At 39.1% G+C, this 57,671-nt stretch carries 54 protein-coding genes, 1 tRNA gene and 1 other RNA gene (2 of these 56 only partly in view); 46 read left to right on the top strand and 10 right to left on the bottom strand.

Features of this window, described 5'->3' with window-relative positions; translation table 11 throughout:
- Positions 1-162 carry the 3' portion of an HPr family phosphocarrier protein gene (locus FLK20_RS03655; protein ID WP_152655201.1) on the top strand. The gene continues 96 nt to the left of window position 1, outside the view, so only the last 162 of its 258 coding nucleotides appear in the window; its start codon lies beyond the left edge, outside the window; its stop codon occupies positions 160-162.
- A 153-nt stretch (positions 163-315) separates the two neighbouring features.
- On the opposite strand, the gene FLK20_RS03650 is transcribed toward FLK20_RS03655, so the two are convergent.
- A tRNA-Arg gene (locus FLK20_RS03650) sits at positions 316-391 on the bottom strand.
- A gap of 271 nt (positions 392-662) precedes the next feature.
- On the opposite strand from FLK20_RS03650, the gene clpP reads away from it, so the two are divergent.
- From clpP to FLK20_RS03620, 6 genes are all read left to right on the top strand, one after another.
- Positions 663-1,247, top strand: coding sequence for an ATP-dependent Clp endopeptidase proteolytic subunit ClpP (gene clpP / locus FLK20_RS03645; protein WP_152655200.1), 585 nt, complete (start codon positions 663-665; stop codon positions 1,245-1,247).
- Positions 1,248-1,982: 735 nt separating this feature from the next.
- Positions 1,983-2,552, top strand: coding sequence for a glycerol-3-phosphate responsive antiterminator (locus tag FLK20_RS03640; RefSeq protein ID WP_152655199.1), 570 nt, complete (start codon positions 1,983-1,985; stop codon positions 2,550-2,552).
- 332 nt (positions 2,553-2,884) lie between these two features.
- Positions 2,885-3,925 carry an ABC transporter substrate-binding protein gene (locus FLK20_RS03635; protein ID WP_152655198.1) on the top strand — a complete coding sequence of 347 codons (1,041 nt, stop codon included), beginning with the start codon at positions 2,885-2,887 and terminating at the stop codon, positions 3,923-3,925.
- 12 nt (positions 3,926-3,937) lie between these two features.
- A complete protein-coding gene (locus FLK20_RS03630; protein WP_152655197.1) occupies positions 3,938-5,059 on the top strand; it encodes an ABC transporter ATP-binding protein in 1,122 nt (373 codons plus the stop codon).
- On the top strand, positions 5,056-6,768 hold the full coding sequence (locus tag FLK20_RS03625; protein WP_152655196.1) for an ABC transporter permease: 1,713 nt from the start codon (positions 5,056-5,058) through the stop codon (positions 6,766-6,768). The genes FLK20_RS03630 and FLK20_RS03625 overlap by 4 nt, the downstream gene beginning before the upstream one ends.
- A 302-nt stretch (positions 6,769-7,070) precedes the next feature.
- On the top strand, positions 7,071-7,865 hold the full coding sequence (locus tag FLK20_RS03620) for an HAD-IIA family hydrolase (RefSeq protein ID WP_152655195.1): 795 nt from the start codon (positions 7,071-7,073) through the stop codon (positions 7,863-7,865).
- A gap of 84 nt (positions 7,866-7,949) precedes the next feature.
- Here FLK20_RS03620 and FLK20_RS03615 read toward each other — a convergent pair whose 3' ends face one another.
- The 3 genes from FLK20_RS03615 to FLK20_RS03605 form a co-directional block, all read right to left on the bottom strand.
- Positions 7,950-8,495 (bottom strand): shikimate kinase, encoded by a 546-nt coding sequence (locus FLK20_RS03615; protein ID WP_152655194.1) that lies wholly within the window; start codon positions 8,493-8,495, stop codon positions 7,950-7,952.
- Between the two features lie 34 nt (positions 8,496-8,529).
- Entirely contained in the window at positions 8,530-8,919 is a 390-nt protein-coding gene (locus FLK20_RS03610) for an RNase H family protein (RefSeq protein ID WP_152655193.1), read from the bottom strand.
- 141 nt (positions 8,920-9,060) lie between these two features.
- On the bottom strand, positions 9,061-9,555 hold the full coding sequence (locus tag FLK20_RS03605; RefSeq protein ID WP_152655192.1) for a FixH family protein: 495 nt from the start codon (positions 9,553-9,555) through the stop codon (positions 9,061-9,063).
- A 306-nt stretch (positions 9,556-9,861) separates the two neighbouring features.
- Here FLK20_RS03605 and FLK20_RS03600 point away from each other — a divergent pair, with 306 nt between their 5' ends.
- The 22 genes from FLK20_RS03600 to FLK20_RS03495 all read left to right on the top strand — a co-directional run bounded on the left by FLK20_RS03600 (position 9,862) and on the right by FLK20_RS03495 (position 35,555).
- A complete protein-coding gene (locus FLK20_RS03600) occupies positions 9,862-10,746 on the top strand; it encodes a fumarylacetoacetate hydrolase family protein (RefSeq protein WP_152655191.1) in 885 nt (294 codons plus the stop codon).
- Between the two features lie 78 nt (positions 10,747-10,824).
- On the top strand, positions 10,825-12,120 hold the full coding sequence (rpoN, locus tag FLK20_RS03595; protein ID WP_152655190.1) for an RNA polymerase factor sigma-54: 1,296 nt from the start codon (positions 10,825-10,827) through the stop codon (positions 12,118-12,120).
- Positions 12,104-12,340, top strand: a complete 237-nt coding sequence (locus FLK20_RS03590) for a glutaredoxin family protein (RefSeq protein WP_152655189.1) — start codon at positions 12,104-12,106, stop codon at positions 12,338-12,340. Before rpoN ends, FLK20_RS03590 begins: the two co-directional genes overlap by 17 nt.
- 534 nt (positions 12,341-12,874) lie before the next feature.
- Positions 12,875-13,894 carry a sugar-binding transcriptional regulator gene (locus FLK20_RS03585; RefSeq protein WP_152655188.1) on the top strand — a complete coding sequence of 340 codons (1,020 nt, stop codon included), beginning with the start codon at positions 12,875-12,877 and terminating at the stop codon, positions 13,892-13,894.
- 54 nt (positions 13,895-13,948) lie between these two features.
- Positions 13,949-14,956 (top strand): type I glyceraldehyde-3-phosphate dehydrogenase, encoded by a 1,008-nt coding sequence (gene gap / locus FLK20_RS03580; RefSeq protein WP_152655187.1) that lies wholly within the window; start codon positions 13,949-13,951, stop codon positions 14,954-14,956.
- 158 nt (positions 14,957-15,114) lie between these two features.
- The gene (locus tag FLK20_RS03575; RefSeq protein WP_152655186.1) at positions 15,115-16,296 is read left to right on the top strand and encodes a phosphoglycerate kinase; all 1,182 of its coding nucleotides are present in this window, start codon (positions 15,115-15,117) and stop codon (positions 16,294-16,296) included.
- Between the two features lie 24 nt (positions 16,297-16,320).
- A complete protein-coding gene (gene tpiA, locus FLK20_RS03570; RefSeq protein WP_152655185.1) occupies positions 16,321-17,076 on the top strand; it encodes a triose-phosphate isomerase in 756 nt (251 codons plus the stop codon).
- Positions 17,073-18,611 carry a 2,3-bisphosphoglycerate-independent phosphoglycerate mutase gene (gene gpmI, locus FLK20_RS03565; RefSeq protein ID WP_152655184.1) on the top strand — a complete coding sequence of 513 codons (1,539 nt, stop codon included), beginning with the start codon at positions 17,073-17,075 and terminating at the stop codon, positions 18,609-18,611. The genes tpiA and gpmI overlap by 4 nt, the downstream gene beginning before the upstream one ends.
- A 41-nt stretch (positions 18,612-18,652) precedes the next feature.
- The gene (gene eno / locus FLK20_RS03560) at positions 18,653-19,942 is read left to right on the top strand and encodes a phosphopyruvate hydratase (protein WP_152655183.1); all 1,290 of its coding nucleotides are present in this window, start codon (positions 18,653-18,655) and stop codon (positions 19,940-19,942) included.
- A 362-nt stretch (positions 19,943-20,304) separates the two neighbouring features.
- Positions 20,305-20,919 (top strand): YesL family protein, encoded by a 615-nt coding sequence (locus FLK20_RS03555; protein ID WP_152655182.1) that lies wholly within the window; start codon positions 20,305-20,307, stop codon positions 20,917-20,919.
- Between the two features lie 26 nt (positions 20,920-20,945).
- Positions 20,946-23,195, top strand: a complete 2,250-nt coding sequence (locus FLK20_RS22080) for an AraC family transcriptional regulator (protein WP_152655181.1) — start codon at positions 20,946-20,948, stop codon at positions 23,193-23,195.
- 208 nt (positions 23,196-23,403) lie between these two features.
- Positions 23,404-23,631 (top strand): hypothetical protein, encoded by a 228-nt coding sequence (locus tag FLK20_RS03545; protein WP_152655180.1) that lies wholly within the window; start codon positions 23,404-23,406, stop codon positions 23,629-23,631.
- A 115-nt stretch (positions 23,632-23,746) separates the two neighbouring features.
- Complete coding sequence (locus tag FLK20_RS03540) at positions 23,747-25,357, top strand: extracellular solute-binding protein (protein WP_152655179.1); 1,611 nt, start codon at positions 23,747-23,749, stop codon at positions 25,355-25,357.
- Between the two features lie 316 nt (positions 25,358-25,673).
- Positions 25,674-26,666 (top strand): ABC transporter permease, encoded by a 993-nt coding sequence (locus FLK20_RS03535; protein WP_152655178.1) that lies wholly within the window; start codon positions 25,674-25,676, stop codon positions 26,664-26,666.
- Positions 26,667-26,681: 15 nt separating this feature from the next.
- Complete coding sequence (locus FLK20_RS03530) at positions 26,682-27,587, top strand: carbohydrate ABC transporter permease (protein ID WP_194165512.1); 906 nt, start codon at positions 26,682-26,684, stop codon at positions 27,585-27,587.
- Between the two features lie 53 nt (positions 27,588-27,640).
- Positions 27,641-29,260 carry an extracellular solute-binding protein gene (locus FLK20_RS03525; protein WP_152655176.1) on the top strand — a complete coding sequence of 540 codons (1,620 nt, stop codon included), beginning with the start codon at positions 27,641-27,643 and terminating at the stop codon, positions 29,258-29,260.
- 222 nt (positions 29,261-29,482) lie between these two features.
- Complete coding sequence (locus tag FLK20_RS03520; protein ID WP_152655175.1) at positions 29,483-30,349, top strand: sugar phosphate isomerase/epimerase family protein; 867 nt, start codon at positions 29,483-29,485, stop codon at positions 30,347-30,349.
- Between the two features lie 21 nt (positions 30,350-30,370).
- Positions 30,371-31,435 (top strand): Gfo/Idh/MocA family protein, encoded by a 1,065-nt coding sequence (locus FLK20_RS03515; protein WP_152655174.1) that lies wholly within the window; start codon positions 30,371-30,373, stop codon positions 31,433-31,435.
- 44 nt (positions 31,436-31,479) lie between these two features.
- Entirely contained in the window at positions 31,480-32,559 is a 1,080-nt protein-coding gene (locus FLK20_RS03510; RefSeq protein WP_152655173.1) for a Gfo/Idh/MocA family protein, read from the top strand.
- Positions 32,560-32,648: 89 nt separating this feature from the next.
- Positions 32,649-33,659, top strand: coding sequence for a Gfo/Idh/MocA family protein (locus FLK20_RS03505; RefSeq protein WP_152655172.1), 1,011 nt, complete (start codon positions 32,649-32,651; stop codon positions 33,657-33,659).
- 2 nt (positions 33,660-33,661) lie between these two features.
- Entirely contained in the window at positions 33,662-34,714 is a 1,053-nt protein-coding gene (locus tag FLK20_RS03500; RefSeq protein ID WP_152655171.1) for a Gfo/Idh/MocA family protein, read from the top strand.
- 85 nt (positions 34,715-34,799) lie between these two features.
- On the top strand, positions 34,800-35,555 hold the full coding sequence (locus tag FLK20_RS03495; protein ID WP_152655170.1) for a sugar phosphate isomerase/epimerase family protein: 756 nt from the start codon (positions 34,800-34,802) through the stop codon (positions 35,553-35,555).
- A gap of 301 nt (positions 35,556-35,856) precedes the next feature.
- Here the strand turns inward: FLK20_RS03495 and FLK20_RS03490 are convergent, their stop codons facing one another.
- Positions 35,857-36,627 carry a class I SAM-dependent methyltransferase gene (locus FLK20_RS03490; RefSeq protein WP_370453157.1) on the bottom strand — a complete coding sequence of 257 codons (771 nt, stop codon included), beginning with the start codon at positions 36,625-36,627 and terminating at the stop codon, positions 35,857-35,859.
- Positions 36,628-36,797: 170 nt separating this feature from the next.
- On the opposite strand from FLK20_RS03490, the gene FLK20_RS03485 reads away from it, so the two are divergent.
- The gene (locus FLK20_RS03485; RefSeq protein WP_152655169.1) at positions 36,798-37,208 is read left to right on the top strand and encodes a GNAT family N-acetyltransferase; all 411 of its coding nucleotides are present in this window, start codon (positions 36,798-36,800) and stop codon (positions 37,206-37,208) included.
- A 67-nt stretch (positions 37,209-37,275) separates the two neighbouring features.
- On the opposite strand, the gene ptsP is transcribed toward FLK20_RS03485, so the two are convergent.
- Both ptsP and FLK20_RS03475 read right to left on the bottom strand, forming a co-directional pair.
- Complete coding sequence (gene ptsP / locus FLK20_RS03480; protein WP_152655168.1) at positions 37,276-38,991, bottom strand: phosphoenolpyruvate--protein phosphotransferase; 1,716 nt, start codon at positions 38,989-38,991, stop codon at positions 37,276-37,278.
- A 129-nt stretch (positions 38,992-39,120) separates the two neighbouring features.
- Positions 39,121-40,035, bottom strand: a complete 915-nt coding sequence (locus tag FLK20_RS03475; RefSeq protein WP_227994845.1) for an alpha/beta fold hydrolase — start codon at positions 40,033-40,035, stop codon at positions 39,121-39,123.
- 263 nt (positions 40,036-40,298) lie between these two features.
- Between FLK20_RS03475 and secG the strand changes: the two genes are divergently transcribed.
- The 7 genes from secG to FLK20_RS22075 all read left to right on the top strand — a co-directional run bounded on the left by secG (position 40,299) and on the right by FLK20_RS22075 (position 46,398).
- On the top strand, positions 40,299-40,535 hold the full coding sequence (gene secG / locus FLK20_RS03470) for a preprotein translocase subunit SecG (protein ID WP_370453156.1): 237 nt from the start codon (positions 40,299-40,301) through the stop codon (positions 40,533-40,535).
- 172 nt (positions 40,536-40,707) lie between these two features.
- Positions 40,708-41,454, top strand: coding sequence for an alpha/beta hydrolase (locus FLK20_RS03465; protein WP_152655166.1), 747 nt, complete (start codon positions 40,708-40,710; stop codon positions 41,452-41,454).
- A 46-nt stretch (positions 41,455-41,500) separates the two neighbouring features.
- The gene (gene rnr, locus FLK20_RS03460) at positions 41,501-43,762 is read left to right on the top strand and encodes a ribonuclease R (RefSeq protein ID WP_152655165.1); all 2,262 of its coding nucleotides are present in this window, start codon (positions 41,501-41,503) and stop codon (positions 43,760-43,762) included.
- A gap of 255 nt (positions 43,763-44,017) precedes the next feature.
- Positions 44,018-44,485, top strand: coding sequence for an SsrA-binding protein SmpB (gene smpB, locus FLK20_RS03455; protein WP_152655164.1), 468 nt, complete (start codon positions 44,018-44,020; stop codon positions 44,483-44,485).
- Between the two features lie 147 nt (positions 44,486-44,632).
- Positions 44,633-44,998, top strand: a transfer-messenger RNA (tmRNA) gene (gene ssrA, locus FLK20_RS03450).
- Positions 44,999-45,817: 819 nt separating this feature from the next.
- Positions 45,818-46,279 carry a DinB family protein gene (locus FLK20_RS03440; RefSeq protein WP_152655163.1) on the top strand — a complete coding sequence of 154 codons (462 nt, stop codon included), beginning with the start codon at positions 45,818-45,820 and terminating at the stop codon, positions 46,277-46,279.
- Positions 46,276-46,398 carry a hypothetical protein gene (locus FLK20_RS22075; protein WP_255473805.1) on the top strand — a complete coding sequence of 41 codons (123 nt, stop codon included), beginning with the start codon at positions 46,276-46,278 and terminating at the stop codon, positions 46,396-46,398. The genes FLK20_RS03440 and FLK20_RS22075 overlap by 4 nt, the downstream gene beginning before the upstream one ends.
- A 102-nt stretch (positions 46,399-46,500) precedes the next feature.
- Here the strand turns inward: FLK20_RS22075 and FLK20_RS03435 are convergent, their stop codons facing one another.
- The gene (locus tag FLK20_RS03435) at positions 46,501-46,650 is read right to left on the bottom strand and encodes a hypothetical protein (protein ID WP_194165511.1); all 150 of its coding nucleotides are present in this window, start codon (positions 46,648-46,650) and stop codon (positions 46,501-46,503) included.
- Positions 46,651-47,007: 357 nt separating this feature from the next.
- Between FLK20_RS03435 and rfbA the strand changes: the two genes are divergently transcribed.
- From rfbA to FLK20_RS22170, 8 genes are all read left to right on the top strand, one after another.
- A complete protein-coding gene (gene rfbA, locus FLK20_RS03430; RefSeq protein WP_152655162.1) occupies positions 47,008-47,940 on the top strand; it encodes a glucose-1-phosphate thymidylyltransferase RfbA in 933 nt (310 codons plus the stop codon).
- The gene (gene rfbB / locus FLK20_RS03425; RefSeq protein WP_152655161.1) at positions 47,933-48,961 is read left to right on the top strand and encodes a dTDP-glucose 4,6-dehydratase; all 1,029 of its coding nucleotides are present in this window, start codon (positions 47,933-47,935) and stop codon (positions 48,959-48,961) included. The genes rfbA and rfbB overlap by 8 nt, the downstream gene beginning before the upstream one ends.
- Positions 48,937-49,995: a glycosyltransferase family 2 protein gene (locus FLK20_RS03420; RefSeq protein ID WP_152655430.1), complete on the top strand. Its 1,059-nt coding sequence runs from the start codon at positions 48,937-48,939 to the stop codon at positions 49,993-49,995. The genes rfbB and FLK20_RS03420 overlap by 25 nt, the downstream gene beginning before the upstream one ends.
- A gap of 36 nt (positions 49,996-50,031) precedes the next feature.
- Positions 50,032-50,712, top strand: a complete 681-nt coding sequence (locus FLK20_RS03415; RefSeq protein WP_152655160.1) for a GNAT family N-acetyltransferase — start codon at positions 50,032-50,034, stop codon at positions 50,710-50,712.
- Positions 50,713-50,784: 72 nt separating this feature from the next.
- Positions 50,785-51,141 carry an EamA family transporter gene (locus FLK20_RS03410; protein WP_152655159.1) on the top strand — a complete coding sequence of 119 codons (357 nt, stop codon included), beginning with the start codon at positions 50,785-50,787 and terminating at the stop codon, positions 51,139-51,141.
- Between the two features lie 4 nt (positions 51,142-51,145).
- Positions 51,146-52,276 (top strand): dTDP-4-amino-4,6-dideoxygalactose transaminase, encoded by a 1,131-nt coding sequence (rffA, locus tag FLK20_RS03405; protein WP_152655158.1) that lies wholly within the window; start codon positions 51,146-51,148, stop codon positions 52,274-52,276.
- Positions 52,239-53,930 (top strand): DUF6044 family protein, encoded by a 1,692-nt coding sequence (locus FLK20_RS03400; protein WP_152655157.1) that lies wholly within the window; start codon positions 52,239-52,241, stop codon positions 53,928-53,930. The genes rffA and FLK20_RS03400 overlap by 38 nt, the downstream gene beginning before the upstream one ends.
- Positions 53,931-54,172: 242 nt before the next feature.
- The gene (locus FLK20_RS22170) at positions 54,173-55,522 is read left to right on the top strand and encodes a PcsB-like coiled-coil domain-containing protein (protein WP_152655156.1); all 1,350 of its coding nucleotides are present in this window, start codon (positions 54,173-54,175) and stop codon (positions 55,520-55,522) included.
- A 182-nt stretch (positions 55,523-55,704) separates the two neighbouring features.
- Here FLK20_RS22170 and FLK20_RS03390 read toward each other — a convergent pair whose 3' ends face one another.
- Positions 55,705-56,805 (bottom strand): copper resistance D family protein, encoded by a 1,101-nt coding sequence (locus FLK20_RS03390; protein ID WP_152655155.1) that lies wholly within the window; start codon positions 56,803-56,805, stop codon positions 55,705-55,707.
- Between the two features lie 3 nt (positions 56,806-56,808).
- Complete coding sequence (locus tag FLK20_RS03385) at positions 56,809-57,378, bottom strand: copper resistance CopC family protein (RefSeq protein WP_152655154.1); 570 nt, start codon at positions 57,376-57,378, stop codon at positions 56,809-56,811.
- A 196-nt stretch (positions 57,379-57,574) separates the two neighbouring features.
- Here FLK20_RS03385 and FLK20_RS03380 point away from each other — a divergent pair, with 196 nt between their 5' ends.
- Positions 57,575-57,671 carry the beginning of a M42 family metallopeptidase gene (locus FLK20_RS03380; RefSeq protein ID WP_152655153.1) on the top strand. It continues 959 nt past the right edge of the window, so the window shows 97 of its 1,056 coding nt (coding positions 1-97); its start codon is at positions 57,575-57,577; its stop codon lies off the right edge, out of view.

Below are 57,671 nucleotides of genomic sequence, written 5' to 3'. Positions count from 1 at the left end.
ATATTTTTAGAGAATGATCATAAAAAAGTGAATGCAAAAAGTATTATGGGATTAATGAGTCTGGCATTGACAAAAGGAGAGGAAATAAAGCTTATTATCGAGGGAGAAGATGAAGAAGAGGCAATGGAGTATTTAACAAGCCTTGTACGTGAAAAAGTTTAATCGAATCCAGGAAGCAAGTGTTGATTCATATGATAAATGAGCAGACAATATTAAACCTCATCTTTATCAATAAAAAAGTCTCTTTTAAGAGCGGATAAACGTTACGCAAACTTAAGAGAGACTTTTTTATCTGTAATTCAATTTTTAGAATAGCGCGCCCAGAGGGATTCGAACCCCCGGCAAACCTGGTACCGGAAACCAGTGCTCTATCCAGCTGAGCTATGGGCGCAAGTTATTTTATTAAAAACACAATCTTTATTATACATACGAAATCGCGTGGAGACAAGTGTTTTTTCTATAATTCAGCTGAAAAGTTCTTCTACACTCCTTTTAATTCATTCCATTCCTTATGTTTAGCAGGCATAAAATCGGGAAAAATGGTTAAAGTAGAATTTTGGTGAAACTTTTTGTTTGACCTTTATTGACCAATGAGCTATCATATTAACTATAGCAATGAAATCAACAGCCATTTCAACTGGCAACTTAAGGAGGATTTTTAAATGAATTTAGTACCTACAGTTATTGAACAAACAAACCGTGGTGAACGCGCATATGATATTTACTCTCGTTTATTAAAAGACAGGATTATTTTACTGGGGAGCGGCATTGATGATAATGTGGCCAACTCTATTGTAGCACAGCTTTTATTCTTAGAAGCAGAAGATCCAGGAAAAGACATCTCTTTATATATTAATTCTCCTGGTGGTTCTATCACAGCTGGGATGGCCATTTTCGATACAATGAACTTTATTAAGTCAGATGTATCTACTATTTGTATTGGTATGGCAGCTTCTATGGGAGCTTTCCTGCTCAACGCTGGTGAGAAAGGGAAACGTTTTGCATTGCCAAACAGTGAAATTATGATTCATCAGCCTTTAGGTGGTACGCAAGGTCAGGCAACAGATATCGAGATTCATGCTAAAAGAATTATTGATATTAAAAAGCGGATGAACCGTATTATGTCTGAAAATACTGGTCAGCCAATCGATGTCATCGAACGCGATACAGAACGCGATAACTTTATGAGTGCGGAACAATCGAAAGAATATGGTTTAATAGACGATATTTTTGAGCGTAAACAATAAATAGATAAAGCAGAAAAACAGGCTAAGGTTTGAATCCCCAGGCCTGTTTTTTTATTCTATCTTGTAGTGAAAGGCTATTCGAACTTCTGCCCCGTTTTGTTCTAATGTATCCCAGTCGTACTCATTATAAGAAAGCCGGGATCTGCCATATGCTGTTTAAAGATACTTGATCAGCTTGAAAGACAACCGTTTCCGTTTATCTATTTTCCATTTCAAATATCACTTTAATTACTTCTGTGTCATGGAAATCATTATGGAATTTCTCTGTCGTTCTTGATAAGGCTGCCTGAAAGTTGTCATTATCTACTAAATGAGCTTTCCTAATATAAATTTGAAATATCTTTCAAATACAGGAAAATTAACCGTTTATTCGTTCCTACATGGTAGGGTTTATGGTAAAATGAACGTAAGGAAAAATTTCAAAATAATATATAATACAAAAATTATGAATTTATCCCACATTCTACTGGTCTTAGACATCTTTGACGGGAAATTATTGTTTTACATCCTTCATAAACATTTTGCAGAATAAAATCATACTTCCTTTCTGCAGATGAAAAAGGCGTTCCCCAAAAACGGACGTGTCATTTTACAGTTGTTTCTCCATAGAATGTTATCTTTCCCCACTCTAATGTACAAACCTCACTGTCTAAAAGCTGTTTTAAGACTTAAAGCTATCTTTTAAGATAAATGAATAAGAATCTATTGTTGGGAGATAATTCAAGGAGGATATGAATGGAAAAAATAGTTAATATTGTAGAAACACAAATTATTGCTTCTGTGAAGTCACCTGAGCACCTGGAGCTGGCTGCTGCTTCTAATACAAATGTTGTATTTTTATTAACGGGAGATTTGCTCACAACATCTGATTATTTGGAGGTGCTTAAAAAAGCAGGAAAACAAACCTTCTTACATATAGATTTTATTGAGGGGCTTTCTAATTCCAAAAATGCATTAAAGTATATTGCAAAAGTCTGGAAGCCTAAAGGGATTATCACGACACGAAACAGCCTGATTAAATATGCAAAAGAAGAAGGATTAATGACTGTTCAAAGAATATTTTTAATTGATAAGAATGCGATGAAAAAAGGGATTGAGATGGCTGATCAATTCCAGCCTGATGCTATTGAAATACTTCCGGGACTTATGCCAAGTGTGATTGATGAATTAACAAGAAAGACAAAGCTTCCAATTATAGCCGGAGGGTTAATCAGTAAAGAGAAGGAAATTCTGGAAGGCTTGCAGGCAGGAGCTTTAGCTATATCAGCGAGCGACCCTGAATTATGGAATATTGATATAGATTAATTTCAAAGCTCTATGGATGCTATACCTATAGAGCTTTTAGATGAATATATTACATGAATCCATTTTTATTTAAGACTACTCTTATCTTGCTCCAAATCTCTGTTGGGCTAAGGGGATTTGAACGTACTTTTAATAAAGTTCACAAAATTGTAATTTTTTCTTTACAATTATGAAAGCGTTTGCTATAATTATGTCAATAATTAAATAACTCTATATAGAAATAGGAGAAGATAGAGTTGGATAATTACCTTTCTTTAGAAAGGTATGTCCAATTTCGTATCTTCTCCTATTTTTTTGGGGTTATTGTAAACAAACAAAGGAGGAGAAAGAATATGAAAGGTAAAAAAGGGCAGTTAGTTATAGCGGGATTGTTTATCGTTTTTATAAGTTTGCTTGCAGCATGTGCTGAAGATGATGAGGGCGGAGATGGCGGTTCTGGCGGCGGATCGGTTACGCTTTATTCCCCTGAAACACCTGATTTAACAAATGAATTAGCGGCTAAATTTCAGGAAATTCATGGAATACCGGTAAACGTAGATTATGCGGGGACAAACGTACTTGTAAACCAGATGATTGCTGAACAGGGGAATCCTCAAGCAGATGTCTGGTATGGAGGTGGGGGAATCCTGCCTTTTGAAGCAGCTATAGAAAGGGATATTATTACCCAATATATTCCCGAAGCGGCAGAGGATTGGGAAGTAACGGAAAATGGAATTAAGATGAAACACCATGACGGGTATTATGTAGGAACAGAAATTTTTGTATTAGGTTTTGCATATAATACGGAGCTTGTTTCTGAAGAAGAGGCTCCAAAAACATGGGAAGATTTATTAGATCCTAAATGGGAAGATAAAATCCAATTTCCAAACCCGGCAGCTTCAGGGACATCAACACTGATGGTGTTAAGCTATATGATGCAGCATGGCGAGGAAGCAGGATGGGAGTATTTTCAGCAGTTGACGGATTACGCAAATTCTATCCCTGATTCAGGTTCAAGCCCGACAACTGGAGTAGCCATGGGAGAAGCAGAAATAGCAATTGGATTTGATTTTATGGCATATGAGTTAAAAGAGAATGGTGAAGCTGTTGACTTTATCATCCCAGACGAAACACCTGTATTGGTTAATCCTGCAGCTTTAGTGAAAGATGGTCCAAATCCGGAAGGCGGACAATTATTTATGGACTTTATGTTAAGTGATGAGGCACAAGAAATATTAGCTTCTTGGAATCACATACCGATTAATCCGGAAATTGAGTCGCAAACACCAATTTCTTTAGAAACGATCCAGGAGCATGCAATCGATTTAGATATTGATTGGGTAAATGAGAACTATGACCGAATTAGAAATGAGTGGAATGAAAAAATACAGTAAAGGAATGGTTTTATGGGGTCTGTGGTTGTAAAGCAGCTTACGAAGAATTTCTCTGGGGTTGATGTATTAAAAAATATTGAATTGGATATTCATGAGGGTGAGTTCTTTGCCCTCCTGGGTCCTTCAGGATGTGGAAAAACAACGACAATGCGGTGCATAGCTGGATTTGAAGCACCGAGCAGCGGTGAAATAAGAATTGGTGAAAAGCTTGTAAATGATATTTCACCTCACCGGAGAAATTGTGGCATGGTATTCCAGAGTTATGCATTGTTTCCGCATATGAATGTTTTTGATAATATTGCGTACAGCTTAAATATTAAACATTTAAGAGACAGTAATATGTTTAAAAAACTGGGTGTTTATATACGAATGCTTAATAGTAAACTAATCAAATATCCAAAAGAGATAGAAGAAAAGGTAAATAGTATTTTAGAGTATGTGGAGCTGAAGGAGCATGCCAGGAAATTGACTGGGGAGCTTTCAGGAGGGCAACAGCAGAGGGTTGCATTAGCAAGAGCTCTCGTGATGGAGCCACAGGTTCTCTTAATGGATGAGCCTTTATCAAATTTGGATCAGAAGCTGCGGCATTCGATGAGAAATACAATTAGGAGGATTCAACAGGAACTAAAAATTACAACTATTTTTGTTACCCATGATCAGGAGGAAGCGATGAGCATGGCAGATCGTGTCGCCGTTATGAACGGCGGGGAGATACTGCAAATCGGGACACCGACAGATTTATATAGTAATCCCAAAACACCCTTTATCGCAGACTTTGTTGGTACTTCTAACATACTTTCTGGAAAGGTGACCAAAAAAGCAAATAATTTGACCTGCGTACAGGTAGGGGATTACGAAATCCAGTCTGCCATGGAGGTAGAGCAGGAAGATGTACAGCTTGTAATTAGACCTGAAAATCTAATTGTAAAAGATAAAAGTGAAAGCACCATCGATAATTATTTTAATGGGATAGTTGAAGTAGCGACTTACCTGGGATCAACGGTAAGATATGATGTTCGGGCTGGGGATCATAACCTGCTGGTAGATACTGTATTTGAATCAGGAGATAAGATTTTTGAAAAGGACTCTGAAATCAAAGTTGTTGTAGATCCTGAAAGGGTTTTGCTGTTATGAAAAAAATAAAAGAAAATTTTAGCGGTCTTGGGGTTTTAAAAATACTTGTTTATGCTTTTTTCTTATTATTCCTGGTCATACCCTTACTATCTATCTTCTTAGTGAGCTTTACAGATGAGCCTATCAATATATTTGGTTCATTCATTAGTTTAGATACGCTGCAGACAACTATCAATCAATTTAAGAATGCTACATTAGATAATTTTACAGCTATTTTTCAAAATACAACTTACTTTGCTTCGTTGAAAAATAGTTTGTACTTGGCAATAACTGTATCATTAATTGTGATGGTCATTTGTATTCCGATTGCCTATGGAATTGCAAGAACAAAAATGCCTTTTAAGAAGACGATTAGCGCTTTATGTACTATTCCATTAGTGATACCGACATTTATTTCTGGTTACTCTTTTATTATTATGTTCGGCCGCTCAGGATGGGCTACACAAATTTACCAATATTTTGGGGGAGAAGGCTTTTTAATTGATCCATATTCTATGACAGGTATAGCTATTGTACAAATATTTTTCTTTTTCCCTTATGCATTGTGGCCTATGGTAGCAGCATTTAAAGTGAGTGACATCTCATTAGAAGAGGCATCGAGAAATATGGGAGCAAAAAGCTGGCTTACTTTTTCAACCGTTACGATGCCATTAGTCATACCAGGAATGCTGTCCACAGCGCTAGTTATTTTTGCTGTGAGCTTCTCAGATTTTGGAACACCAATTATTTTAGCACCTACTGATTTAAACTTAATTGTTGTAGAAGCTTATAGAGAAATTTCCGGGTTTTTTAACTGGGGCGGCGCAGCGATTCTAACTGTTGTCATGATTGCTATTGCCGGGCTTGCGTACTGGCTGCAAAATTATTTTACGAAAAACATGAATTATGGCTCTGTTTCAGGAAAACCAAAACAAGTCAGGCAGAATGATAATAAAATATTGACCATTCCATTGTTTGTTTTTTCGGCCTTTGTAATTATTGTTCCAGTATTGTCATTGACAACTGTATTTTTACAATCGATTGCAACCACCTGGGGAAGAGGACTGCTGCCAAACGGATACACGTTAGGTCACTATCAAACCATCTTTACATCTTCTTTGGGGAATATTCAAAACAGTATTGTCCTGGCATTAGGTGCTTTAGTAATTAGTGTTGTTGTGTCAGCAGCAGTAGCATACTTCGTTGTAAGACATAAATCAACTGCCTTGGATTTCGTGACGACCGTGCCGTTGATTGTTCCGGGAATTGCTGTTGGTATTGCATTAATTCAGACATTTAATACAGCGCCATTACAGCTTACCGGGACAGCATTTATTTTAATTGTTGCTTATGCCATGCGGAGATTGCCTTATATGGTCCGCTCTACAATGAGTACGATGAAATCCATTAAAGCAGATATTGAAGAAGCGGCGATTAACTTAGGAGCTTCCACCTTCACCGCCTTATTGACGGTTGTAGGACCTTTAATGCTGCCTGGGATAGCGGCAGGATCTATACTTGTTTTTGTAACTGTTATTAAAGAAACAAGTATATCGATTCTAATGGCTCCTGCAAGCTGGGCTCCAATGAGCTTGGCAATTTTCCAAAATGTAATGCGGGCGGAATACTATTCTGCAGCAGCCATGTCAATTGTACTCGTTGTTATTGTAGTTATCTTTCAGCTGATTGCTGAAAAGCTTACCAATCGAAGTGAGAAGAAAATGAAGTGAAGCATCAGGTTCAAAGTTTTGATTCCTAGAGTCAAAGCTTTGAATCTAAGAGAATAAAAAGCTATATAAGAGTAAGGCAGGTTGAAGAGAGAAGAGCAGCATTGTTTTAAATAAAAGGAATAAGAAAGCTTATATTTGACTGAATATTCAGATTATAATTAGGGCGATTGTAGAAAAACAAGCATTGCCCCCGCAAAAATGTATTTCCAGAAGTTAATGCTTTATTTTTATTTTAATGATAAATAAGAATAATTTTATAGATTTTGCCAGGAACTATATAAAACATTGAGGAGGATATCAGGGTGAAGCGAGGATATATTTTTGATTTAGACGGTACCATTTATTTAGGGGAAAAAATCATTGAAGGAGCGGGTGAAACAATAAAGGCGCTTCGTGATAGAGGAGATAAAGTCATTTTCCTGACAAATAAATCCATTGAAACAACAGATGCTTATGTAAATAAATTAAATAAATTGGGCGTAGAGACAGCACCAAAAGACGTTATAAACTCCAATTTATTAACAGCCAGATATTTAAAGGCTAAATTAGCTTTTAAAGGAAAAGTAATGGTTATTGGTGAAGCTCCCTTGATGAATGAAATAAAAGAACAGGGTTTGGAAGTATCTGATAATCCAGAGGAAGTAAACTATGTTGTATTAGGCTGGGATCGCAAATTTACCTATGATAAATTAAATATTGCGTTTCAGGCATGGAGAAATGGAGCAAAGGTAGTAGCTACCAATCCAGATCGTACTTGTCCAATGCATGGAGGGCAAATACCGGACTGTGGGGCGATGATTGGAGCAATGGAGGGAGCAACAGGTGAAAAAGTAGACATTATCCTTGGAAAGCCTTCTTTATTAGCAGCTAAATTCATTGTAGAAGACATTCTAAAGCTGCCGTCAGAAAGATGCTTTATGGTGGGGGACAGATTAGAAACAGATGTGAAGATGGGAAATGATTATGGCATGAACTCTATTCTGGTCCTTACAGGAATAACAGATAAAAATATGGTAGAAAAAACACCATTTAAACCTCATTACACATTAAATAGCGTCAAAGATATATTAACGATGAAAATAGATACAGTCGTTTAAAAGTGCAAACCTGTAATAGGAATAAAAGCATATCTATTCGGGCTGAGTTATTTTATGCCTGAATAGATATGCCTTTTCCGTTTTTTAATCTGCATAAAGCTCCCACGCCAGCTTTAAAGAGTCTACAATATAATCGGCTACTTCCTCTACTTGCTGATTATCCGTTAAGACGCGGGAATGATGCTGTCCATAGATTGGCTGGCGGTCATCAAAAAGCTGTTTGATTTCCTCCATATTTTTTCCTTGCAAAACAGGGCGGCTGTCCATCAGTAAACTAATCCGATCCTTCCAGCTGTCCCAAGATAAGTCGAGGAAGAAAATCGTTGTAGTGGCAAGACAAATATCTCGAACTTCTTTTTGGAGGAAAGCACCGCCGCCTAAAGAAATTACCTTTAATCGCTTATGACATATTTCAGAGATAATTTCTTTTTCATACCGACGGAAGGTTGCTTCTCCATATTGTGCAAAAATTTCTTTTGGAGGCATCTGAAATCTGCGTTCAATTTCTTCATCAATATCGATAAAATCACGATATAGCTTTTGGGCAACAACCTGACCAATCGTTGTTTTTCCTACGCCCATAAAACCGATTAATACAATGCTCTGTTCCCTCAATGGTATTTTATTCATTTTGTTTTCCCCCTCATCATCCTGCGCACGGCCTTCATTGCTGATAGATTGCTGCTCTTGCCAGTTGATCTGCTTTACTGTTTTTTCTTTCAGGTATCCATTTGATAAATAAAAATGGAAAGGCTGCTGCTTCAGCCTGGATGATTTCAAGTAAAGGAAGAAATTGTCTGTTTTTTGTTCGTCCTTTATCAACCACCTCTGCTGCAACTTTTGAATCTGTTCGAAAAGACAAGATTTGTCCAGGAAAGCTTGTCTTGCAAATTTTTAGTGCCTCTATAATTGCGTGAAATTCAGCTTCATGATTTGACATATACGGCAAGGGGACAGCGTATTCCAGCTTCTGTTCTCCAAACTTTATATAAATGCCGGCACCGCTTTTCTCTGTATTCACGTTTGTGGCTCCATCGGTATAAATCTGAATCAAAGCATATCCCCCCGCTCGCATTTCCGCTGCTACGATCTATAGTATAACGAATTTTAAAAGGATGTTCAAAAAGTCCAACAAAAATGACACAGCGAATTTTAAATTAAAAAGAAATGCAGCAATTGTGCTTTCAGGCTGTTTTTATTCATCTTCATGATCATGCTCATCATGGCCGGGTTCATGATGCTCGTGATCCATTTCATCGTGGGCATCCTCTTCCGATGGCTCTGCATCACCCGCAATAACAGTTTCCAGCGGCATGATATGCTGTTCTCTGGCTGTTGTGTGAGCATACATTTCATATACAGCTTCTTCTTCAAATGTAAAGCTTGCCGTATATGTGCCATCCTTCTGGTGAATGCCTTCTAATTCAACACTGTTATCTGCGTCACCCTGGGTCCAAACTTCAAATAAGACCTCATGCGCATCTTCTACTGGTTCATTTTCAAAGCTGACATGTGCTGTTAAATCAATCGTTTCTCCAACCTCAACATGCTCGGGAACATCAAAATCTACTTCCAAAACAGATAACTCTGGTAAATCGTCATCATCCTCTGTTGTATCTGCTTCATTATTTGAACACGCAGCTAAAGCGGTCATCAGAACGATAAGGATAAAGAATAATTTTTTCTTCATTATGTATAATTCTCCCTTCCTGTTATGTTTTCCTGACACCTAGTATAGCATGACTAATCAAAAGAAAGGTTGAAGAAAATATGACATATCTGTTTCCTTCTTATGATATGTGAGTTCAAAAAGGTACCGAATTGGATTTTGAAGATCAAGGCGACGGTTGTTTTACGGATGGACTTTCGTGTGTTGTGATGACTTCTGGTGTCCACACGACGTGGGCGTTCTTAGTAGAAGTTCCTTTTTCCCGCCGCTTATTATTTGGTGACTTTTTGAACATCCTCTATAATGAAGGGAAAAGGAGGAATAGAGATGAAATTAGTAGCTTATCAAAAGGGTAAAAATGAAAATGATCGTGTCGGTGTGTTAATAGATTCAGAACGGCTTGCAGATGTTGAGGACTTATCGCAGCAATTTGGAGAAAAAGTCCTTCCAGCAAATCCGTCTGATTTTTATGAAGATGCAGCGCACCATATAGAAGTCTTACAGCAAGTTCTTCAAAAATCATCTGGCTATGAAACTCTTTCGCTTCAGGATGTACGTTTAGGGATGCCGCTTGGCAAAGCTAAAAAAGTAATTTGTGTTGGCATAAATTATCAGGAGCATATTCATGAGATGAAATCACAAGTTCCTGATTTCCCTGTTTTATTTGCCAAATTTGATAATGCCATTATTGGACCAGAGGATGATATTTACTATCCTTCAATTACTGAAAAATTAGATTATGAAGTAGAATTAACGGTTGTCATCGGCAAAACAGCTTCTAAAGTCAAAAAAGAGGATGCTTTTGACTATATTGCAGGCTATACACTTGCCAATGATACATCAGCTCGTGATTTGCAAAAACGCACACCGCAATGGCTGCAAGGAAAATCGCTGGATCATACGACACCAGTAGGGCCGTGGGTCGTCACCAAAGAAGAGGTGGAGAATCCGCATGAGCTAAATATTTGTTCTTATGTGAATGGGGAAGTACGCCAATCTTCAAATACAGAGCATCTTATCTTTGATATTCCTTTCTTAGTTAACTTTATTTCTGAAATCATGACACTGGAACCGGGAGATATCATTTTAACCGGAACGCCAGATGGGGTTGGCTTTGCTATGAACCCATCCGGACTGCTTCAGGATGGAGATCGTGTGAAATTAGAAATTGAAGGAATTGGAGTAATGGAGAATCAGGTGAAGAAGGTATAATATCGATATAGAGAAAATGTAAAATGACAACGGCTTCAAAGTATAAAGGTGCCTATGGAAACATATGGGGGTTAAAGCATGCAGCAAAGTTTAATGTTAAAGCAGGCATTATCCTGGAAGATGAACCAATCTCTTCACCAATCGATTGAGATTCTGCAGCTCTCAGGTATGGAGTTATATGATTATGTGCAGAAAATTGCGGAGGAGAACCCTTTAATTGAGGATATCCGTCCCATCGATCAACAGGTACTTACACAATTTCATGGAGAGACTAACGCATTTGAAAATATCAATGCCTCGAAAAAAAATATGTACGAGCAGCTAAAAGAGAATGTGTATATGCTGTCTATTCCAGAGGAGCATCTAAAAAAAGCGGTTCTTTTCGGGATTGATTCTTTAAATGAGAATGGCTATCTGGATATGACACTGGAGGATTGGGCAGCAAATTGTCAGCTGTCAATGGAAGAAACGGAACAGGCACTTTCCTATTTACAGGCTCTGGATCCGCCGGGGATTGGAGCCAGGCATTTACAGGAGTGTATCTATTTGCAGCTGAAGGAAATGGATTGTGACTATCCTTTTTTAGAGGATCTTTTTGAAAATAATTTAATCCTGATTGCCGAAGAGGATGTGTCAGGCTTAGCGGGGCAGTATGCAATTACAGAAGACCAAGCCAATAGGCTGATGACAAATATCAAGCTTTGTCATCCAAACCCGGGTAAATTATTGGAGGAAGAAGAGACGGAGTATATTATTCCGGAAGCGTCTGTTTTTAAGGAAGATGAGGAGTGGCATTTATCCTTTTTTAACTGGTCAAGTCCAACCATTCAAATTCGGGACGATATCTTACAGGCAGATATGCCGAAAGAAGGGGCCGATTTTTTAAAGGAGAAGAAAAAAGAGGTGGAAATACTGGAGCAGGCGATCCAATATCGTGGAAAAACCTTAGAACAGGTTTTGCGTATCATTGTTCATAAACAAGTCCCCTTTTTTGAGGAAGGAATTACTGCAATCGAGCCTTTAACCCTTCAGGATATTGCAGATGTATTAGGGCTGCATGTCTCTACAATTAGCCGGGCCATCAGCCATAAATACATACAGACGGATTTTGGTATACTCCGGGTCAAGTATTTATTACAGCGTGAAACTCGTAAAGGAGAGGGTGTCGCCCGTGTGGTGGTGAAGCAGCATGTGCATCAAATTATAAAGGATGAAGATAAGGCACGCCCTCTTTCTGATGAAAAAATCCGCCGGAAGCTGGAGGAGCTGTATCAGGTCCATGTAGCAAGGAGAACAGTGATGAAATATCGGGAGGAATTGGGTATTTCATCCTCCTCCAAACGTAAAAGGAGTGCGAATGGAAACAGTGATTAGATTTTATACGAAAAAAAATTGTCCCCTATGTGAAGAAGCAAAAGAGTTATTGGAACTGCTAAATACAGACCATATTCCAGTAGAGGAAATAGATATTTATCAATCGGATACTTTACTGGAAAAGTATCAATTAATTATCCCGGTAATCGCTTATAAAGAAAATGAAGTATACGGAAATGAAATAAACACAGAAAAGATCAGCGGGCTTCTGGCTCAATAAAGAGAAAGGCATTCTTTATTTAACGATCCATTCGTTTTAGAGAATGTTTTTTTATTGCCTGGAAGGAGTTAATCAGGATAAATCTCGGGATTGTATTTGTCCCGATAAAGAAACACAACGGAACAAAGCAGCTTTCTTTGTAGAAGCAGTGTAATTATTTTATGTACTATTCATGTATCTGGTGTTTAAGTTCATATGTAATGGGAATAGTTAAATGGTATGCATTTTTAAACAATGGGAAACGATGATATGTTAGAGAGGTTTTTCGGTGGGACGGGTAATAATCATAATTCCTTGCCCAGTTCTAGAGGGCGATTCAACGCGGCTGTAATTAGTTGGATAATCGTAATAAGTACAGCTTGGTTAAGTTGTGCTAAGCTTCTCATCCTTTAAGATGAAAAGATGGATGGCAGATATGTGTTTTTAAGAGTTTTTATTTGCTTTTGATAAGAGGTATGTTATAATACAATTGAATCGGGACGTAAAACAACCACATGGGACGTTTTTAATCCCGTATGGAGGAGAATGGTTAAAATGGAATCCATCATGGCCCTACAGAGAAAAATTGTACCCGAATTGGTGAGTTTAATGCAGGAGAGGTACACATTATTACAGCACGTACATTTACATCAGCCAATTGGCAGACGGGCATTGGCAGAAAGTACAAATTTAACAGAGAGGCATGTTCGTGGAGAAATTGATTTTTTACATGGACAAGGATTGGTCGAAGTTACCTCGAAAGGTATGTTTATTACAAACGAGGGAAAAGTAGTTCTAGACCAGTTGGCTGCTTTGATTGGAGATTTGTCCCGGCTGGAAAATCTGGAAGATCAGTTAAAGCGTGCTTTATCGATTGATAATGTTATTGTAGTGCCTGGTGATAGTGATTATAATCCTCAAATTAAAACGGAGATGGGAAAAGCCTGTGTGACCTATATGCAATCTGTCCTCCAAAAAAACAATACGGTTGCTGTGACAGGCGGAAGCACGATTGCCGCTGTAGCTGATGCAATGAAGCCATTGCCAGACGGATTTGATGTATTATTTGTCCCGGCAAGAGGAGGCATTGGGGAAAAAGTAGAGAATCAGGCATCACGTATTGTGTCAGAGATGGCAAGAAGGTCCAATAGTCAGTATAGAATGCTTTATGTACCAGATCCAATTAGTGATTCCACATACGAGCTTATTATTCAGGAACCACATGTCATTGATGCACTGGCTGTTATTAAAGCATCTGACATTGTTTTGCATGGAATTGGTGATGCATTACGTATGGCGGAACGAAGAAAGTCTTCCCAGAAAGTATTAGATTTATTAAAATCGGAAAATGCCGTTTCAGAAGCCTTTGGTTATTATTTTAATGTCGATGGCGATATTGTTTATAAAGTCAAAACAGTAGGATTGCAGCTGGAGGATATGAATGAATCAAAGCATATTATTACCGTTGCCGGGGGCGCATCAAAGGGACAGGCGATTTATTCTTTCTTTAAACAAGGGAAGAGCAATATGTTAATCACCGATCAAGGTGCTGCAGAGAAGATATTAAGAGGATAACCTCTTTATATAAATAAAAATAAAAAATGAAGAAATTCTTAGGAGGAATTTAATATGACTGTAAAAGTTGGTATTAATGGCTTTGGAAGAATTGGACGCAACGTATTTCGTCAATCTTTAAAAAATGATCAAGTGGAAATTGTGGCAATCAATGATTTAACCGATGCTAACATGCTTGCACACTTATTGAAATATGATTCTGTTCACGGAAAACTGGAAGAAGAAATCAGCGTAAATGGTTCTAATCTGGTAGTTGACGGAAAAGAAATTACAGTACTTTCTGAACGTGACCCGGCAAACCTTGGATGGGGAGATCTTGGTGTAGAAATCGTTATCGAATCTACTGGTATCTTCACAAAGAAAGAAGATGCTGACAAGCACATTCAAGCTGGAGCGAAAAAAGTAATCATCTCTGCACCGGCTAATGGGGAAGATTTAACTATCGTTATGGGTGTTAACGATGATAAATACGACCCAGCTCAGCACAATGTTGTATCTAACGCTTCTTGTACAACAAACTGCTTAGCGCCATTTGCGAAAGTATTACATGATAACTTTGGTATCAAGCGTGGATTAATGACTACCATTCACTCTTATACAAACGATCAGCAAATCCTTGATTTACCGCATAAAGACTATCGTCGTGCACGTGCAGCTGCTCAAAATATCATCCCTACTTCAACTGGGGCTGCTAAAGCAGTTGGACTGGTATTACCAGAGCTTAACGGTAAATTAAACGGTAACGCAGTACGTGTTCCAACTCCAGACGGTTCATTAACGGACTTAGTTGCTGAGCTTGATAAAGAAGTAACCGTTGAAGATGTTAACAATGCAATGAAAGAAGCTGCACAAGGACCGCTTAAAGGAATCCTTGAATATACAGAAGATCCAATCGTTTCTTCTGATATCGTAGGAAACAGCCATTCTTCTATTTTCGATGCTCTATCTACTATCGTCATGGAAGGTAACATGGTAAAAGTTGTTTCCTGGTACGATAACGAAATGGGCTATTCTACTCGTTGCGTAGACTTAGCTGTATTCATGGCTGAAAAAGGACTATAAGAAATGAACCGTTCGTTGTAAGGCAAGCCTCTCCGGACGAAATCAATAGAGGAGGGAGCAATTCCTCCTCTATTTTTTTATAGGCTAGAATTAGTAGTAAAGCAAGATAAAATGGTATAATAACAAGAGTTGCATATACCAAACTAGGAGGGATTCCGTTGAACAAAAAAACCATTGCTGATTTACAAGTAGAAGGTAAACGTGTATTTTGCCGGGTAGATTTTAACGTGCCTTTAAAAGACGGTGAAATTACGGACGATACACGTATTCGTGCTGCATTGCCGACAATCCGTGAGTTAACGGATAAAGGAGCAAAACTTATCTTAGCGAGTCACCTGGGGCGTCCTAAAGGAACCGTTGTCGAGGAGCTTCGCTTAGATCCGGTAGCAAAACGTTTGAGCGATTTATTAAATAAAGAAGTTATCAAAACGGATGAAGTCTACGGTGAAGAAGTGGATAAAGCCATCGGCCAATTAAACGATGGTGATGTTTTATTAATCGAAAATGTTCGATTTGAAGCTGGTGAAGAGAAGAATGATCCAGAGCTGGTTGATGCATTTGCGAAAATGGCTGATGTTTATGTGAATGATGCCTTTGGAGCAGCACATCGTGCACATGCTTCCACAACGGGCGTTGCTACAAAACTTCCAGCTGCAGCAGGGCTGTTAATGGAAAAAGAAATCGAAGTTCTTGGGAAAGCCTTGGAAGATCCGGCTCGTCCATTTACAGCAATTATCGGCGGAGCAAAAGTAAAAGATAAAATTAATGTGATTGATAATCTACTCGACAAAGTTGATAATCTGATTATCGGCGGCGGATTAGCTTATACATTTATTAAAGCACAGGGGCATGAGATTGGTAAATCTCTATTAGAAGCAGACAAAATGGATTTAGCGAAAGAGTTTATGCAAAAAGCTGAAGACAAGGGAGTTAATTTTGTTTTACCGGTTGATGCCGTTGTTGCAGATGATTTCTCAGAAGATGCGAATACGAAAATTGTCGATATCGATCAAATTCCTGCAGATTGGGAAGCTTTAGATATTGGAACGAAAACTCGCGAGAAATACGCTTCTATTATAAAAGATTCTAAATTAGTTATTTGGAATGGACCAATGGGTGTATTTGAATTAAATGCATTTGCCGGCGGGACAAAAGCAGTTGCTGATGCTGTAGCTGAAACAGAAGGATTCTCTGTTATCGGCGGAGGAGACTCTGCAGCAGCAGTGGAAAAATTCGGTCTGGCAAGCGAAATGGACCATGTATCTACAGGTGGAGGAGCTTCCTTAGAATTTATGGAAGGTAAGGTTCTGCCCGGAGTAGATGCATTAAATGATAAATAATTAAAGAATGGATGAGGTGAGCGCATGCGGAAAGTAGTTATTGCGGGAAACTGGAAAATGAATAAAACATTGGCAGAAGCATCTGAATTTATGGATGCCGTTATTCCAAAAGCTCCAGGCGGGAATACAGAAGCAATTGTTTGTGCACCTTTCGTACATTTACCTGCTCTTGTGGAAAAAGCAAAAGGTTCCAATGTAAAAGTTGCAGCTCAAAACATGCACTTTGAAGAATCAGGTGCTTATACCGGGGAAGTGAGCCCGGTCATGTTAACAGATGTTGGAGTTACACATGTTGTTATCGGACACTCTGAGCGCCGTGAGTTTTTTGCAGAAACAGATGAAACGGTCAATCAAAAAACAAAAGCAGCCTTTGCATATGGCTTAACTCCAATTGTTTGTGTAGGTGAAACGCTAGAACAGCGTGAAGCAAATGAAACAATGGATGTTGTCGGCAATCAGGTGAAAAAAGCATTGGCGGGTTTATCTGATGAGCAAGTAGCACAAACGATTGTGGCGTATGAACCAATTTGGGCAATTGGGACAGGTAAAACAGCTTCCAGTGAAGATGCCAATGAAGTGTGTGCAAAAACACGTGAAGTGATTGCAGAAATTACTTCTAAAGATGTAGCTGACCAGGTTATTATCCAATATGGCGGCAGTGTAAAGCCGGCTAATATTGATGAACTTCTTGCTCAATCGGATATTGATGGAGCACTTGTCGGCGGCGCAAGCCTAGAACCGGAATCCTTTGTTCAATTAGTGGAGGCAGGTACAAAATGAGTCAAGATAAACTAGCTGCATTAATTATTCTGGATGGTTTTGCTATCCGTGATGAAATTAAAGGAAATGCAGTCAAACAAGCAAACACACCCAATTTTGACCGCTATTGGAATGCCTATGCGCATAATCAGCTGACAGCGTCCGGAAATGCTGTCGGTTTACCAGAAGGGCAAATGGGGAATTCTGAAGTTGGCCACTTAAATATTGGAGCTGGCCGCATTGTTTACCAAAGCTTGACACGAGTTAATTTATCAATTGAGGAAGGCGACTTTTTCGAGGTAGAAGAGCTGGTGAATGCTGTCAAACATGCCAAAGAAAAAGGAAAAGCACTGCACCTGTTTGGTCTTTTATCTGACGGTGGTGTACACAGTCATATCAATCACCTGTTTGCTTTATTAGAACTGGCAAAGAGCCATGAATTAAAAGAAGTATATGTACATGCTTTTCTCGATGGCCGCGATGTTGGTCCGCAAACTGCCGGGGAATACCTTAAGCAGACAGAGGATAAAATGAAAGAGCTCGGCGTAGGTAAAATTGCAACTGTATCTGGCCGTTACTATTCCATGGACCGCGATAAGCGCTGGGATCGTGTGAAAAAAGCATATGATGCCATGGTTTACGGTGAGGGACCTTCCTACCATAGTGCTGCTGAAGTAATAGAAGACAGCTACAAAAACGAAATCTATGATGAGTTTGTGATTCCATCTGTTATTACAGATGAAAATGATAAACCTGTTGCAACGATCCAGGACGAAGATGCCATTATCTTCTATAATTTCCGTCCTGACCGAGCTATTCAAGTCTCCAGAACGTTTGCGAATGATGATTTCAGAGATTTTGACCGTGGAGAGAAAGCTCCAAAAAATCTTGAATTCGTTATGATGACAAACTTCAGTGAAACAGTGAATGGACATGTTGCATACAAACCAGTTAATCTGGATAATACCATTGGCGAGGTTTTGGCACAGAATAACCTGAACCAATTACGTATTGCAGAAACAGAAAAATATCCACATGTTACCTTCTTTATGAGTGGTGGACGTGAAAAAGAATTTGAAGGTGAAAAACGTATTCTTATCGATTCACCGAAAGTAGCGACCTATGACCTGAAACCGGAAATGAGTGCTTATGAAGTAACGGACGCGTTATTAAAAGAGCTTGATTCCGGAGAGCAGAATGCGATTATTTTAAACTTTGCCAACCCGGATATGGTTGGTCATTCAGGAATGCTGCAGCCGACAATCGATGCGATTGAGGCAGTGGATGAGTGCTTAGGGAAAATCGTTGATAAAATTACGGAATTAGGTGGACATGCTATTATTACAGCTGACCACGGGAACTCAGATGAGGTTGTCACTTTAGAAGATAAGCCGATGACTGCTCATACAACAAACCCGGTTCCTGTTATCGTAACAAAAGAAGGAATCACGCTGCGGGATGGCGGTATTCTCGCTGATTTGGCACCAACTTTATTAGATTTACTTGATGTGGAGAAGCCGGAAGAAATGACTGGTTCATCTTTGATTAAAAAATAAAATTTATGTTCAAAAGAACATCCATAAAAGGAGAGAAATTTATGCCATACATTACTGACGTATATGCAAGAGAAGTATTAGACTCAAGAGGTAATCCGACTGTTGAGGTAGAAATTTTCACAGAATCCGGAGCTTTTGGCTCTGCAATTGTACCAAGCGGTGCTTCTACAGGTGAATATGAAGCTGTAGAATTACGTGATGGTGACAAAGCCCGTTATTTAGGAAAAGGTGTTGAAAAAGCAGTAGAAAACGTAAATGAAATCATCGCTCCTGAATTAATTGGTTTAGATGTGACTCGTCAAAATATCATTGACGCATTAATGATTGATTTAGATGGTACTGAAAACAAAGGAAAATTAGGTGCTAATGCTATCTTAGGCGTATCGATGGCAGCAGCCCGTGCGGCAGCAAACCATTTAGAAGTACCTTTATATAACTATCTTGGCGGGTTCAATGCAAAAACTCTTCCAACACCAATGATGAACATCTTAAACGGTGGAGAGCATGCAGATAACAACGTCGATATTCAAGAATTTATGATTATGCCTGTAGGCGCAGACTCTTTTAAAGAAGCATTGCGCACAGGTGCTGAAATCTTCCATTCCTTGAAAAAAGTACTAGGCTCCAAAGGCTACAATACTGCTGTTGGGGATGAAGGCGGATTTGCTCCAAACCTTGGTTCCAATGAAGAAGCTCTTCAAACGATTGTAGAAGCAATTGAAGCTGCCGGTTACAAGCCTGGCGAGGAAGTGAAGCTTGCGATGGACGTAGCTGCTTCTGAAATCTACAGCGATGGTAAATACAACCTTAAGGGAGAAGGCGTTGTACGTACTTCTGAAGAAATGGTTGACTGGTATGAAGAAATGATTTCTAAATATCCAATCATCTCAATTGAAGATGGTCTGGATGAAAACGACTGGGAAGGTTTCAAAATCTTAACAGACCGTCTTGGTGATAAAGTGCAGCTGGTTGGTGATGACCTGTTTGTTACAAATACTGCTAAACTTTCTCAAGGGATTGAACAGGGGATTGGTAACTCCATCCTGATCAAAGTTAACCAAATCGGTACACTTACAGAAACATTTGAAGCAATCGAAATGGCAAAACGTGCAGGCTACACAGCTGTTATCTCTCACCGCTCTGGTGAAACAGAAGATACAACAATTGCTGATATTGCAGTTGCTACAAACGCTGGTCAAATCAAAACAGGTGCACCGTCACGTACAGACCGCGTTGCAAAATACAACCAGTTACTTCGCATTGAGGATGAATTAGCTGGTATGGGTGAGTATGGCGGATTAACTGCTTTCTATAACCTGGCTGATAAATAAGATATAAGAAAAATGGAGAACCCTCTGTATATGATGATTTATTCATCGAAGACAGAGGGTTTTTGCATGTTAAGAAAAACTAAATTATCATGAAAATCTTGAAAGTAGTGAAAATTTTTAAGTGCTAAGTGTAATTTACAGACCTGGAAAAGATGATGAATTACAAAAAAATGTATATTGAGAGGGGAAAAGTATATTGAATGGTCCCCAAATTTGAGCCTACCAAAAGATAGGTAAATATGATATGTTTGTTATACAGAGCAGGCAAGGTATAATAAATATTATTTGATAAATATGAAGATTCCTAAGAATATAATAATTGAATGGTGTGGAGAAAGGTAATATGAAATGGGAGGGGAAATATGTCAGTATTAAGCGGTTTCATTAAGGTTTTTTATGATTTTGGAAATTGGTTAGCTAAAATGATCTATTTACAGATACTTTGGCTTATATTTACTATATTCGGGCTTGGGCTTTTCGGGATTATTCCGGCAACTGCAGCAGTGACTACAGTTATAAGTAAATGGTTCCAGGAAGGATACGATGTACCTATTTTTCAGGTTTTTCTTAATACTTATAAAGAGCAATTTTTAAGATCAAATGGGCTTGGAATTGTACTTTTAGTTGTGGGCATCTTTATATATGTGGATTTGAACATCTCTAAACAATTAATTCAATCTGCGTTTATCCATTCTTTATTATTACTTATAAGCCTGTTATATATCGTGGTCCTATTATATTTCTTTCCTGTATTTGTCCGTTATAAATTAAAATACTTCCAATATTTTAAACAATCTTTTTTTATTGCACTTGCCCGGCCTTTTGAGACAATTGCCATGCTGCTATGTATCTTACTGCTGTATTATTTATTTATATATCTTCCAGTACTGACTTTTTTTGCGGGAGCATCATTGACTATTTTTCCTATTACATGGTTTGCTCATAGAGCTTTTATTCAACTGGAAGAAAAAAGTTGAATTGAATATAAAAGGGGGATGGGGAGTTGTCTAAATTTAAATGGTTAAAATCCCGCTTGTTATACAAATATATTGTCTCCTATCTATTAATATTTCTTATTCCATTTTCCGTTTTAAGCTTTATCGTATACAAAAATTCCGTTTCCAGTCTGCGTGAAGAAATTGAACAGGCCAATATCAGTAAACTGGAGCAGGTTAAGCAAATAACGGATGAAAGAATGAAAGAATTGGAAACGCTTGCAGCGAGAATATCCTATGATCCTCGTCTGACTCCCTATATGATAAGTGATGATTATTACGGCGGTGAAGCAATCGATGAGCTAAAAAAATATAAAGCAAACAGTTCTATTATAGAAGAATTATTTGTTTATTATCATTCAAAAGATATTTTATATTCTACCAATGGTTCTTACCCGCTTAACGTACTTTTAGAAAGAAAATACCAGTTTGAGGATTGGGAAAAAGAACAATTTATCGAAGAATTACATACGAATTTGCCAATCATCAAATCTGCCGAGAATATCATTACCAGCGAAGGAAATAAGGAACGTGTTGTCGCTTATTTGTTTCCAATTGCACCAAATAATCCGACACCGTATGGAACAGTAATGTTTTTTATTAAGGAATCCATGATGAATGATCAGATGGAAACCATTCTGGGTGATTTTGAAGGAAATGCATATATTTTAAATGAAAATAATGAAGAAGTTGCAGCTGCAATACACAATGAAGATATTGCACAATCAGAATGGGATAAAGCTGCTGGAAATAAGCAGGGGATCAATAATTTAAAAATTGACGGGATTGAGTATTCACGTGCAATAGTTAAATCAGATGACAGTGATTGGACATTTGTAACGATTATGAATACAGAACAGTTTTTTGAAAGGCTGCAGCATACAAAGCAATTAATCCTTTTAATTATTACAGTGATTTTTGTGCTGGGCATTGTACTCGCTGTTTATTTGGGCAGAAATCAGTACAAGCCGATAAAAAAATTGTTTGAGCTGACAAATGATGGCCGTAATAATGAGAATAAAAATGAATTGGAAACCATTCAGTACCGTATTTCACACATTTATCACGATTACCAGATGATTAACGAAACGGTTGATTTACAACAGCCTTTTGCAAGAGAACAATTGCTGGTCCGCTTGTTGAGGGGAGACATAAGTGATGAGAAAGAAATAGAGAAGATGCTGGATACATTGCATATCCCAATGAAAGCTGAAGCTTACTTTGTTGCTATAATCTTTTTTGAGGAAAAAAACGTTAAAGCAAATGAGGTAGAAGCAAGAGAGAAGATATTAAAGAAATTTTCGGAGCTTACGCTGACAAATGCTGTTGGGCAGGCTGTCAATTTACTTTATAATGACACATTTGCCTTGATTATCGGCCTGAAGCAAAGACAAGGGAATGCTTGGAAAGAAAGGGAGCAGGTAATTAAAGAAGTACAGTATTATATGAAAGAGATGCTTTCCTCAGAGCCTGCAATTAGTGTGGGAGGAATTTACGACGAAAAAAAATCAATAAATCGTTCCTACATTGAAGCACTGGCAGTGATGGATTATAAATTTATGTATCCAGCTGGAAGTGTCATTAACTTTGAAGATATCAGCATGGAACAGGAGCAGGTCTTCGGTTACCCCAGAGAAGAACAAATAAAACTGGTACAGAGTTTAAAACAGGGCGATGTAGCTGTAGCACAGGAAACATTAACTGATATCTTTTCGCTGCATAAAAAGAAAAGGCTTCCTCTGCACGCTGTTAAACTGATTTATTATGACATTATTAATACAGCTATTAAAACAATATCAGATCTTGGACTCAAGAATCACATACAAAATATTGATAAACTTGCAGAATTTAGTTCGGTTGAACAGCTGCACAAGGACTTGCTGACAATGATTCAGGAGGTCTGCAAGGAAGTCGCAAAAGATAAAGAGAGTCATAATGATCAGTTAAGAAAAGATATTCTTAACTATATACAGCTCCATTTTGATCAGTATGACCTGTCTCTCGGAAAAATTGCAGTTGAATTCCAACTATCAGCATCTTATGTGAGCCGTTTTATTAAAGATCAGACTGGTGTGAATTTTTCTGAATATGTACAAGAGTTAAGAATGAATTATGTTAAACAGCAGCTGGTAAAAAGCAATGATTCCATCAAACAGATTGTTTTAAATGTCGGTTATAAAGATGTTGCTAATTTTACCAGGAAATTCAAAAAGATTGTTGGTATCACACCTGGTCAATATCGCAGGTTTAACCGGTAGCATAATGAGGAGATCCACGGGGATCTCCTCATTTTTGTAATAATCAGCATAGCTGAACAAATTTTACATATCACATAAAGCATAAAATCTTTGCAGGCAAGTGATTTATAATAACAGGGACAATTCATATGTAAACATACATATTGTAAACGTTTTCATTAAATAATAGTATGTAAACAATTACAAAAAAGAGGAGGGTCTATAAGCATTGCAGATTGCCATACCTGAAGTAAGTATAGAAAGGGAGGAACAAAAAGAAATAAATACAATGGAAGTAGATTTGGAGTCATATGTGGAACAGATGGAAGCAAAATTTATCAACGGTGTAGAACCAATTTCCAATGGGGATAAATATGCAGAAACAAGAAAGGGAATGGGCATTGACAGATATATTGAAGTTTATCAGAAGGCCTATGACAACTGGGAGAGTAACTGATGTTCTTCTTTAAGAGAAGTAGGAGAAAGTCTATTGTAATGCTATCTCAAAGATTGCTGGACTTGCTGCATGGCTTCAAATAAAGAAGATAAAACTACTATATTGGGGGATTAAAATGAGAAGGATTTGGAAATTATTTATAGCTGCTATTTTATTTATGCTTGTATTGACAGCATGTGCTTCAACGGATCAGGAGGATGATGAAGAAAAGAAAAAAATGGAACAGGCTGCAAGTGTAGACGTAAATAAAGAAGGTTTTCCTATCGTCGATGAAGAGATAGAGTTGAACCTGATGGCGCCAGGTGCCGGGATGGAGGAGTGGGGCAATATGGAAACATTAATTGCCTATTCCGATATGACGAATATCAAATTTAAGTACACCACCCCTCCAATAAATGATTTTCAAACAAAACTCAATTTAGCTTTTGCAAGTGGAGACATGGGAGATATTATTTATGCTGCAGGCTCTGATAATTTAACTCCGGCGATGGAAGTTGATTATGGGGAGCAAGGGTTATTAATTCCTTTAGAAGATCTGATTGAAGAATATGCGCCGAATATACAAAAAATGCTGGAGGAAAATCCGGATGTAAAAAGATCTATCACTACTGTAGACGGACATATTTATTCCTTACCGAGAGTGTCTGCCGGTCCAACCTCCATCTGGTACAAAGGACCGATCTGGTATAACGGAAAATGGCTGGAAGAACTAAATGTAAAAGAATTACCCGAAACAACAGATGAATTTTATGAACTGCTGGTCCGTTTTAGAGATGAAGATCCCAATGGAAACGGGGAAGCGGATGAGATTCCAATGATCGATGTGAATATGGATAGTACACGTCTTTGGATGTTAGGAGCGTTCGGGATGAAGGAATGGGGGATTGAGGAAAAGAACGGAAAAGTTCGATATACTCCAATTACAGAGGAGTATAAAGCATATTTAACGTATATGAATAAGCTTTACAATGAAAAATTATTGGACCCGGAGACATTTTCACAAGCAGATGAACAAAAGAAGGCAAAAGGACAGAATAATAGGGTAGGAGCTTTTCCGGATTACTTTTCATTTTTCACCACTGGAGAAGAAGAGAATGAATCGATGAACAACCCGATGTTCAAGCCCTTGACAAGTCCTGTTTCAGAAGAACCAATTGTTCCGAGAAGTCCTGCCATTCAGCGGGGAACCTTCTCTATAACAAATAAAAACCCTAATCCGGAAGCATCGATCAGATGGATTGATTATTTTTATTCACAGGAAGGCTATGAATTTTTAAATATGGGGCCTGAAGGAGAACTTTGGGAATGGGAAGGGAAAAACAGAAAATTGCTCGATGTTCCTCAAGGCTATGATTCCAGGGAAGATTACCGGGCCACTATTTCTCCTGATTATGGAATCCCGACGCCAACAATGAGCGGTCCAATCCGCGGACTGGAAGAATCGGATTTTGATAAATTTATTGCAGCGGAAACAAAAGAGAAAATAGAACCCTATGCAGAAGTGCCTTTTCCTTTAGTCTATTTGGCAACGGGCGAGCAAAAGAAGGTTAATACGATTGAAGTAGATTTGAAATCCTATGTCCAGCAAATGGAGGCGAAGTTTATTACGGGCGTAGAACCATTATCTAATTGGGATAATTATGTAGAGACGATTGAAAAAATGAATGTAGAAGAGTATGTTGATATCTATCAGCAAGCTTACGATCGCTGGAAGGAAAGTGATTAATAGAAAACCAGGATTAGTGGTGTGCAAAGTTATTGAAGAATGACTTTGCACACCATCTTTTTTGTCTCAGCCTTATATTTCAAAAAGTGTCACACAGATTTTGCTTATACACTGTTATTGCAGTGTTTATCAGGGTTGCGTCGTATTTGACATAGCTGAACAAATTTAACATATCTTAAATATTTAAGTTTATTGGTGTACGAGTGATAAAGCGATTCTCACAGAATGGGGCGACAATTTTTAACCAAATATACATATTGAACCTATATTCTGAAAAATTTAGAATGAAAGCAGTTACATGAAGGGAGGAAAGAAAATGGATTCAAATACGGCAACAGTCTTGACCGAGGAAGAAAAGCAACAATCACCAAAAAGCAGGAAAGTCCCGACAAAACTGCCGAAGCCAAAAAGGAAGAATAAAAAAATATTACAGAATTGGCAGCTGTACATATTTATTTTACCTGCCTTTTTATATTTTTTAATTTTTCATTATATTCCTATGTACGGGGTTCAAATTGCCTTTAAAGATTTTATTCCTTCGAGCGGGATTTGGGGAAGCGAATGGGTAGGGCTGGAGCATTTTATACGATTTTTTGATTCTTACTATTTCTGGGATCTTATAAAAAATACACTGGGAATCAGCATATATGAATTAATCGTCGGATTTCCACTGCCGATTATATTGGCGCTGGCCTTAAACGAAGCAAAGGACGGGCTATACAAAAGAACAGTACAAACAGTCACTTACGCGCCCCATTTTATTTCAGTTGTAGTAATGGCCGGTATGATTATTGCTTTTCTCTCTCCTGCAACGGGGATTATAAACCACGGGCTTACCTTATTGGGATTTGATCCGATTCCTTTTATGAGTGATCCGAATTGGTTTAAGACAGTATATGTTTTTTCTGGTGTGTGGCAAAGTACAGGATGGGGAACAATCATTTATTTGGCGGCGCTTTCTGGAGTGGATCCTCAGCATCATGAAGCAGCCATTGTAGATGGGGCAACCAGGCTGCAGCGGATTTGGCATATCAACATTCCTGCTCTCGTACCGACAATGATTATATTGTTAATAATGAACCTTGGGAATATCATGGCAATGGGGTTCGAGAAAATTTTACTTTTACAAAATCCGCTTAACTTAGAATCGTCCAACGTTATCGCAACATTTGTTTATCAGGCTGGATTGTTGGACGCACAGTACAGTTTTGCAGCAGCCGTTGGTCTATTTAACTCAGTAATTAACGCACTTCTGCTTATTACAGTCAACCAGATTGCAAAAAAACGATCAGAAACAAGTTTATGGTAAAAGGAGAGGGTGTTGATGAATTCAGCTATCAGCGAAACAATGACCGATAAGATAATAAAAATTCTGATTTACATTTTCCTGGGTTTTGCTGCATTAATTGTGCTCTATCCGCTGGTATATATAATCAGTGCGTCCATTAGTAATCCTGCTGATGTGAACTCGGGAAGAATGTGGCTTCTGCCTAAAGGAATTACATTTGAAGGGTACCGTATTATTTTTGAGAATGGTGCAATCTGGAAAGGTTATTTAAATACAGTCTTCTATACAGTATTGGGGACGACAATTAATCTTGCCGTAACGATACCTGCAGCATATGCCTTGTCGAGAAAGGATTTTGCGGGAAGAAATTTATTCATGGCTATGTTCGTACTTACTATGTTTTTCAGTGGCGGACTGATTCCGACTTATCTGGTTGTAAAAAGTCTCGGGTTGATCGACACCATTTGGGCGATGGTTCTGCCAAATGCGGCTGCCGTGTGGAATATTGTTATTGCAAGGGTATTTTTCCAGTCAACGATTCCGAAAGAACTGGAAGAAGCGGCGATTATTGACGGTGCATCCAATTTTAAAATATTTTTCAAAATTATATTGCCGCTGTCTATGCCGATTATTGCAGTAATGGGACTATTCTATGGTGTAGGCCATTGGAATGGCTACTTCAATGCATTAATTTATTTATCTGACAAAGAGTTGTTTCCGCTTCAGCTTGTTCTGAGGGAAATACTTGTTTTACAAGAGATGTCTTCACAGAATACGGATGTAACAGGAAGTATGGCAGAAGCAATGCACAGCAAGCAACAGCTTGCTGCAGTTATCAAATACGGTGTAATGATTGTTTCTACCTTGCCGATTATTATTGTTTATCCATTTTTACAGCGTTTCTTTGTAAAAGGTGTTATGATCGGCTCGCTAAAAGGTTAAAGAAGAATAACGTAAAACCTATTGATGATTAAAAAATGGAAAGGAGAATAACAATGAAAGATACTTGGAAGTTTCTAGTAACTTTAATGTTGATTGTCGTCATATTGGCAGCATGTGGTTCAGATAAGGAAACGAAAAAAAGAGATGCAAATGTACAGAAAGCGGCAGAAGCTGAGGTCAACAAAGACGGATTTCCCATTGTGGATGAAGAAATACAATTAACAATGATGGCTCCTGGAAGCGGAATTGAAGAGTGGGAAGACATGGAACTGCTAAAGGACTATGCAGAAAAGACCAACATTCACTTCAAATATGTTACGCCGCCGATCAGTGATTTTCAGACAAAGCTGAACTTGGCTTTTACTAGCGGGGATACAGGTGATATTATTTATGGTGCAGGGACGGATAATTTGACACCCGGGATGGAAGTGGATTATGGGGAGCAGGGGGTGCTCATGCCATTGGAAGATTTGATAGAAGAGTATGCACCAAATCTGAAAAAACTGCTGGAGGAAAGGCCGGATATCAAAAAGTCGATTACAACCGTCGACGGCCATATCTATTCTTTGCCGATGGTAAGTGATGAAACAACGGCTCAATGGTATACAGGACCATTATGGTATAACGGGAAATGGCTGGATGAACTGGGAGTTGAAGAATTACCAAAAACAACAGATGAATTCTATGAATTATTGAAACGGTTTAAAGAAGAAGATCCAAACGGAAATGGACAAGCTGACGAAATTCCATTGCTGGATGTAAAAATGGAAAGTTCCCGCCCGTGGCTGCTTGCCGCATTTGGCATCAAAGAATGGGGGATTGAAGAAAATAATGGCAAAGTACGTTATACACCAACAGAAGAAGCATATAAAGAATATTTGACGTATATGCATAAACTGTATAAAGAAGGGTTATTGGATTCAGAAACATTTTCTCAGTCGGATGAACAGAAAAAGGCCAAAGGTCAAGATAACCGCATAGGTGTTTTCCCGGATTGGTACTCTTTCTTTACTACCGGGGAACCCGAAGAAGAAGCTGTCAGAAATCCAATGTTTCATCCTTTGACAAGTGACGAATCCAGACAACCTGTAATTCCTCTTGGTCACGGAATGTCAAGAGGCGCCTTCTCTATTTCAGAAAGCAATCCGAATCCGGAAGCATCAATTCGTTGGATTGATTATTTCTATTCCAGCGAAGGGTTTGAATATTTGAATATGGGACCAGAAGGGTATTTATGGGAGTGGGAAGACGAAGAAAAAGGAACAAAGCAGAAGCTTGAGACACCGGAAGGATATGCGTCTTCAGAGGATTATCGGGGTTCACTCACTCCAGACTATGGCATTACGACACCATCATTAAGAAATGATCTGGATAGCCTGGGAGAAGATACTGTATTTGAACAATTTATCTCGAAAGAAACAGCTGAAAAGATTGAACCGTTTGGTGAAATTGGATATCCGCTTGTTTATTTGACGAAGGAGGAGCAAAAAGAGATAAATAATATTGAAGTAGACTTGAAGTCTTACGTAGAACAGATGGAGGCGAAATTCATTACGGGCGTGGAGCCATTATCTAACTGGGATAACTATGTAGATACCATTGAAAAGATGAATATTGAGCGTTACATTGAAATCTATCAGAACGCTTATAATCGCTGGCAGGAAAATGATTAATACACACAGAATGATGTAACCGCTTTACTTTCTTGCTGGAAAAATGTACAAATGAATACTTTGAAACGAATTTGCAGGAATGGAGGATTGCCTGGAGGCATACAGAACAGATATAGATAATATCATTGCTTTGGAGAGAAAGAATAGTCCGTTCAGACATGAAAGCTTTAAACACACTAGATATATGAACGGGAAACAAATAATTACTGGAGGTACTCGAAAATGAAGCTGGGTGTAAGTTCCTATAGTTTAGTAAAAGCATTGAAGGATGGGGAAATGACCATTTTGGATGCAATTGATTGGACAGCAGCTCAGGGCGGAGAGCATATTGAACTTGTTCCGATGGGATACACGTTGACCGATAATCCGGATTTAATTAAAAAAATAAAAAAAAGGGTAAAAGAGGCAGGAATTGAAATTTCCAATTATGCTATTGGCGCAGATTTCCTGCCGGATACAGATGAAGCATATGAACAGGAGGTGGATCGTGTCAAAAAAGAAGTAGATGTCGCTAACGCATTAGGAGTTAAGCGGATGCGGCATGATGTTTCATTTAAGCCGGTCCAGGAGGCGTCGATTCAACAGTTTGAAAAAGACCTGCCAAGGCTGGTAGACGCATGTCAACGGATAGCTGATTATGCAAAGGAATATGGAATTATTACCAGCATTGAAAATCATGGTTTTTATGTTCAGGCAAGTGACCGGATTCAGCGTCTGCTTAGCAGCGTGGATCGAGAAAATTTTAAAACGACTCTGGATACCGGGAATTTCCTTTGTGTGGATGAAGATCCTGTTGCTGCCGTGAAGAAAAATATAAAAGATGCATCCATGGTGCATATCAAGGACTTCTATTACCGTCCTGCGTCTTCGCAATATCTTGGAGAGGGCTGGTTTCAAACGGCTTCAGGCAATTATTTGCGGGGAGCAATCAGCGGGCATGGAGATATCAGCTTGTACGATATTATTCATATCATCAAGGAATCCGGCTATGATGGATACATTTCGATTGAATTTGAAGGAATGGAAGAATGCAAACAAGCCACTAAAATCAGTTTGAATAATGTTCAAAACATTTGGAATGAAATCTGAAATTAGAAAAGAGGGTGTACAGTGGAGAGAATCAAAGTTGGTATTATTGGTGCCGGTTCCATTTCTGAAATGCATTTGGAATCTTATAAAAACAATGAGGGAGCAGAGATTTATGCTGTTTGTGATTTAAACGAAGACCGGGCAAGCAGCAAAGCGGAGAAATATGGCGCTTCTAAATATGTGATGGATTATCATGAATTATTGTCGGATCCCGAAATTGACGCAGTAAGCATCTGTACATGGAATAACACGCACGCAGAAATCGCCGTTGCGGCGCTGCAGGCAGACAAACATGTTTTAGTTGAAAAGCCGCTTTGTAAAACGATGGAGGAAGCGTATCAAATTGAAAAAGCAGTAACGAAAAGCAATGGAAAAATACTTCAAGTCGGTTTTGTCCGCCGCTTTGGGACAAATACACAAGTCTTAAAGAAATTTATCGATACTGGTGATTTAGGAGAGATTTATTATGCTAAAGCTTCCTGTATTCGTGTTCTTGGGAATCCGGGAGGCTGGTTCGCTGATAAAAATCGTTCCGGAGGCGGACCGCTAATCGACCTGGGTGTCCATGTTATAGACTTGTGCTGGTACCTAATGGGAAAACCAAAAGTAAAATCAATCAGTGGAAATACCTATAACAAGCTTGGGAATCGTTCGAACATTGCCAATAAATCATTTTATCAGGCAGCAGATTATGATTCAGGGAAAAATACAGTAGAAGATATGGCAAATGCACTCATTCGTTTTGAAAATGGAGCTTCGTTGATGGTAGATGTCAGTTTTACACTTCATGCAAAAGAAGAATCCATCAATGTCAGCCTGTTCGGAGATAGGGGAGGAGCTGAAATTGAACCGGAATTACAAATTATTACGGAAAAAAACGATACGATTTTAAATATAACACCGCAAATTGATTCCCTGTCCTTCGATTTTAATCATGGTTTTCAAAAGGAGATAGATCATTTCGTCTCCTGTGTAAAAGGGGAACAAAAAAACATCAGTCCGGTGGAGGACGGGCTGGAAGTGATGAAGATGCTTACCGGCGTGTATGCATCCAGTGAAAAAGGAGCAGAAATCTGCTTTGATTGATGAATAGGATTAAAACATTTTTGAAAAACAGGAGGAATTTGAATATGACGAAACAATTAAGAGTAGCTATTATCGGGTGCGGAGGAATTGCAAACGGGAAACATCTTCCCAGTCTATCAAAAATAAAAGAGGTGGCATTGACCGCGTTCTGTGACATCGAGAAAGAAAAGGCTGTAAAAGCGGCTCAGGCGTATGGAACAGAAGATGCAACCGTATATGAAGATTACAAAAAAATATTAGAGGACCAGACGATTGATGTGGTGCATGTACTGACGCCGAATATCTCTCATGCAGAAATCTCAATTGCTGCACTGGAAGCCGGAAAGCATGTAATGTGTGAAAAACCGATGGCCAAGACCTCGGAGGAAGCGAAGCAAATGGTAGAAACAGCACGCCGAACAGGGAAGAAATTGACGATCGGCTATAATAACCGTTTTAGACCGGACAGTCAGCATCTGCACCAGGTAGCTGAACGTGGAGATTTAGGAGAGGTATATTTCGCGAAGGCACACGCGATTCGACGTCGTGCTGTACCAACATGGGGAGTATTCTTGGATGAAGAAAAACAGGGCGGAGGTCCGTTAATTGATATCGGAACACATGCGCTGGATCTTACCTTATGGATGATGAACAATTATAAACCGAAATCGGTGATGGGAAATACGTATCACAAATTAGGCAAAAAGAAAGATGCTGCCAATGCATGGGGTCCATGGGATCCGGAAAAATTTACGGTAGAAGATTCTGCATTCGGCTTTATTACAATGGAGAACGGGGCAACGATTACCCTGGAGGCAAGCTGGGCATTAAATTCATTGGATGTGGACGAAGCAAAATGTAGTCTAAGCGGTACTGAGGGTGGTGCAGATATGAAAGGCGGCTTGCGAATTAATGGGGAGGATTTCGGAAAACTATATACGAATGAGATTGACCTTTCTGCCGGCGGTGTAGCATTTTATGAAGGGAAAGCGGAAAATGATGCTGATTTGGAAGCGAGATTGTGGATAGAGAGTATTATAAACGATACAGAACCAACAGTAAAACCAGAAGAAGCATTAGTTGTGACGCAAATATTAGAGGCAATCTATGAATCTGCGAGAACAGGAAAAGCGGTTTACTTTTAAACGGATTATTTCCTGAAAAATGAAAGATGATTATTTGCAATGGAAACCATTTAACAGATGATACGTTGTCTAAACAAAGGAGGAAAATAATGATTAAGGTTGCATTACTTAGCAGGTGGCATGTACATGCAGATGATTATGCTAGAGAAGTGAAAGAAAACGAACATCTTTCTGTCCAGCTTGTCTGGGATGAAGAGGAAGAACGGGGACAGAAATGGGCAGAGGAGCTGGGAGTTCCATTTGAAAAAGACTTCCAATCTGTTCTGGATAATCCGGAAGTAGATGCAGTGGTCGTTACAACACCGACAAGTTTGCATAAGGATGTAATTATTGCTGCAGCCAAACATAAAAAGCATATATTTACGGAAAAGATATTGGCATTTACGGTTGAAGAATGTGAAGCAATCTATGAAACTGTGAGAGCAAATCAGGTACACCTAATGGTTTCTCTTCCGAGGCTCACAGCACACTATTATGTATATGCACAAAAAGCAGTAGACGAAGGGTGGCTTGGTGATTTAACAACGATTCGCTGCCGGTTTGCACATAATGGCGCAGTAGCTGCAGAGGGGAGAAATTACGGCTGGCTTCCGGAACGATTTTTTAATACAGCTCAGAGCGGAGGTGGAGCACTTATTGATCTTGGGGCGCATCCGTTCTATCTGACTAACCGGCTCGCCGGCCCCGCGAAAGCATTGCAAGCGTCGTTCCGTTCCACAAGAAACCTTGGCGCAGATGATAATGCCGTTGTCATTGTGGAATATGAATCAGGCAGCTTGGGCGTTCTTGAAACAAGCTTCCTATCAAATGGAAGTCCATTCCAGCTGGAGCTCTACGGAACAGAAGGGACACTGCTTATAGAAGATGAACAGATCCGGTTAAGAAGCAGCCAATTTGCCGGAGACGGGTGGATACAACCGGAAGATGCACAGGAGTCTTTGCCAACCCCGATGGAACAGTGGGCTGCAGTGGTATTGGGAAGAGCGAAACCAACTATCACAGAAGAAGATGTTATTCAATTAACCCGCCTAAACGAAGCGGCGGCTTTATCACAGGAAGAAAATCGGCGGATTGAACTAATTGAATTGCTGGGGGAATAGTAATGGATAAGGTTTTACGTGTTGGTATTATAGGAGCAGGAGGCATTGCGAAAGCGGTGCATATCCCCAATTATCTAAAACAAAGCAACAAAGTGAAAATTGTCGCTATCACTGATGTGGTCAAAGCAAATGCGGAATCGGCAGCCAAAGAATTTCATATTGACCAAGTTTTTACGGATTATCAGGAAATGCTCGATGCCGCTGAGCTTGATGCAGTAAGTGTTTGCACACCTAATAAATTTCATGCTGGTGCAACCATTGCAGCGCTTCAGGCAGGCTGTCATGTTATTTGTGAAAAACCTCCCGCGATGACTGTCAAAGAAGCACAAAAAATGGCTGAAACGGCAAAGCAGTATGGAAAAATTCTGACCTATGGACTGAGCTTTCGCCACACACCGGAAGTAGGCGCCCTAAAGCGGTTTGTTGATGCAAATGAACTTGGCGAAATTTACGCTGCAAGAGTACATGCAATCCGGCGCCGGGGAATCCCGGGCTGGGGTGTTTTTACAAACAAGGAGCTTCAGGGCGGAGGTCCACTGATTGATATTGGTGTCCACATGCTGGATACTGCACTTTACTTGATGGGATACCCGGAGCCGGATACAGTTTTTGGAGTTACCTATCAGAAGCTTGGCAATAAACCGGGTGTCGGCCTGGCAGGAAGTTGGGACTGGGAGAACTTCTCGATAGAGGATATGGCGCGTGGAATGGTGACATTTAAAAATGGAGCATCCATTATTTTGGAATCAGCATTTGCAGCAAATACGGAGAAGCATGATGAAATGTCTGTTTCTCTAATGGGTGAAAACGGAGGAGCAGATGTTTTTCCTTTAAAAATGTACCAGGAAAAACATCATACATTAATAGATACCACACCATCTTTTCTGCCGGTGAAAGATAATTATGAATTACAGATGGAACGTTTTGTAGATTGCTGTTTAAACGAATACCAGCCAATCAGCACAGCAGAACAGGGCGTGATTCTTCAAAAAATTATTAATGGTCTGTATGAATCTGCGGATAAAGGAGAATCGATTAAACTTTTTGCTGAATAAGCCGATTTATATATGACATTTCTATCAAAACAACCGGACAAAAGCAACCGTGTAAAGAAATTACAAAAAGATAGGAGATCAAATTATGAGTAATGTTGGATTACAGCTTTATTCTGTTCGTGATAGAGCAGCGGATGATTTATTCGAGACTATCAGCCTTGCAGCAGATATGGGCTATCAGGGAGTTCAATTTGCTGGATTCTTTCAAAAGCCTGCACAGGAATTGAAAAAAGTAATGGATAATAAAAAAATTAATGCAGCAGGCAGTCATACAGGGCTTGATGAATTAAGCGGGGATAAACTGAAAGAGACGATTGCTTATAACCAGGAGATCGGGAACAGCCTGCTGATTTGTCCCTGGCTGCCTGAAACAGATCGGAAAACTAGAGAAGATTATCAACGGACAGCCGAAAAACTAAATGAAATCGGAAAAATATGTAAAAGCAACGGGATGACATTTGCTTACCATAATCATCATTTTGAATTTGAGACGTTTGATGGCGAAACAGGTTTTGATCTTTTATTTGGACAGACAGAACCGGAGCTTGTACAGATAGAGCTGGATTGTTACTGGGCAACGCACGCCGGTTATGAACCGGCTGATATTATCCGTAAATATGGCAACCGGATCGTTTCCCTTCATATAAAGGATATGAAAGAAGAGAACGGAAAAAAACGAAGCATAGAAATAGGGTCGGGTACACTTGATATGAAAACACTGCTCCGTGTTGGAAAAGAGTATGGGGTTAACTGGTTTATAGTAGAGCAGGAGGATTTTGACGGTGACCCGCTGGAAAGTGCCAAAGTCAATATTGATCATTTAAATAGGATTTCTTTATAGAAAGAAATCTGTTGAGAAGGAATTACAGGAAGAGCCATCCTTTTATATAAAGAAACGGTTCTTCCTTATAAGGTGTTAGATGAAGGGAATACGTTATACAGAAAGTGATACCCTTGTATTTACGCTTTAGGTATTGAATCAGTATCTATTATGTATCTGTGGATTTTCCTCTTTGCTTATATTTGGATGAAGGAATTGGTACTGTTATCGCGAGAAGAAGAGAGAATGTGTGTATCGAGATAATATGTGATTCTGCAGGCTTGGAGAAAACCTATAACAAGCCTGCAGTAAGATTTATTAATTATTTCACTGCATTAAACAACGTCCATCTGTCTTTTTCCACAATCTTTTCTGTATCACTGATAGATTGATCGATATAGTTAACTAAAGATGATAATTCAGCATCAGATAACTCGTGCAGAATACTGCGTCCGGTTCTGGATTGAATCTCATCCAGTAGTGCCTGTTTATTTTTATAGGTTTTTCTTATTTCCCACAGACTGTGTTTTTCTATCCTTTTAAAACCAGCTTGTTGAAGACTTAATTTTATAACACCGCCGGAATGCCTGCGTTCCTTTTCAAATATCTTTAATCTTGGAAAAGCTTCAAAAAAGTAGCCGCGGATATGTTCGTTACTTCCTTCCAGTAAACAATCGTCTAATGTGCGATCCTGGATAAGATAACAGCCATCGCTTTTCAATACCCTGTATGCCTCAGCAAATACAGAACCTAAGTCTTTTATATGATGGATTAATGCTCTGGATAAAATCAAATCAGTGCTATCCGGCTCTAAGCCGGTATTATCTGCATAACCAAGCTGGAAAGAAATATTGGTGTAACTGCTGCAGTATTTCCCGGCTCCTTTTAAAATCGGCTTGGAATAGTCAATACCTGATACAGAGGGAATCCCTATATCAGCCAAAGCTTTGCAATAAATACCTCCCCCGCATCCTATATCTGCGGCCTGGTGAATAGAATCAATATCAATCAGCTCTTTTATTTTCTTCTTCCATGCAGTATCAGCTTCACGATTTGTATAGCTGTACATATTATTTTTACTGTGAAAATCCAACGTATCTCCTCCTCTGTAATTTTTGCTGTTATAATTGATTATAACTTTACATGCTGTTTAAATATAATATTGGTTTCTAATAGGGTTCGATAAGAAAATATTATATGAAAGCTTATTGTATTTATTTAAATGTTAAAATAGAAAAAACTGTCGAAAAGGATGAAAAGGAAATGAATGAACGTTATCAAATCAAGTATCAGACACCAGATGTGGATATATTTAACGAACTAAGAACAGAAGCCGGACTCAGCAGCAAGGAAAGAAAAGCAATTGAAATTGGACTTCCTAATACATTATTTGCAGTGACGATTTATGATGAAGATACTTTAATTGGTATGGGAAGAGTAGTTGGTGATGGCGGGGTTGTATTTCATGTAGTAGATATTGTGGTTAAACCAAGCTATCAGGGACAGGGACTTGGCAAGCGTGTTATGCAGGAAATTATGAATTATTTAGATAAGCATACATATAAAGGTTCCTATGTCAGTTTAATTGCAGATATTCCTGCAGATAAGCTATATGAACAATTTGGCTTTCGTTATACAACGCCCAATTCTGTGGGGATGGCGCGGATGTATTGATGAAAATTTAAAAACCTTGACTATTTGTTTGTATTAAATAATAGTCAAGGTTTTTCAGCTGCTTAATTTATTTATTAATCGTTTTTTCCATTAAAGCAATAACTTCTTCAGCTGTGTTTAAAGATAAGAATTCATCCTTAAGTGCTGCAAGCTCTTTTTTATTTAAACCGAGAATTTGCGTTCTTGCCGGTAAGATAGAAGTTGCACTCATGCTGAATTCATCCAGTCCAAAAGCAAGAAGTAATGGAATAGCTTTAGGGTCGCCACCCATTTCTCCACACATACCAGCCCATTTACCTTCTGCGTGAGCGGCCTCAATCACATTATTAACCAGATTTAAGATAGCAGGATGGTATGGCTGATACAGGTAAGAAACCTGTTCATTCATCCGGTCGGCAGCCATTGTATACTGGATTAAGTCATTTGTTCCAATACTGAAGAAATCAACTTCTTTAGCAAATTGTTTTGCAAGTACAGCTGTAGCTGGAATTTCTACCATGATGCCGACTTCGATGTTTTCCGAAACCTCTACGCCATCTTTTTGAAGATTGTCTTTTTCCTCTAATAATAATGCCTTAGCCTGGCGGAATTCTTCCAATGTAGCAATCATCGGAAACATGATTTTCAAATTACCATATGCACTTGCACGTAATAAAGCGCGCAATTGCGGACGGAAGACATGCTCATTTTCTAAACAGAAGCGGATGGCACGGTACCCCAGGAACGGGTTCATTTCCTCCGGCATATCTAAGTAGCTGATCTCTTTGTCGCCGCCGACATCGAGTGTACGTACAACAACAGGCTTGTCTCCCATTTTTTCTAATACGGTTTTATATGCTTCAAATTGAATATCCTCAGAAGGTAGCTCCGAGTTACCCATGTATAAGAATTCTGTACGATAAAGACCGACAGCCTCACCACCATTATTAAGAACACCCTCGACATCATCCGGAGTACCAATATTTCCGCCGAGCTCAACCTGTTCACCATCTGCAGAGAAGGTAGGCTCATCTTTTAATTTTGCCCATTCTTCCTGCTGCTTCACAAATGCAGCCTGCTTTTCTTCATATACTTGAATTTCTTCCTCTGTCGGGTTAATAATTACCTTGCCTTCAATTCCATCAACAATAATTTGATCGTCTTTTTTCACAGCACCGGTAATTTCTTTTGTACCTACAACAGCAGGAATTTCCAGAGAACGGGCCATAATGGCGGAGTGAGAAGTTCTGCCGCCGATATCTGTTGCAAAGCCTTTTACGAATTCACGATTTAGCTGAGCAGTATCGGAAGGTGTTAAATCCTTCGCAATGACAATCACTTGCTCGTCAATAAGAGCTGGGTTTGGGAAAGTAACCTGCAGCAGATGAGACATAACACGTTTCGTTACATCATGAATATCAGCCGCACGTTCACGCATATATTCGTTATCCATCGCTTTAAACATATCAATGAACATTGTAGCAACTTCATCTAAAGCAGCTTCTGCGTTTACCTTATCATCGTTGATTTTATCTTTCATCGGGTTAATAAGCTCTGGATCTCCTAATACGAGCAAATGTGCAGAGAAAATTTCTGCATGCTCCTCACCGAGTTCTTTTAATGTATGTGCTTTAATTTTCTCCAGCTCTTGTCTGGAAACTTCGAGTGCGCTTTCAAGACGCTCAATTTCTTGTTCTGGATTATCAATTGATGTCTTTTCAAAGTCTAATGCCGGTTCTTTCAATTCGTATACTTTAGCAATGGCAATTCCACTAGATGCAGCGATTCCATTCATTTTTTTCATTATGAGAGCATCCTTTCTATAATAAAGCTTAATAATGATCATTATAACATATCTATACTAAATTAGAGTACGTTATTGTGCAAGTAATACAAGCAGGAAGCTACCGTTTTCTGTAAGGGAAAGAAAGTGTTAATTATTGGCATCTCCAAGTGTTTTTAGCCAGTTACCGATGAAGACAAATACTTCCTCCCGGCAAATGTCATGTAACAGTTCATGCTTGCCAGCTTCATAAATCTGGACGAGAATGTTCGTCAGGCCGATTTTTTGAAAGAGATCGGCGGTTTTCCATACACCTTTTCCATATTGACCAATCATATCCTGATCGCCGCTGAGGAGAAGAAGGGGAAGGTCTTTACGGATGTTTTTATTGAGACGCTGATTTCTTGTTTGATAGATACCCTCCAATAAATCATAGAAAAAGCGTGCAGTTGGAATAAAGCCGGTATTTGGATCATCTTCATAAGCTGCTGCAGATGCTTCATCCCTTGTCAGCCATTCATGCTTATATTGTGTGTCGCGTTTCATACTGCTACCCAAAACGAGCGTATTCATGATGGGTGATGGTTTCATTGGCGGTAAAAACGAAGCAGTGCTTTTACCTATTTTTGCGAGAGCCCTGGAATAGTGACCTGTGCCTGTTAATATTAATCCATCTATTTCGTCACTATAATACTGAATGAAATTGCGCATCAGGAAGGAACCCATACTATGCCCTAAAAAGTAGTAGGGGAGGTTTGGAAAAGTTTTCTTCCCGTATAGCATAATTTCGTAAAGATCTGTAACCACCCGTTGAAATCCATTTTCTTCCGTGAAATATCCTCGCATCCCCATTTCTCCTGTTTTGCCGTGACCACGATGATCATTGCCGATAACAATAAATCCTAAGGAAGTACAATAAGAAGCAAAATCCTGATAGCGTTCAATATGTTCAACCATCCCATGTGCAATTTGCAAGATACCAATTGCCTTTGTGTCAGGCAGCCATTGTTTGATATAAATGCTTGTTTCATCAGAAACATCGAGCCAATGATTTTCGGTTTGCACGCTGTCTCCCCCTTTATCATCTCTATAAGTCTTCATGCAATTTTTTTAATAAGGCAGCTATTTTCATTATACTTTGAAGCCGGGCTTTTAAACAAATACAAGCAAAATAAAATATGAACTTATCCATATACTTTACACCTGATAAAATCAGGAATTAATAATGATTATTACACAGCATTTCACAAATCTTTCTTGCGCAACAAATTCAAAGTATGATAAAGTATAAAATAGGGATTGTCGGAACATAGGAGGAGTATGAAGGCATGTTGTTAACTGTGGTTAATGTTTTATTAGTAATTGACGTTATCATTATGATTACACTTGTTTTACTGCAGTCTGGAAAAAGCGCAGGCTTATCAGGAGCTATTTCAGGCGGAGCAGAGCAGTTATTTGGGAAACAAAAAGCACGCGGAATTGATTTAGTGCTTCATCGTTTAACAATAGTTACAGGTGTGCTGTTCTTTTTATTAGCTTTCTTGGCAGCGTACGTATTACAATAAATGTTATTCCTTATCACAGTTTTGTGGTAAGGTTTTTTTATTTTTGAATGGATAGTCTGTATGAAAAGTTCGCTGTCTGAGGGCTTTTGAACATACAATGACAACGATACAGGGTATACTAGAAATGCACTGGGAAAAAATGATTTAGGGAAGATGAAGGGGATGGGTGATTGTGAGAATAAAATTACCACAGCCGTTTACATTTGAAGCAGGAGAACGCGCTGTGCTATTACTGCATGGTTTTACCGGACACTCTGCAGACGTCAGGATGCTAGGGCGTTTTTTAGAAAAAAAAGGCTACACAAGTCATGCACCAATATATCGTGGGCACGGACTTCCGCCAGAAGAATTAATAAAAAGTAACCCGGATGAGTGGTGGGCAGATGTAAAGGCTGCATTTAACCACTTGAAGGATTTAGGATATCAGGAAATTGCCGTTGCCGGTCTTTCTCTTGGAGGCGTATTAGGTTTAAAACTTGCTTATTCGGAGAAAATAAAAGGGATGGTATCGATGTGTGCGCCGATGTTTTTCGATAATGAAGCTGAGCTGACGAAAGGGTTTCGAACTTTTTCTAGAGAGTTCAAACAGCTTGAGCAAAAAGATGAAGCAGTTATTGAAGAAGAAGTCAATGAAATTATGGCTCATTCCAAGAAGCTCTTTGCTGGTGTCAGAGATACTGTTAAGGAAGTAAGTGCAAATATCGATATGATTTATACACCTACTTTTGTTGTACAGGCAGAGAAGGATGAAATGATTAATACGGACAGTGCCAATTATATTTATGACAATATAGAGGCCACACAAAAAGAGATTAAATGGTATGCCAATTCAGGACATGTTATTACGATGGATAAAGAAAAGGAACAGCTTCATGAGGATATCTATATGTTTTTAGAGAACTTAAATTGGGAAGTATAGAATAGAAAGTGAAAGCAGGAAAGATGAACAGAAAGAAGGTGAACGTATGAAAGAACGCATTTTAAATTATATTAAAGAAAATAGCACGAAACCATTATCTGTCCAGGAGTTAGAAGAGGCTCTGGCTTTAGAGAATGCAGAAGAATTTAAAGAGCTGGTCATTTCTTTAAATGAGCTGGAGCTGGAAGGAGAGCTTGTCCGGACCAGGAAGAACCGTTTCGGATTGCCGGATAAAATGAATCTTGTCAAGGGAACAATTCAAATGCATGCGAAGGGCTTTGCTTTTCTTATTCCGGAAGATGAAAATGAAACGGATGTATACATCCATGCGAATGATATGGGATCTGCAATGAATAGGGATAAAGTGCTTGTCCGTCTGGAAAAGAAAGATGCAGAAGGCTCCCGCCCGGAAGGAAAGGTTATCCGGATTTTAGAACGGGCAGTCGTTACAGTTGTCGGTACATTTGAGGATAATCGTTCCTTTGGATTTGTTATCGCTGACGATAAGCGGATTCCCAATGATATTTTTATCTCTAAAGGGCATACACATGGAGCTGTCGATGGTCATAAAGTGCTGGCACGCATTACCAAATATCCGGAGGGAAGAAAAAGTGCAGAAGGAGAAATTATTCAGATTCTTGGTCATAAAAATGATCCGGGCATTGATATTCTCTCTATTATTTACAAGCACGGCATTCCGATAGATTTCCCCGAAGAAGTTATTGAGCAGGCAAATGGTGTCCCGGATGAAATTGATCCAGATGATATAGCTGGAAGAAAGGATCTGAGGGATGAGGTTGTCGTTACGATTGACGGTGCGGATGCCAAAGACCTTGATGATGCGGTCAGTGTCAAACGTCTCGATAATGGGAATTATCAGCTTGGTGTCTATATTGCAGATGTCAGTCATTATGTGAAGGAGGGCACTTCTCTGGATAAAGAGGCATTTGAGCGGGGGACGAGTGTTTATTTAGTTGATCGTGTGATTCCGATGATCCCGCACCGTTTATCTAACGGAATATGCTCTCTTAACCCGCACGTAGACAGATTAACATTGGGTTGTCAAATGGAGATTAATCCAAGCGGACAAGTTGTCCACCATGAAATTTTTCAAAGTGTGATTAATTCGAATGAGCGAATGACTTATTCCGATGTGAATAAGATTTTAGTGGACAAGGATGAATCACTTCGTAAAAAATATGAGACGCTGGTTCCGATGTTTGAAAATATGGAAAAGCTCGCTGCTATTTTACGCGGGAAACGCTTTGGACGAGGCGCTATTGACTTTGATTTTAAAGAAGCAAAAGTGCTTGTCGATGAAAAAGGCCATCCGACCGATGTCGTTATTCGCGAACGCTCTGTCGGTGAAAAATTAATTGAAGAATTTATGCTGGCAGCGAACGAAACGATTGCTGAGCATTTCCACTGGATGGATGTACCTTTTATTCACCGTATCCATGAGGATCCGGATGAAGGAAAGCTGGAGAAATTCTATGAATTCTTAGCCGGACTGGGTATTTCTGTGAAAGGAACGGCTAACGAGGTTCATCCGCAGCAGCTCCAAAAGGTGCTGGAATCGATTAAAGATGAACCGGAGGAAATGATTGTATCTAAATTAATGCTGCGCTCCATGCAGCAGGCAAAATATTCTCCGCAGAGTGTTGGACATTTTGGCCTGGCAACAGATTTTTATACCCATTTCACGTCGCCGATCCGCCGCTATCCCGATTTAATTGTGCATCGTTTAATCCGCACCTATTTAATTGAAAATAAAATGGATAAGAAAACGATGAAGCATTGGAAGGACCGGATGCCGGAAATTGCCCGCCATACTTCAGAAATGGAACGCCGGGCAGTCGATGCCGAGCGCGATACCGATAATATGAAGAAAGCGGAATTTATGAAGGATAAAATCGGTGAAGCGTTTACCGGTATTATCAGCTCCGTAACAAACTTTGGCATGTTTGTCGAACTCGAAAATACAGTAGAAGGACTTGTTCATGTCAGCTATTTGACAGATGATTATTATCATTTTGATGAACGCAGTCAGGCGATGATCGGAGAGCGGACTGCCAAGGTATTCCGTGTAGGGGATGAAGTGGATATTAAGGTGGCTGATGTAAACTTGGAGGAATATACAGTTGACTTTGAACTGACATCCTTAGCGTCTCCGCGCCGGAAGGAAAGAAGGGAAAAGCCTTCCAGACGAGTTATCCAAGCTTCTGCAAAGCCGAAAGAAAAATCAAAAAAGAAATCAAAGGCCAAGGCAAAACCTAAAAATAAGAAAAAGAATAAACCGAAACGATAGAATCTCTTTTATCAGAGGTTTTATCGTTTTTCACAGCAGAGGCGTCCATCCTTTTCTTCTATATGAATCTTGTAGAAAACAGGTAGCTGTATAAGAGAAAAAGGCCGTCTTGTTAGCAGGTAAACACTCTAAAACTTTTGAGATAAGGGAAGTTTTTTGGTAAAATAGACAGAGAATTTATTTAGGGATAGTGTGAGTTCCTGCCCTGTGGATGAAAAGAACTTTTAAAAGTTCGATGGAAGAGGATGATTTGAAATGCCAAAAGGAAATGGAAAAACCATTGCACAAAATAAAAAAGCTTCCTTTGATTATCTAATTGAGGATACCTACGAGGCAGGCATTGTTTTACAGGGAACGGAAATTAAGTCGATACGTAATGGCAGAGTAAATATTAAAGATGCTCATGCACGGATTGACAGAAACGGGGAAGTACAATTAATTAACCTGCATATCGCTGAATACGAGCAGGGGAATCGTTATAATCACGACCCGACCCGTACAAGAAAACTGTTACTGCATCGTAAGGAAATTGATAAATTGATTGGATTGACCCAGCAGCAGGGCTATGCATTAATTCCATTAAAAATATATATTAAAAATGGTTATGCAAAAGTATTAATCGGTCTTGGTAAAGGGAAGAAGAAATACGATAAACGGGAAGATCTAAAACGTAAACAAATGAAGCGTGATGTAGATCGGGCAATTAAAGATCATATGCGCTAGTTTTTGTATGCTTGACTATTTAGCATGATTTGTTATAATGAAAGGTACCCTGTTCATGGTATGCTGTTGAAGGAAGCATTATCATAGGAACAAGGTACAGCTGAATAATTGAAGCATGCTTCATTATTCCCTGTGTTTATATAATACGGGGACGTTACGGATTCGACAGGGGTAGATTGAGCTCAAGTTGCACGTCGAGGTTACGGCTCGTAAAACGTTTCGCCTAAATATAACTGGCAAAGAAAACAATCAACCTGTTTTAGCAGCTGCCTAAGCAGCCTAAAACGATCCTTCCTGCCATCGCCCGTGTGGCAGATTGAAGGGTCTCAAATCAAGCGGGCTATTCTGCTATCCACCGTCTGAGGATGGGCAGAAGAACTTAATCAGACTAGCTCATGTGTATGGCCTGTTGGTAGGCTGACATGTGAGCGAATGCTAATATACCAACTAAGCGTGTAGATACTTGAGTGGCGATATCTCTGGACGAGGGTTCGACTCCCTCCGTCTCCATTTGATTAAAGGGCTATAAACATTGAGCTGTTAGGGGTTATAGTCATTGTAGATTTTTGTACGGTGTTGTCTCAGCTAAGAAGGCATATTTTCGTACTTGGATAAAACATCTCTTGTGTTTCATTTTTTAATGAAACACAAGAGATGTTTTTTTGTCTAAAAAGCTTTTCTTGGAAGAAGAGAATAAAACTGACGCAGCCTTAATTAGTTTTTACATTAGTGAAAAATCCAGGAAAGTATCCAAGCCCCTTTCAAAAAAATATAATAAATCCTTAGTAGCTTTTGCTAATTAGAATGTGCCTCATTCCAATCAGTTTTTATATTATCTATAGATATTGTGCTTCCTCTAATGAAATTTTCTTCTTATTCAGATACGAATTGGTTAAATATACTTGCTTTACTATAAATGCTATGTATTGGATAATAAAGATTAAATATGATAAAAAGAAGGCTGCCTTTATGTTGTTTAAGAGAAAAAAGAATCGTTCATTTAATCAAAGAAATATAATAAATAAAATGATAACGTTTTCAATATCCGCTGTCATTTTTATCGGCTTGTTACTATTTTTACCGGCAGATATTCCCTGGTCTGCAAAAGCTACCATCCCTTTGTAATGCAAAGATGAATGCGCCATTTAAGGGGCTGTTTGTCCGCAGGATTTTATGTAATATACTTATTTGTCTGGCGGTATGGTAATGAATAGCATACCTTATTATTTATTCCGTTAATTAACCTGCTCAGGCAGGAGATATATCAAAAATGTAGAAATAATTAAAGAGGAGAAAAAAGGTTGGATTACTTTCAGAAGGGAGGAGGAAACAATGACCAACGAACAGGAAGTACTGTTTAATCAGCTTTCTGCGTATCGGACAGATATTTTGACGGCAGTGGAAGGAATATCAAGAGAGCAGGCAGAAATAGTACCTGAGCATTTTAATAATAATATTCGCTGGAACCTGGGGCATATTTATTTGGATCAATTTCTGTGGATCGAGGCACTGACGAAAGAAGCCTCAGAAGCAACCAGGCAATTTAATCAATGGTTTGGCTTTGGAACATCTCCTGAGAATTTTACTTCAGAAACACCAACGTTTGAAAAACTGGTGAGTTTATTAAGAGAGCAGCCCAATGTCATTAAAAAGCAGTATAAAGATCGGCTGACCGAAGAATTTGAACCGATTGACATGGGGATGTATACGATTGAGCAGGTTTTAATACGTACCGTTTTCCATGAAGGGATGCATTTGCAGGCGATTATAGATATTAGGAAATGTATCGGATGAAAAAACGGCAACGGAAAAATTTTGGTGAGTTAAAAATGAACGGTAAAGCAGCGGAAACGATGTCCTTTTCCTGCTTTACCGTTCATTTCTATTCCTTGTTCGCAGATTTTTTAACATAATGAGAAGAATATAATTTTTCCATATGAGGATTTCCGGTCTTAGAAAATCGTAATGTCTTTTTGCCCCTTTTCCCCAAGATTTATAGACAGTGATGGAAGGCTTTAAATGATCTTCTTTGGTGTATCCTCCACTTGCTTGGATGTTAACCTGTCCATTTTTATCAAAACCTCCATTGGACTGATGTAACCTTTCCCTATAAGAACGGCAGAGGCATCTTTGTATATGGTTTCCTCTAATTGCTGTCTGTTCATTGGAAATCATCCTCTATCTATTCTAATCGTAACTTCTATTTTATTAAAGCAGGATCAGCATAAGCGAGTTTTAGATTCTTTTTCATAGATTTTAATTTTATTAAATATAATGGAAGCAGCTTTTTTAATGATGCTCAGGCGCTTTAATCCGAAACAAGTAAGCTCAATCCGCACTTATGTAATTATCTTTCTGATTGTGGCAATCTAAAAGCAAGAAATCTGCTTATTATTACTATTTTGAAATAAATTTGAAACAAGAATGTAAGTTTATAAATTGTAAAAAGCAGGAATACTTAATCTAACAGTTATGTTTCATAGAGAAAATATTAAAAACTATTTCAATGGAGGGTGTGTACCATGAAAGGAATTATTCTCGCTGGAGGAAGCGGAACACGTCTGTCTCCAAGTACGGATAGTATCAATAAGCACCTGCTGCCTATTTATGATAAGCCGATGATTTATTACCCATTATCTGTTCTGATGCTTGGCGGTATCAAAGAAGTGATGATAATTAGTACACCGGAAGATACGATACGTTTTGAAAGGCTATTGGGAGATGGATCTCCTTTAGGAATCCATATCGTCTATAAAGAACAGTCTGAGCCAAAAGGAATTCCTGAATCATTTCTTATTGCAGAGGATTTCATTGGAAAAGATGATGTCACCCTGATTCTTGCGGATAATATTTTCTTTGGTCAAGGCTTTACAACGTTATTGCGCAATGCAATTAAAAATCATAAACATGCGACCGTATTTGGATATCGTGTGAAGGATCCGGAGCGCTTTGGAGTAGTTGAATTTGACCATTATCAAAATGCTATTTCGATTGAAGAAAAGCCGGAGGACCCTAAATCAGATTTTGCTGTAACAGGGCTCTATATCTATGATTCCAGAGTAGTGCAAATTGCCAAAAAGCTCAAACCTTCTGAGCGTGGTGAATTAGAAATTACAGATGTCAATAAAGAATATTTAAAATGGAATCAGCTGCATGTAGAGCTGTTGGGCAGAGGATTTGCCTGGATGGATGCAGGAACGCAGGAATCTTTATTTGACGCAGCTGAATTTATTAAAACAACACAGCAGCGACAAGGATTTAAAATTGCCTGTCTGGAGGAAATTGCTTTCTATTTGGGCTATATCTCCAAAGATGTACTCTATGAAAAAGGAAAATCAATGGAGAAAACAGATTATGGACAATATCTAATGGAAATTGCAACCCGGAAGCATAATCAGCAATACTGGGATGCGATCGATCATCATCCAATGTTGGGACTGGTCGGCAATGAGTAAGGCTATCTTAATTACAGGGGGAGCCGGATTTATCGGCTCTAATTTCATCCATTATTATCAGAATAAATATCCTGATCGGCAGTTAATTAATGTGGATAAGCTGACCTATGCCGGCTCGCTTAATAATTTAACGGAAGTAGAGAATAAAGAGAATTATCATTTTATTCATGGAGATATTGCGGATATAAATACGGTAGAGGCAATATTTAGAGATTATGATATTGAAGGTGTGATCCATTTTGCTGCGGAGTCTCACGTGGATCGTTCGATTGATGATGCCAGTCCATTTATTCATACAAATGTAGTCGGTACACTGAATCTTTTGCAGGCGGCAAGAGCGGACTGGGAGGCAAAGGGAGAGCTTCCGGAGCGCCGGTTTCATCAGATCTCGACGGATGAGGTCTACGGCTCGTTGGAAGGGTCTGGAAAGTTTACAGAAAAGACTCCTTATGATCCGAGAAATCCGTATAGTGCATCAAAAGCCGGAGCAAACTTTTTAGTGCAAAGCTTTGGTCACACGTATGGCATGAATGTTATTATTTCCTCCTGCTCGAATAATTATGGTCCGAGGCAGCATGAAGAGAAGCTGCTGCCGACGATTATCCGGCATGCTTTGGCAAATGAGCCGATACCTATTTACGGTGACGGAAAGAATATACGTGATTGGTTATTTGTCGAGGATCACTGCAAAGCCATTGATATGATTTATCATCATGGCAAAGTGATGGAGGTATACAATGTTGGCGGGAATAATGAGCAGGAGAATCTGACCATCACACAGTTGATTTGTCAGCTATTAGATGACCGGAGGCCGGATTTACTGCAAGCTTACCATTTGGAGCATTTTTCTGATTTGATTACCTTTGTGGAGGATCGTAAGGGGCATGATAAGCGGTATGCCATAGATGCAGGCAAAATCCAAAAAGAACTGGGCTGGCAGCCTGAAATAGATTTAGAGAATGGACTGAGAAAAACGGTGGAATGGTATTTACAAAAATGGAAAACAAACGTACCGATTTAATTTCTGTAGTTATTCCGGTTTACGGCTGTGAACGCTGCCTTATCGAGCTTGTAAACCGCATTATTCAAACAATCCAGTCCATTCCAGCCGATTATGAAATTATTATGGTAAATGATGCGAGTCCCGACCATGCCTGGGAAACGATTCTCAGACTTCATAAGCAAGATAAAAAAATAAAAGGAATTAATCTGTCGCGTAACTTTGGGCAGCATCATGCCATAACAGCAGGGCTTGATTTTACATCCGGGGATTGGGTGGTCGTGATGGATTGTGATCTGCAGGACCGTCCGGAAGAAATCGTATCGCTGTATGAGCGGGCTCAGGATGGGTATGATGTTGTTTTTGCACAGCGCATCGAGAGGCAGGATAAAGGCTTAAAAAAGCTGTCGTCCAAAGCTTTTTATAAAGTCTATGATTATTTTACAGGGAAAAAGACAGATGCTTCGATAGCTAATTTCAGCATTTCCCGAAAAAAAGTAGTAGAGAGCTTTCGGAAGCTGCGTGAACAGAATCGTTATTTTCCGTTCTTTATTCAATGGATGGGGTACCAGCAGACGAAAATAGAAGTGCAGCACGATGCCAGGAAAGAAGGAAAGTCGTCCTACCAGTTGAAAAAATTATTTGCGTTAGCAACAGATGCCATTGTCTCTCAATCAAATAAGCCACTGAGGCTCTCGATTGGTGTAGGCTTTCTGATGGCTTTTGCTTCGCTTATCTATGCGTTATATTTATTTTCACGCTATTTCTTTTTGGATGAGCCCGTTCAAGGCTGGACCAGTGTGATGGTATCCATTTTCTTTATTGGCGGGTTACTATTTTTTCAGCTTGGAATTATTGGTCTCTATCTTGGAAAAATTTTCAATGAAGCAAAGAACCGACCAATTTATTTAATCAAAGATATAAACGGTGAGGTTCAAAAAAATAAAACAACAGGAAAAAGAACTTCTGCTAAGAACAGCCATAACCAGAGATCGGGACTGGGACTGCGATTACTCGCCCCATCGAAGAGCTTTTGCGATTACTTGTCCCATTGAAACATTTGTGGAAACGATACAGGGAGGAAGAGGAGAATGAACGAATATTTAGAGCCGACACCTTGGGATAGCCGGAATTTCCCGCTTGCAACCTTTCAATTGACTGAATATAGTGAAGCGGCATTACAGGCAACGGAAGAGGTTGAAGGACATTTTACCATTAAGGTAGACCCGCTTGCAGATAAATCGCTGCTGCAAAAATACGGCTTTTATTATGCAGATACGTTAATGGAGCCTTATTGCAACCGTGATAAATTTTTAAAAAAGGTGGCTGGTGATGTTATCTTTCATGAAGATTATGATGCAGAAGAAATATTAGCGATTGCCGAAGAGGCGTTTCAAGGCGGCAGATACCACCGCGATTTTCAAGTACCGAATGAGATGGCTGATTTACGCTATCGGAATTGGGTCAAAGATTTGATGGATCAAAAGCTGCTTCTTGCTTTTAAGCAGGGTGGATGTGTCAAAGGCTTCTTTGCTTATCAACAGGAGAATATTTTGCTGATGGCAATGCATAAGGATATTCGCGGTCAAGGGTTTGCCAGACCTTTTGCAGCGGCGTGTGTAAAAGAGCAATTTGAACGGACAGGTAAGGAACAGCTGATTACATCGATTTCTCCCAGCAATCCGGCGTCACTGAATGTTTTTATCGGCTTAGGATTCCGGTTGCGGGCAGGGAAGGATATTTATCATAAAGTGAACGGTTCCTTCTATTAATATAGTGAAAATGTATTTAGCCTGCTGATCATTATGTAAGAAAATATAAAGGATCGCTGGGGGGAGAGGAGCTTGGGCTATTTTTATATTGCTGGAACCATTCTGTTTACCGTTTACGGACAATTAATTATAAAGTGGACAATGGATCGGCAGGGGGAACTGCCGGATGGCATATTTGATAAATTTTTATTCTTATTTCAGCTGGTCTGGAACCCCTGGATACTCTCCGGTTTTATTGCTGCCTTTCTAGCGGCGTTAAGCTGGATGGCGGCGATGACAAAATTCGACATCAGCTATGCTTATCCGTTTATGAGTCTGTCGTTTGTCCTTGTTTTTATTTTATCGGTTTTTTTGTTTGGAGAACCGGTCAGTACACAGAAAATGATCGGCTTTGCGTTTGTCATAGTAGGTATTCTGATAATGAGGTGATACCATGATACCATTTAATGTACCATGTTATATAGGAAAAGAAGATACAGCCATACGCGATGCAATTGTAAAGCAGAAATTATCAGGAAACGGTATTTATGGGGAAAAGTGTATGCACTGGCTGGAGGAGAAGATGGGTGTAAAAAAAGCAATGCTTACCCCATCCTGTACAGCAGCGTTGGAAATGACAGCATTATTGACAGAGGCTGGAGAAGGGGATGAAGTTATTATGCCCTCCTATACCTTTGTTTCGACAGCAAATGCGTTTGCCCTCCGAGGTGCAAAGATTGTCTTTGTGGATGTCGAACCAGAAACAATGAATGTCGATCCAGAGCAGATTGCTGCAGCAATCACAGAAAAGACTAAAGTGATTGTTGTGGTTCATTATGCTGGGGTTTCCTGTGAAATGGACAGCATTATGGCGCTTGCAAAAGAGCATGGCTTATGGGTTGTGGAAGATGCTGCCCAAGGTCTAATGGGTTTTTATAAAGGAAAAGCATTGGGAACGATTGGACATTTGGGGACAATCAGCTTCCATGAAACGAAAAATTATGTTTGCGGAGAAGGAGGGGCATTATATATTAATGATTCTTCTCTCATAGAGCGTGCAGAGATCATACAAGAGAAGGGAACAGACCGTTCACAGTTTATTCGCGGCGAAGTGGATAAATACTCTTGGAGAGATATTGGATCTTCCTACCTGCTCAGCGAGCTGAACGCAGCTTATCTGTCTGTTCAGCTGGAGCATGCGGAAGCGATCAATGAAAACCGGCTGAAAACGTGGGAAATGTATAGAAAGGGGCTAAGTTCTCTCGCAGAAGCAGGAGCAATAGAACTTCCTTTTATTCCGGAAAACAGGAAGTCAAATGCCCATATCTTTTTTATTAAAACAAGGAATGCAGATGTTCGGGCACAGTTAATCCATTATTTAAAGAAGCGTGACATCGTAACAGCAACACACTATGTTCCGCTGCATTCCTCTGTCGCAGGTGAAAAATACGGTGTTTTTTCTGGAGAAGAAAAGTATACAACGATAGAAAGTGAACGTCTATTACGATTACCACTTTACTATGGAATAAGTAAAGGGGATGTGGAATATGTCATCTCGAGCATTCAGCAATTTTATGCGCAATAAATGGATATGGGCAGGCTGTCTTATTTTACTTGCCTACTTATCCCCTTATGTGATTTATGGAGAAGATGTACATATTAGAGTCCATGATAATATGGATTCTAATATCGTCTGGTATAAAGTGCTGGCTGAGAGCGGGTCTATTTTCACATTAACAGACGTTTCCCTGCCATATGCAATTGACGGGCTTCCCCGCAGTGCTTTGCCTTCTGCCTTTGATGCGGCACTTTGGCTGTATGTTCTGTTTGAACCAATGACAGCTTATACAATCAGCCAGACGATCATGCGCTTTACGGCGTTTTTTGGCATGTATTTATTATTAACACGCTTTATTGTAAAAAAAGAGACAACACCTTGGATAACAATTGGTGTGTCCCTTGCTTTTGCAATGCTCCCATACTGGCCGTCAGGTGCCCTTTCTATTGCGGGCATGCCGCTTGCTCTATATGTTTTTTTGATGATTCGAAAGCACCGGCGAGAAGCACCAAAGCACGCTTGGATACTGCTGTGCCTGATTCCATTTTTTGCAAACTTTGTTCTCAGCTTTGTTTTCTTTTTAGCAGTCATTGGTTTATTATGGCTGATTGACTGGATTCGAACAAAGGATTGGAATGGCTCTTTTTTTACAGCGATTGCAATCATGACAGGTATTTTTCTGATGAAGGATTATTTATTAATTACTTCCATGTTTTTTGATGACAGCTTTACGTCGCATCGGGAAGAGCTGGAGCTGAGCGGAAATACCTTTGAACGAAGCTATGAATTAGCTTGGGAGAATTTTTTATATGGACATACACATGATGAAGCGGTTCAGGCTTATATCATTATCCCAGTTATTTTATTGGCTATATTGCTTGCTTTATTTAAAAACAGACAGCCGAAATGGTTGTTTACTCTGTTTCTGGCTAATTTAGCGTTGTCTTTTTGGTATGCATTCTGGTATTGGGAAGGCTGGCAGCCGCTTAAAGAAAGCATCTCTGTTTTAAATACATTTAATTTTGCCAGAATTCATTTTATGGACCCGCCAATCTGGTATATTGCCTTTGCGCTTGCTTTAGGTATCCTTTGGAGACTAAAAAAAGTCGGGAAACTGCTTGTCATGCTGCTGATTATTTCACAATGTGCCCTTCTCTTTGTTTTGACGGAAGAGTTTAAATACCGGACTGCAAGTACACCAACCTTTAAGGAATTTTATTCAGAGGAATTGTTTTCATCCATCCAGGATTATATAGGAGAGAGCCCGGATGATTATCGGGTTGTCAGCATTGGTTTACACCCGACCATTGCACAATATAATGGCTTTTATACGCTGGATACGTATAATAATAGTTTTCCGCTGGAATATAAGCATGACTTTCGTGAGATTATTGCTGGTGAGCTGGATAAGAGTCCGATGTTACAAAATTATTTCGATACATGGGGTGGGAGGCTGTATATGTATGTTGCTGAGCATGGAAAGGATTATATGTTTACGAAAGACAGGAACGAGCCGATTTCGGATTTAGCAATTGATACAGATGCTCTAAAGGAATTAGGAGGAGTGTATATTTTGTCTGCTGTACCAATTGAAAATGCGGAAGATATTGGATTATCACTGGAGGAAATATTTACAGAACAGGATTCTCCATGGGAAATTTATTTATATTACGTCATGTAACTGGATTGTAATATTACATCTGAAAGCATTCGTATGACAGGCTTTGAAGAGAATTTCTCTCTGCCCCGATACAAAACTGTAACATTTCTATAATCTTTCTGCAATCTGTAGATGTTACACTGCATTAGGAATTTATATCTTGTTAAATTTATCCTATGATTCACAAAGCTGCATAAAAAAGGTTAGATTCCTTTTTAGAGAGAGACCTATGTAGTAGTGATGCAGGAACAGGGGGAAAAGAATTGAAGAAATCATTTTTGCTAGCGATAGTAATGATTGTTGGTTTCATGAGTTCCAGTATTGTACCAGTTCAAGCAGAAACTGCTGATGATCTCGAAGATATTCGTGATCAGCGTTCGGAGGTCAAAACAGAATTATCGGACTCTGAACAACAGATTGCTTCCGTATTAGAGGAATTGGAGCAATTAAAAAGTGACATTGCAAGTACAGAAATCGAATTAGAAGAAAAGCAGCAGGAGATTGATAAAACAGATCAACAGATTGATGCTTTATTGGAAGATATTTTTGTATTAGAAGATGAAATGCAAGAGCTTGAAGAGAAAATAAAGGAACGCTTTGAAATATTAAAAGAACGGATGGTATCTGTTCAGCATTCCGGTGGAGACATTAATTATCTGGAAGTCCTCTTCGGTGCACAAAGCTTTGAAGACTTTATTTCTCGGGCAAATGCTGTTAATAAAATTGCTGATTCTGATGCTGCGTTAATCGAACAGCAGGAATCAGATATTGCTTCTTTAGAAGAAAAGCAGGAAGAAGAAGTGGAAAAAATGAGTGCTCTGAATGATTTAAAAGATGAGCAAAGCGTTGCAAAAGAAAATGTTGAGCTGGCACTTGCAGACAGCAATGCTAAAAAAGATGACCTGGAAACAAAGCAGGCTGATTTAGAGGCACTTGTAGAGGAACTGGAAATTACAGATTCGCAATTAGCATCTTTAGAAGCTGATACACAAGCTGCTATTGCTGCGGCTGAAGAAAAAGCGAAAGAAGAAGAAGCGGCAAAGCTGGCCGAAGCTGAAGAAAAAGCAGCGGAAGAAGCTGAAGAAGAAATTAAGGTACATCAAGAAAAAGAAACGAGTGTCGCATCTAAAACAATAACCAAAGAGCCGGAAGAAGAAAAAGAAACGGCTTCTGCTGAAAGTAATGAACCAGAGCAGAAGGAAGAGCCGAAAGTAGAAGCTTCCAAGCCGAAAGAAAAGCCGGCAGAAAAAGAAGAAAGCTCGAGTAAAAAAGAAGAAACAGCAGTTAAAGAAGAAAGTTCAAGCAAAAAAGAAGAAAACTCTGGTGAGACATTTACCGTTTCATCCACAGCTTACACAGCTAATTGCAATGGATGTACTGGTCTTACAGCAACTGGATTTGATTTAAAGAAAAATGCAGGTGCAAAAGTAATTGCTGTTGACCCGAGTGTTATTCCACTTGGAAGTGTTGTAGAAGTAGAAGGCTATGGAGTAGCTGTAGCACGTGATACAGGTGGAGCAATTAAAGGAAATAAAATAGATGTTTTCTTTTCGGATCAATCTCAAGCGCTAAGCTGGGGAAGAAAAGATGTTAAAATAACAATATTGAGATAATAAGAAGCATGTGCTCTGAAAGTATTTGGAGCACATGCTTTTTGATTTCGATGCTTTATTTATTGTGATATTTGAACATCCGCTTTTAGAAGTTTCAGTATAGTAGGATCATCTTATCATTAAAAAAGGCTCAAAATGAATGCATTCCTATCCATTTTAAGCCTTTTCCGTTTTTATATAAATCAGCTTATCACAATACTTTGAATAAAAGCAAAATACCCCATGACAACAAAGAGAAGCGAGGCAAGATAAGAGAGTGCGGGATGTCTTTTTGTTTTGAAAATATAGATACTGCCTGCGAGGCATGCCAGTGCCAAGGCGATAAAGAACAAAACAGATCCATCTAATGCCAAACTAATTCCCACACCATCTACAGAGCCCTCATAAAACATATCGAGTATCGGGGCATAGCCGCTATGTGCGATCAGGCTTTCAATATGAAGCGGCGGTGATTGCTCATTCATGATACCTGTCAGCAATAAAATAAACAAAATAATAAAGAACTCGACGCGTACCCATGGTCTCGCCTGCAAGCTTATGTCAGCCTGTAAGCGCCGTTTCATCCAAATACCGTTAAAGATAGCATATATCACTAATGGAATGATAAATAATTGTTTTAAAAATAAGCTTTGTCCATAGGAAACGAGTAAAGCTTCGTCATATTGTCTGAGGTCAACAGTGAATTGCGCTAATAAAATACCGCTTAGGACAACAATAACAAAACAGGTTAGTGCAAAAGGATGGTAGCTTTTGATAAATGTGAGCCAGTTCATAGACTTTGGTACAAACCAGCAGGCCATCATCAATGTTCCGATCCAGGCACTTACGGTCAACATATGCACTGCATGTGTAAATACCCCGGAAAAGCCTGTAAAGGAGCCTGCATGACTTGCCCAGCCAATGCCAAACGCTACAAAACCTGTAAAAATCATTCCAACCCATGCTGTTTGTTTGCTGCTTGTATCTTTGACAAATGCAATATAGACACTGAAAAGGATACAAATCGTAAATAAGAATAGCCACGCATTTCCGATTCGAAAGGATAGTAAAACATCCTCAAAGGCAGAACCTAAGGAAGAACGGGCGGTAATGTGGCGGATGAGCTGAATCAGTGGAATAAAGGCAAATAGGGCAATTCCCCAAATAGCAGCAAGCTGTAAATTGGAGGATACATGTACCTTGATAGGGGAAGTAGCAGGAAGCAATCGTATCAGAAAGCTTCCTGCTAAAAAAGCCAGGCAAAGATATAAGAACATTTCTGTAAAAATCGTTACATAAAACATGGATTATTTCTTCCTTTTTAGTAATACAATGACTACGATTGCGACAATGGCAATAACTAGAATGGTAATTAGCATTGTATTGGAATTCGTGTCGTCCACTGCTGTTTCTTGTACATCGCTTTCTGAAGCTGCTTCATTTTCCTCTGTCTGCTCTCCAGATGTATCCTCAGCTGCTTCTGTATTTTCCTCTTCCTGATCCTCAACAGCAGCTTCTTCTATATCCACTTCAAATGAAATGGAATCCTCCATTGGATGACCATCTACACCAATAATATCCCAGCTGATGGTATATGTTCCATTTTCTAAAGGCTCTGTCACATCCGCAGAAAAGGTATCATCATGCACAGTGAGATTATCAAGTGTAATCGCTGTTCCATCTTCTGCATGTAATTCCATCACTGCGCTTTCTTCGATCACTGTTTCAAAATAAAGTGTAATCCTGTCCAAAGCCTCTGTTACTGTTGAGCCTTCCTCCGGATCAGATGTATCAAGATGTGTATGTGCAAAGGCAGGGCTTGCACTGAATAAAAATAATAAGGCAACAAGAGTTAGTGATCCTGTAAGTTTTTTCATAGCTTTTCCTCCTTAGTCTAATGAATTCAAAATAATTTCTCCAGACTTTAGCTTACATGAGAATTAGGCTTACAACAAGGTTTGTTAAAGTAAAAAAATTACACTTCTGTGAACTATGAATAATTGGTGACAATGCTTTTTCTGATAAACTATAGTAGACTAATTAATATACATTCATTTGACGAGGAGGTCCATAATGAGTAGTTTTCCCAATGTAGAAGAAACGAAAGCATTGATTAAAGATTTAGTAGCCATACCAAGTCCGAGCGGCTATACGCAAGATGCGATTCAAT

The sequence above is a fragment of the Oceanobacillus sp. CFH 90083 genome, from assembly GCF_009389585.1.
Lineage (GTDB): Bacteria > Bacillota > Bacilli > Bacillales > Amphibacillaceae > Oceanobacillus.
This window is presented reverse-complemented; position numbering and strand designations above follow the sequence as displayed.

Bases quoted from the DNA above. Each gene is read 5' to 3' on its own strand.
- FLK20_RS03505 (WP_152655172.1), top strand. From the start codon at position 32,649: ATGATTAAGGTTGCATTACTTAGCAGGTGGCATGTACATGCAGATGAT.
- FLK20_RS03630 (WP_152655197.1), top strand. From the start codon at position 3,938: ATGGGGTCTGTGGTTGTAAAGCAGCTTACGAAGAATTTCTCTGGGGTT.
- FLK20_RS03530 (WP_194165512.1), top strand. From the start codon at position 26,682: ATGAATTCAGCTATCAGCGAAACAATGACCGATAAGATAATAAAAATT.
- tpiA (WP_152655185.1), top strand. From the start codon at position 16,321: ATGCGGAAAGTAGTTATTGCGGGAAACTGGAAAATGAATAAAACATTG.
- FLK20_RS03640 (WP_152655199.1), top strand. From the start codon at position 1,983: ATGGAAAAAATAGTTAATATTGTAGAAACACAAATTATTGCTTCTGTG.
- FLK20_RS03555 (WP_152655182.1), top strand. From the start codon at position 20,305: ATGTCAGTATTAAGCGGTTTCATTAAGGTTTTTTATGATTTTGGAAAT.
- FLK20_RS03415 (WP_152655160.1), top strand. From the start codon at position 50,032: ATGAACGAATATTTAGAGCCGACACCTTGGGATAGCCGGAATTTCCCG.
- FLK20_RS03535 (WP_152655178.1), top strand. From the start codon at position 25,674: ATGGATTCAAATACGGCAACAGTCTTGACCGAGGAAGAAAAGCAACAA.
- FLK20_RS03385 (WP_152655154.1), bottom strand. From the start codon at position 57,378: ATGAAAAAACTTACAGGATCACTAACTCTTGTTGCCTTATTATTTTTA.
- FLK20_RS03625 (WP_152655196.1), top strand. From the start codon at position 5,056: ATGAAAAAAATAAAAGAAAATTTTAGCGGTCTTGGGGTTTTAAAAATA.
- FLK20_RS03540 (WP_152655179.1), top strand. From the start codon at position 23,747: ATGAGAAGGATTTGGAAATTATTTATAGCTGCTATTTTATTTATGCTT.
- FLK20_RS03525 (WP_152655176.1), top strand. From the start codon at position 27,641: ATGAAAGATACTTGGAAGTTTCTAGTAACTTTAATGTTGATTGTCGTC.
- FLK20_RS03400 (WP_152655157.1), top strand. From the start codon at position 52,239: ATGTCATCTCGAGCATTCAGCAATTTTATGCGCAATAAATGGATATGG.
- FLK20_RS03510 (WP_152655173.1), top strand. From the start codon at position 31,480: ATGACGAAACAATTAAGAGTAGCTATTATCGGGTGCGGAGGAATTGCA.
- clpP (WP_152655200.1), top strand. From the start codon at position 663: ATGAATTTAGTACCTACAGTTATTGAACAAACAAACCGTGGTGAACGC.
- FLK20_RS03485 (WP_152655169.1), top strand. From the start codon at position 36,798: ATGAATGAACGTTATCAAATCAAGTATCAGACACCAGATGTGGATATA.
- eno (WP_152655183.1), top strand. From the start codon at position 18,653: ATGCCATACATTACTGACGTATATGCAAGAGAAGTATTAGACTCAAGA.
- gap (WP_152655187.1), top strand. From the start codon at position 13,949: ATGACTGTAAAAGTTGGTATTAATGGCTTTGGAAGAATTGGACGCAAC.
- FLK20_RS22075 (WP_255473805.1), top strand. From the start codon at position 46,276: ATGAAAAAACGGCAACGGAAAAATTTTGGTGAGTTAAAAATGAACGGT.
- rnr (WP_152655165.1), top strand. From the start codon at position 41,501: ATGAAAGAACGCATTTTAAATTATATTAAAGAAAATAGCACGAAACCA.
- rpoN (WP_152655190.1), top strand. From the start codon at position 10,825: ATGCAGCAAAGTTTAATGTTAAAGCAGGCATTATCCTGGAAGATGAAC.
- gpmI (WP_152655184.1), top strand. From the start codon at position 17,073: ATGAGTCAAGATAAACTAGCTGCATTAATTATTCTGGATGGTTTTGCT.
- FLK20_RS03635 (WP_152655198.1), top strand. From the start codon at position 2,885: ATGAAAGGTAAAAAAGGGCAGTTAGTTATAGCGGGATTGTTTATCGTT.
- FLK20_RS03600 (WP_152655191.1), top strand. From the start codon at position 9,862: ATGAAATTAGTAGCTTATCAAAAGGGTAAAAATGAAAATGATCGTGTC.
- rffA (WP_152655158.1), top strand. From the start codon at position 51,146: ATGATACCATTTAATGTACCATGTTATATAGGAAAAGAAGATACAGCC.
- FLK20_RS03495 (WP_152655170.1), top strand. From the start codon at position 34,800: ATGAGTAATGTTGGATTACAGCTTTATTCTGTTCGTGATAGAGCAGCG.
- FLK20_RS03605 (WP_152655192.1), bottom strand. From the start codon at position 9,555: ATGAAGAAAAAATTATTCTTTATCCTTATCGTTCTGATGACCGCTTTA.
- FLK20_RS03390 (WP_152655155.1), bottom strand. From the start codon at position 56,805: ATGTTTTATGTAACGATTTTTACAGAAATGTTCTTATATCTTTGCCTG.
- FLK20_RS03420 (WP_152655430.1), top strand. From the start codon at position 48,937: ATGGAAAACAAACGTACCGATTTAATTTCTGTAGTTATTCCGGTTTAC.
- smpB (WP_152655164.1), top strand. From the start codon at position 44,018: ATGCCAAAAGGAAATGGAAAAACCATTGCACAAAATAAAAAAGCTTCC.
- FLK20_RS03585 (WP_152655188.1), top strand. From the start codon at position 12,875: ATGGAATCCATCATGGCCCTACAGAGAAAAATTGTACCCGAATTGGTG.
- FLK20_RS03500 (WP_152655171.1), top strand. From the start codon at position 33,662: ATGGATAAGGTTTTACGTGTTGGTATTATAGGAGCAGGAGGCATTGCG.
- FLK20_RS03520 (WP_152655175.1), top strand. From the start codon at position 29,483: ATGAAGCTGGGTGTAAGTTCCTATAGTTTAGTAAAAGCATTGAAGGAT.
- FLK20_RS03590 (WP_152655189.1), top strand. From the start codon at position 12,104: ATGGAAACAGTGATTAGATTTTATACGAAAAAAAATTGTCCCCTATGT.
- FLK20_RS03435 (WP_194165511.1), bottom strand. From the start codon at position 46,650: ATGAACAGACAGCAATTAGAGGAAACCATATACAAAGATGCCTCTGCC.
- rfbB (WP_152655161.1), top strand. From the start codon at position 47,933: ATGAGTAAGGCTATCTTAATTACAGGGGGAGCCGGATTTATCGGCTCT.
- secG (WP_370453156.1), top strand. From the start codon at position 40,299: ATGTTGTTAACTGTGGTTAATGTTTTATTAGTAATTGACGTTATCATT.
- ptsP (WP_152655168.1), bottom strand. From the start codon at position 38,991: ATGAAAAAAATGAATGGAATCGCTGCATCTAGTGGAATTGCCATTGCT.
- FLK20_RS03615 (WP_152655194.1), bottom strand. From the start codon at position 8,495: ATGAATAAAATACCATTGAGGGAACAGAGCATTGTATTAATCGGTTTT.
- rfbA (WP_152655162.1), top strand. From the start codon at position 47,008: ATGAAAGGAATTATTCTCGCTGGAGGAAGCGGAACACGTCTGTCTCCA.
- FLK20_RS03440 (WP_152655163.1), top strand. From the start codon at position 45,818: ATGACCAACGAACAGGAAGTACTGTTTAATCAGCTTTCTGCGTATCGG.